Genomic DNA, 57671 nt, shown 5'->3' on the forward strand with positions numbered 1-57671 from the left:
ACGAAATAAACATTTGCGTTTAACGTTTAGCAATTATTATCTATTTTACAGCATGCATCTTCCAAAAATTAACATCCCTAGAAAATACCTGAAAATTGGCGCGTGGGTGTTAGGAGTTTTTCTATTGATCTCTGTTATCCTTGGTTCCATTGCTTATAGCAAAAGAGAGGCCTTACTGAGAACAATGATGGCCAAAGCTATTGCTAAGGCCGACAAAGACTATGGTCTTGACATTAAAATCGGGGAATCCGGGTTCAGTGGGTTGAGTACCGTTCATATGAAAAATATATCTGTGGTTCCTAAAGACCGAGATACCCTCTCTACCATTGAAGATTTTACCGTCGGGGTAAAGCTTTTCCCCCTGATCTTCGGAAATGTCAAACTTTCTGAAATTATCCTGAACAGAGGAAAACTGAATGTCGTATTTAAAGATTCCTTAAGCAATCTTGATTTCTTTCTTAAAAGAAAGAAAAAAGACACAGAAAAGAAAACAAAATCAGACCTCGCCGATATTGCTCACAACCTTTTAAATCAGGTCTTATATAAGATTCCAGACAATATGGAATTAAAAGACCTCCTGCTTGAGATCAACGATAATGATACCGCTAAACTAAAGTTTCTAACGACTACCGCCACCATAAATGATGGAGACTTACAATCTACGATTCTGGTTAATGACAATGCTGCCACATGGCACGTTAATGGCACCGTAAAGCCAGGAAAGAGACAATTGGATGTGATGCTGTTTGCAGATCATAAAAAAATTGAACTTCCATATCTTGAAAATAAACTCAAAGCCAAATTCAGTTTTGATACGGTTAGGACCGAAATGAAAAGTGCCGACTACAGCGGAGACGATTTCAAGATTAAAGGCTCCTGGTCTGTTAAAAACTTACTGGTTAACCATCCAAAAATAGCCGCTAATGACATTGTTGTTTCAGATGCTAAAATTGATGCTGACATGCTTATTGGCCCAAATTATGTCGCTCTGGACAGTTCATCAACGGTGTTCTTAAAAAAGGCAACCCTTCATCCATACTTAAAATACACCTTATCACCTAATAAAATTTATGAGGTGAAAATTCAGGCACCGGAACAAGATGCACAGGAAATGCTGAATGCATTTCCTCGGGGACTATTCGAATCTCTGGACGGACTAAAAGTAAGTGGAAAGGTTAAATATGATCTTAGCTTTTACCTGGACAGCTCAATGCCTGATAGCGTCCGGTTCAATTCGGGCCTTACGCCTGTTAACTTCAAAATTCTTCAATGGGGGAAAACAAACCTTCAAAAAATCAATAAAGACTTTGTTTACACTCCATATGAGCGAGGAAAACCAATGCGCGATATTCTTATTGGCCCTTCCAATCCTAATTTCACGCCACTATCTGCGGTATCGAGCAATTTCAAAAATGCGATCTTAACTTCCGAAGACCCATCCTTTTTTACACATAAAGGATTTGTACAGGAATCAATCCGCAAATCATTTGCTGTAAATTTCAAAGAAAAGAAATTTGTGAGGGGAGGAAGTACCATCTCTATGCAGCTTGTTAAGAATATTTTTCTAAGCAGGCAGAAGACCCTGGCCAGAAAAGCAGAAGAAATTCTCATTGTATGGCTTATTGAAAACAATCGCCTGGTGAGTAAAAACAGAATGCTTGAAGTCTATTTTAACATTATTGAAATGGGACAAAACATTTATGGAATTGGAGAAGCTACAAGATATTATTTTGGAAAAAGACCCTCGGATCTCAATATCGGAGAAGGCATCTTTCTGGCAAATATAGTCCCACGTCCTAAAATTGCCCTCTATAAATTCAGAGGTGATGGAGGGTTGAAAGACTATCTATACCCTTATTTCAAGTATATTGGAAATATCATGGCCAAACGTGGACTGACACCGTCTGACAGCAGTGGTTATGGCTTTTACAATGTGCAACTAAGACCTGGGCTTCGACAATACCTGCTTCCTGATTCCACAACAGTGGATACTACTGCATTTGACAACGAAGACCCCCTTCCGGCAATAGAAACCCATGACGAATCCAAAAGTCTGTTTGACCGTATATTTGGTGGCGGATCTAAAAAAGATACGGCTTCCAGACCTGCGGTAAAGGCAGACAGCCTTCAAAAAACAAAGAAGCAGCTCAGACAGGAACGAAGAGAACAACGCAGGAAAGAAAAAGAATTAGAAAAGCAAATGGAGCAGTCTAAGGAAAATCCTTAGTTGGTTAGTATAAACGAACATGAACACGATTAAAATAGCAGATAAGGAATTCGAAATACTACTCGAAAATGACAACATTGCAAAACGGACCCGTTTGATTGGAATTCAGATCAATCTTGATTACGAACACAAGTGCCCCATTTTTATTGGGGTATTAAATGGAAGTTTTTTATTCATGGCGGATCTGGTAAAAGAGGTGACCCTACCTTGTGAAATGGCTTTTATAAGGGTTTCTTCTTACAAGGACACCCAAAGTACCGGAGAAATCAAAGAGGTATTTGGCCTTCCGGAAAATCTAAAGGATAGAGACATTATTATTGTGGAAGATATTGTAGATACCGGATTCACTTTAGGTTATATTCTTAAGGAAGTACATCAGCAACAACCCGCATCGGTCAGGGTTTGTTCTCTTTTACTAAAGCCAGAAGCCTTAAAAGCTCCTATAGAAGAATTAGAATATGTTGGTTTTGAAGTCGCAAATGAGTTTGTCGTTGGCTATGGTCTTGATTATAATGGCCTCGGCAGAAACCTTAACCATATCTATAAGGCTAAAACTGTTGCCTCCCCCTTACCTTAATGTTATAATTTTTTCTCACTTTTGCAGAAACATATACCCTAATCAACAATGACGATACATAAAGAAGGTTACACTACCATCGCAATATCATTACTTTTCATCTTTATATTAAATGCTGTTATTGACTATAGATTTGCAGACATCACATGGTTAAGATGGTTTGTTTATATTTTTTCACTGGCTTTGTTCCTGATTGTTCTGCAATTTTTTAGAAATCCGGCCAGGCAGTTCACGATGGCAGACAAAAAAGTAATCTGTCCGGCAGACGGTAAGGTTGTGGTGATCGAAGAAACAGAAGAAGGCGAATATTTTAAGGATAAAAGACTTCAGGTTTCGATATTCATGTCTCCTGTTAATGTACACATTAATAGAAATCCCATTTCAGGAGTAGTGAAATTCTTTAAATATCATCCGGGTAAATATCTTGCGGCATGGAATCCAAAATCCTCGACAGAGAACGAAAGAACTACTGTAGTCGTAGAGCATGCCAATGGAACTCCGGTATTGTTCAGACAAATTGCGGGTGCACTTGCCAGACGTATCGTATGGTATGTTAAAGAAGGTGACGTGGTAGAACAAAACAAAGAGTTTGGGTTCATTAAATTTGGCTCCAGAGTGGATATCTTTTTACCACTGGGCACTAAGGTTAATCTGGAACTAAATCAAGTTGTAAAAGGCGGAATTACGGTCCTGGCAGAACTAAGCTAGGTCAGATCATATCAATAAAAAAGGGATATCTAACGATATCCCTTTTTTATTGATGCTAAACCTGAGTTACGTCCACGTTACCCGAGGTTGCAGGCGGCTCTTCCCCTACAACACGCTGTGTTGGGTAAGCAAAGTCGGAACCATATTGCTGAACAATAGCAATCAATTGAAAATTAATCTCTTCCTTCACCCTGATGTATTCATTATGGGGCATTTGAATCACCAGATATACCACCTGAATGTTTAATGCTGAATCTCCAAAATTATCAAACACAGCATACCCCTCAGCGGTTTTGGGATGTTCTGACAAAAATGCATTAATTGCTGTTACGATTTCTTTTATAGCAGCTGCGGGGGTTTCATAAGTGATCCCTATAAAGAAATTTACCCTTCTGAAATCCCTTCTGGTAACATTCTCCAATACCCCATCAATCATTGCCCTGTTTGGGATAATAATGGTCGTTTTATCGGGACTAATCAGCCTTGTACTCCTAAAGCCGACTTTGTCAATAGTTCCTTCTACTCCGTCAACCTTAACCACATCCCCAACGGTAAATGGTTTATCGAGGAAAATAGTAAATGAGCCAATCAGATTCTCTAAACTCTCCTTTGCAGCCAATGCGATGGCAATACCACCAATTCCTAAACCAGTAATAAGTGTCAGGACGTTAATCTCGAAAACATAACCCAGAAGGACAAAAAAACCGAAAAAACAGATGATTGTTTTAGTCAACTCTTTCAAAAAAGGAACCAGCTGATCATCTGCACGATCGGCGGTCAGAGATGCTTTAAATTTCAGCACATGAGCAATAAAATCAATGATCCTGAGTATAATCCAAAAAACAGATAGAATGATGAGAAAAAGAAACACTTTATCTATTGCCTGTCCAAGTGTAACATGCATCATTTCCTTTGTTTTTTCAATCTGCTTGGCATAACTGAATAACACCAGATCTAAAGGATGTTTCAATTGATTAATTGCCAGGTAGTAAGAACATAGGCTGATGAAAAAAGCAATCGGCTGGAGCAGTAGCGCCACAAAAGTGTCGTCCTTAACTGCAGAAGCGAACTTCTTAAATAAACGAAACAACAACAGACTCAGTAGTCGTGATATAATTTTCTTAAATAACACTCCAAATAGAAGAATTCCGGCAAAAAGGCAATACCCTCTAATGGTATTGCCCCAGAATATCTGTTCAAAAAACGGATTATCCATTTTATATTAATTGTTTTAAAGCGATTTCGAATGCTGTTTTTGATAGCTCTTTTTTTGCTGCAGATTGCTTATGGATGTTTACCATCGCATTGTAAATGATATTAGAGGCATCGGTGAAGATCGCATCATCACTCATCTCTACATTTCTCTGCATCAGGTAGGCAAAAACCCTTGCCATTCCACAATTAGAAATAAAGTCAGGGATTACTGCAACATGACGATCTGCATGCTCCATAATGCTGCCGAAGAAAATCTCTTTATCTGCGAACGGAACATTTGCACCACAGGCTATAACCTCCAGGCCTCCAGAAATCATCTGATCTACCTCGGCTTGCTGAACAAGACGTGAAGCCGCAGCAGGCACAAAAATTTCAGCTCCGATGTTCCAAATATCTTTGCTGGCTTGTTCAAATGGGATAAGATCATGAGAAACCAACGTATTTCCATCTCTTTTATTAAACAAGTCAATAATCTCTTCCAGGCTAAAACCGTCTTTTTTAATCAGTCCCCCCACACGGTCAATAATTCCAACAATTTTTACACCATTCTGCGCCAGATAATAACCTGCAGCGGCAGCAACATTACCCCAGCCCTGAATAATCGCCTTTTTTCCGGTAATTTCCCCACCCCAAATGTGATAAAAATGTCGGATAGATTGCGCCACACCATACCCGGTGATCATATCAGCAACTTTATATTTTCTTTTGATATCAGGAGTATAGTTCAAATCTTCCAGAACTTTAGATACACCATAACGCAATTGCCCGATCTGATGAATACGCTCATTTTCTCTGGCCTGATAATGTCCATTGATCACTCCTTCCTGAGGATGCCATAATCCATAATTTTCAGTAATAGGGATCACTTCATGGATTTCATCGATATTTAAGTCTCCGCCAGTCCCATAATAACTTTTCAATAAAGGCATTACAGCCTTATACCATCTGTCCAGAACTTCTTTTTTCCGTGGGTCTGCAGGATCGAAATTAATTCCTGATTTAGCTCCTCCAATCGGTGGGCCGGACACTGTAAATTTCACTTCCATCGTTTTGGCCAAAGATTCGACTTCCCTTTTATCAAGCCCTTTACGCATACGGGTCCCCCCGCCAGCAGCCCCTCCACGGAGAGAATTGATCACAACCCAGCCTTCAGCCTCAGATTCTTTATCTTTCCACTCAAAAACGATTTCGGGTCTCTTCTCTTCGAATTTTTTTAACAGGTCTTTCATTGAATATATGGTTTTTGTTCTTTCAGATCCCAAAGGTACTCAAGCCCGACTATATTTAACATCCACTCTGGCGACAAATTTTACCTGTTAACCTAAAAAAGCACAACAAAAAAACCTCCCCGATACGATCGGGAAGGCCATTATGTTTTTTCTAAAGAGATTAAACTCTTTTAGACTTGATACGAGCTGCTTTACCAGTTAATTCACGTAGGTAGAATAGTTTCGCTCTGCGAACTTTACCGTGGCTATTAACCTCTATTTTAGCGATATTAGGCGAATTGATAGGGAAGATACGTTCCACACCAACACCATTAGACATTTTACGAACAGTAAACGTTTCATTAGCACCTACACTATTACGTTGTAATACTACACCTTGGTAAATTTGAATACGTTCTTTATTACCTTCGCGAATTTTATAGTGAACACTCACTGTATCTCCTGATTTGAATGCAGGAAACTCATTTTTTGCGATTACCTGCTCTTCAACAAATTTTACTAAATCCATGATTTTAAGCTATTAAGCCGACTTTTTGTTGTTTAAAATCGGACTGCAATATTAGGAAAATTATTTTATAAATGAAAGCGTTTTTTGTTTTTTTCCACATTCTTTAATATTTCCACAATCAGAGCGCTGGGAAAGGCCTTTTTAGTGCGAAATTTATTTTATCTCCACATTTGGAACAATGCAATTTTGCCTTTTATTTTTGATTTTCTTCCTGACGGCAAGCCTCTTCCCTGATTAAAGTATCCAGACTTTTCATTTCTATAGGATAATTTGCAAGCTCTCCGTCCTTCATTCCAAAAACACCCTCCAGCAATCTCACCGTCGCATAAGGAATATCAGCTTTCCCATCAACCGGTAATTTGCGATAGTTATGAAAAGTATTAAAAGCAATTTTGAGGTGCCGGGGAATTACCCTGCTCGCTGCTTTATAGTTTTTCAGGTTCAATTTATTCATCTCTTCTTCAATCTTGTACTTCCTTGGTTCTTCCATAATTTTAAGCGGTTTTGCAATTTTCGTTTATAAATAGTCTTATATTGACAAATAATACAAATTGTTTCCTATAAAACAATATTAACAATGCAATTATATATATTAGCGTTGATTATACATAATAAATTTCCAATTAACGCATTTTATATACTTTCAGGAACATCGGCAAAAAGAAGAAAAACTGTTATTACGCGGTATGCTTCATGCTTCCAGCCTCGGAAACACCTCTGGTTTCGGGCTGAAACAAATCTTTTAACTTTTTAACAGGAGTAATATTATTAATGAGCTCGCCTGGCCCCATCTCAAACAGCTGCTCAAACATGACTACTTTTTCATAAGGAATATCTTGCGCGCTATTCCATAAAATATTTCGATAATTATGGAAAGTATTTAGTGAAACTCCCAAAATTTTGGGAATAATTTTAACGGCTTGCCGGTACTCCTTAACACTTAGCCTATTTAAATAATCATTGATCTTATACTTTTTAGGGTCTTCAGTCATAACCTTTTATGAAAAATATTATTAAATGTGTATGTTTATCAAAATTATGACAATTAATACATAATTTTTTAGAACTAATATACTGATTTTTTTAGCAAAACACCAATATAACCCTAATTTTTTATGAATCTAAAAGGCGTAGTTGACGAAATCCTTCTCGAAAAGAACAGACCTTTTAGTTGGCTTGTAAGTCAAATGGGTAAAACTTTTGACGGACTGAAGCTCAGTCTTACCAATGAATCAATAAAATACCGGGACATCAATAAGATGGCTAAGATTTTAGAAGTACCTCCTTCAACATTCTTTGAGGCTGAATCAAGAACCTACAAAACTTCAACCGGCACTAACTATACCGCAGAGTCTAAAAATGAATACAGCGATTTAAGAAATAGCCTGAAGAACTGCAAAGAGATGTCTGCAGCATTAAAAGAACTCATAAAGGATAAGGATAGAATTATTGCTTTACTTAGCAAAGACTAATCTTCCAGCAAATCAGGTCTGCGCTGTTGAGTCCGCAGTAAAGCCTGTTCATGACGCCACTCATTTATTTTTAGTTCATGACCACTCAATAGTACATCTGGAACTTTATGCCCGTTCCAATCAGCAGGCCGGGTGTATACAGGCGCATCCAAAAGCTCTCCTTGAAAACTGTCTGACAAAGCAGAGGTCTCATCATTTAATACCCCAGGAATCAACCGTACAATTGCATCAACAAGAACGGCCGCAGGAAGCTCTCCTCCGGACAAGACATAATCTCCGATGGATATCTCTCTTGTCACAAATAAATCTCTTATACGTTGATCTATGCCCTTGTAGTGACCACACAATATAATCACATTCCCTTTTCCCGACAATTCATTTGCAATCGTCTGGTTAAAGGTCACCCCATCCGGACTCATAAAAATCACTTCATCATATTCCCGCTCCGCCTGCAATGCTTCAATACATCTGGCAAAAGGAGGAATAGACATCACCATTCCGCTGCCTCCCCCGTAAGGATAATCATCCACACTCTTTTGCTTGTTGGTTGAATAATCCCTTAGGTTATGTACCATGATTTCTGCAATGCCTTTTTTTTGTGCACGCTGTAATATAGAATGGGCAAAAGGACTATCCAGTAAATCAGGTAAAACGGAAATGATGTCGAAACGCATGGGACAAAGATAAAATTAATTTTCAAGGTAAATATCAAGCAATCCATCAGGAAGATGCACCCTCAATATACTTTCTTCTTCATCAATCTCTACAATCATGTCCTCATTTAAAGGAAACATGATTTCTTTATCACGATAAGACAAAGTAGCCACAAATTGCTGTGGGTATTCATTAACTTCCAGAATCTCTCCCAGCTCTCCATGATTCTCATCCGAAACCAGGTACCCTTTCAAATCCTCATAATGAAACTCATCATTGGAACGATCCGGCATTTTTGTCAATGGCAGGTATATCTTTTTCCTTAATAAAGGCTGAGCTTTATCGATATGATCGATGTCGTCAAAATAAAAATTCCCTGTATTATTAGTATGCAACTTATAAGAAGAGACAAAATAAGGCACCATTTTCCCGTTGAAGTCAGCAAACACAACGTCGAGCTCCAACAACTCCGGTTCATCATATTCAAAGAATAACTGAACTTCTCCTTTTAATCCTTTTGTTTTGGTGATGTAACCAATATAAAATGCTTCTTCAATCTTCATAATCGTATCCCTTAATATCCCGGCCGTATAAAAATGGTTTGCTGTTAAATGAAAATAGCGAAGAATACATTCCCAGGAAAGATTCTTCGCTATTATTCAGAATAACAAAAATATTATGCTTGCTCTTCTTTGTTTTCTTCTGCTGCAGGAGCTTCTTCAGTTGCAGGAGTTTCCTCTGCCACTTCTTCAGCTGCTACTTCTTCTTCAACAACTTCTTCTGCTACAGGAGCATTTTTGATTGCCAAAGCCGCTGCACGATCTGCATTTTTCTTAGCTTCAGCAGCTAATGCAGCTTTTCTAACTTCGTCTTTAGACTTAGTCAAGTTGTCTTTTTTACCTTCGATCTGACCATCTTTAGCACTTAACCATTCTGCAAATTTAGCATCAGCCTGCTCTGCGGTTAAAGCACCTTTTTTAACACCACCTTCTAAGTGTTTTTTGTATAAAACACCTTTGTAAGAAAGGATAGCACGACAAGTATCCGTAGGTTCAGCACCTTTGTTAACCCAGTCTAATGTTTTTTCGAAATTGATTTCGATGGTTGCAGGATTGGTATTTGGGTTATAAGAACCTAAACGCTCAATAAATTTACCATCTCTTGGTGAACGGGAATCCGCTACCACTACGTGGAAAAAAGGTTTCCCTTTTTTACCGAATCTTTGCAATCTGATTTTAGTTGCCATTTCTTTTTATAGTTTATGTATTCAACATAGTTCCCGGAGCTTCATGCTTGCGGGGTTGCAAAAGTAAGTAAAATACTAATGATTAGCAAGATGCAATAATTTTAAATTCAATTAACATAACTCTTGCCTCAATTAAAGATATTTGGCTAAAACCGTTAACGTTATGAGAATAGCCATAGATATGGACGAAGTCCTTGCCGATCCTTTAAGCAAATTTATCAAACTGTATCACCGGGACTATGGAGTTCCTTTAGACCTCATCCCTGAACCAGGAAATGAAATTTATCACCATGTTCCGGAACATGCCAATCGTAAATGGTTTGATTACATTAACGAAAAAGGCTTTTTCAGGGACCTCCCTCTTATCGAAGGAAGTGTTGAAGCCGTTAAAAAATTACAACAGCATCATGACGTTTATATCGTTTCCGCAGCAACAGAATTCCGGAACTCCCTCGAAGATAAAATGGACTGGCTTGCCGATCATTTTCCTTTCATCACCTGGCAAAACATCATCTTTTGCGGAGATAAAATTGTAAACGTAGATGTCATGATAGACGACAGAGCAAAAAACTTTATTGGATTTAAGGGCCGGAAATTATTGTTCAGCTCCCCGCACAATCTGTTGCTTACGGATTATGAACGCGTAGACAACTGGCAGCAGGTCCTGGACAAATTAGTAGGTCCGGAATTGTAACATATATTGACCATCCGCATCAAATAATAAAAATATAACGACATGCTAATTACAACAACAAACTCTATAGAAGGTAAAAAAGTAGTAAAATACATCGGCCTTGTAAGCGGCGAAACCATAATTGGCGCCAATATTTTTAAAGATCTGTTTGCAGGCATCAGAGACATCGTTGGCGGAAGATCCGGCTCATACGAACAGGTACTAAGAGAAGGAAAAAATACAGCAATCAATGAAATGCAACAATACGCAGCCGCAATGGGTGCAAATGCAATCATTGGAGTTGATCTGGATTATGAAACCGTAGGAAGCGGAGGCAGTATGCTTATGGTGGCTGCGACAGGAACCGCTGTTATTATTGAATAAAAAAGTATTATTGAATAAAAAAGCCCTGTAAAAATCAGGGCTTTTTTTCTTACAATGACAGTATTTCAACCAGTTTTAGCCAGGCTGGTGTAATCTCTTTCGCATCAATATGTTTAATTGCATGATCAAAAGGTGTGAAAAGAATCTCCCTGTTCTTTTGTCCAACCATTACCCCCGACTGACCGGCGATTAAGCCCTCTACAGCAGTAACACCTAAACGGCTAGCCAATACCCGATCCATACAACTCGGTTTTCCTCCTCGCTGAATATGGCCTAATACAGACACCCGGATATCGTAATGAGGAAATTTCTCTTTCAAAACTTCTCCAACATTAAACGCGCCCCCAACTTCATCTCCTTCTGCTACAATAATAATTTTCGAAGATTTATCCTTACGGCCGGATTCAAGCCTTGTCACCAGTCCATCGACTCCCATATTTGCTTCAGGGATCATAATCGCCTCTGCTCCAACTCCAATTCCACTTCTCAAGGCAATCAGACCGGAATCGCGCCCCATTACCTCTACTATGAACAAACGATCGTGAGATTCAGCAGTATCTCTGATTTTATCAACCGCATTGATTACCGTATTTATCGCAGTATCGTATCCTATGGTAAAATCTGTACCCTCCAGGTCATTATCAATCGTTCCAGGCAATCCCACTACAGGAAAATCGAACTCAGTAGTCAGTAGATGAGCACCAGTAAAAGTACCATCACCACCAATTACAATCAGCGCATCAATTCCTTGCTTTACCAATTGACGATGTGCTTCTTCCCGTCCTTCTCTGGTACGGAATGCATCGCTTCTCGCCGTTTTTAAAATAGTACCCCCACGCTGAATAATATTAGCCACTGATTTACGGTCCATTTCAATAAAATCTCCATGAATCAGGCCTTCATATCCTCTCAATACGCCGGTAACTTTCAAATCATAATAGATTGCCGCTCTAACCACTGCCCTAATGGCAGCATTCATCCCCGGGGCGTCACCTCCGGAAGTTAATACTCCTATATTTTTAATCTTATTCATTTGGTTTTCCAGCATTTTTAAATTTATCTAAACCACTTTGTAAATATGCAGCGTACTCTTTAGCATCAAAAATTGCCCCTTGTGGCTTAACAAGCGGGTTCAGGTCATGTCCTCCCAGTACATAAAAGGGTTGAGAATTCGACACATATTTTGTTGCCTGAAAATCACCGTTCCATCTTCCCAGATCATCCGTAGTTGTTCTCAGAACCTCCGAATAGTGAACTTTTTCTTTAGGCATTTTTATATTCCGCTCATCTACATAAAGCTGGATCAGCACGTATTCCTCCTTAATTAATCGCCCAACTTCTTTATCAATCCAGACCTTGTCCTCCATTTTACGACAATTCACACAGGCATGCCCGGTAAAATCAATCAGTACGGGCTTGTTTACGCTTTTTGCATAAGCCAGACCTTCATCAAGATCGAAGAAAGAATTGAACCCTACCGGTGGTTTTAAGGTTTCACTATACTTTACCGTAGCAGGAAATCCTGAAGGAACTTTCGAAGAGGAAGCCCCATTTCCATTTAAAATAAAATCCTGAGTATTCATAGGTGGCGCAATTCCACTAAGGATATTTACTGGTGCTCCCCATAACCCCGGGATGAGATAAACCGCAAACGACAAAGAAAGAATAGCAAAAAATAGTCTTGGCACAGAAACATACGGGACATCACTATCATGAGAAAACTTAATTTTTCCCAAAATATAAATACCCATCAATATAAAAATAATGATCCACAATGCCAGGAAAATTTCCCTGTCAAACCATTCCCAGTGCCAAACCAGATCAGCAGCAGAAAGAAACTTTAATGCCAGCGCAAGCTCAAGGAATCCCAGACAAACTTTCACACTATTCAACCATCCGCCGGATTTAGGCATTGCGCTTAAAAAGCCCGGGAAGATTGCTGATAAAGTAAAAGGAAGAGCAAGAGCCAAAGCAAAGCCAAACATTCCTATTGCAGGCGCAAGAATTTCTCCTTTGGAACTTGCCTGTACCAACAATGTTCCAATAATCGGCCCCGTACAAGAGAAAGAAACCAAAGCCAGAGAAGCTGCCATAAAGAAAATTCCTCCAAGCCCCTTACTGTCGTCGGCTTTCTGATCTATTTTATTTACAAATGAGCTTGGCAAAGTAATTTCAAAAGCACCGAAAAAAGAAATAGCAAACACCACCAGTAAAATAAAGAAGAAGAAGTTAAACCATCCACTGGCACTGAGTTCATTTAATTTAGCCGAACCAAAAACCAGGGTGATCAACAACCCAAAAGCCACATAAATCACAATAATGGAAATGCCATAAATAAATGCCTGCCCAATTCCCTTCTGCCTGTTACCAGCTCTTTTGGTAAAATAGCTGACCGTTAATGGCACCATAGGAAAGATACAAGGCATCAGGAAAGCAATAAAACCGCCTAAAATGCCGGCAATAAATGTTTCCCAAAGTGTTTTATCTTTTTCTGAGGTCCCGGAAGGAGCAACAGATTCATGTTTTTCTACCGTCTTATCAATGGTCGTGGATTTTTTGACCGTATCTTTTACTATATTATTGGCAGCGCTATCCTGAGCAGAACCTACTTCTGTAAAAACCAGTTCTTCTTCAGTAGCTGTCGAATCTGGTTTTTGAACCGAAGCAAAGCTATGGGAGAAAAATGTTACTGAAAACAGCAACAAAAGTCCCAACATTAAAAGTCCTTTTTTCATTCTTGTGTGTTATTTTGTAGTGTGGCCTATCAGCCCTTTTTACGATAAGGGCGTGAAATTAGTTATTATTTTTTATTTAAGCCCTTGAATATCTGCCTTTGCTGGATATTTTTACGTTCACCCGATAAGTAGCTGAATTATTGCACATAAAAAAGAGCGGCAGGGATACCCTGTCGCTCTTTCCCAGACTAAATGCCTGTTTTTATTTTACAGGAATATTAAAGCTGACCTCATCAGGAGGTAAACATTGTTTATCGTTACATACCATAAATTCTACGGTTCCCTTAACAGTAGCAGTAGCCTTATTAAGTTTTACTTTTTGCTGAAATACAACCTGATTACCAAAATAACTTACGTTCATTTTAAAGTTCTCATCAAAGTAAGTTGTCGCCTTTGGCTCAGTAGTCTTGCCTACCGGACTATAATCCTTTGATGAAGCAAATGAAAAAACAGTTTTATTAGGTCCTCCCGGCTTCAAATTTTGAGAATAGATGTGCCAGCCTTCTTCCATATTCGCTTTCAGGTAAACTACAGCTTCTGTTTTACTTATTTTTTTTGCAGCATAAGACCAGGTCACAGGTTTCTCGATCTGAGCAGAAGCTCCGATCACTGTAAATAATACAAATGCTAGTATCAGACTGATTTTTTTCATGGTGTATTGTTTAAAAATTCTATTTCCTTAAAATTATAGTGTCTCAATTCTCCAGCCCTCAGGATCCCCAGTAAGCCAGATTCGGTAACTTCAGTGATTCTCCCTTCAATAACCTCGCCATTTTGGCGGTAGACCGCAGGTTCATTGAATTTATACAGTCCCCTGACATAATCGTCCTTCAATTGCGAATAGCCACCTGCCTTTAACTGAAGGTATTGTTTTTCAATGTGACTGCAAATTTCTGCTAATAGCTCAATTAAATTAACATCCTGTTGTAAAATTTCCTTTAGTGAAGTCGCACTTTTGAGCTTCCGGGAATCAAAATGAAGCTGGTTAACATTGATACCAATGCCAATAATAGTCGATTTATAGGTCGAACCGGACAGCATATTCTCTATCAGTACTCCACCCATCTTCTGATGCCCAAAGTAAATATCATTAGGCCATTTAATCCGGATCCCATCCTTCACAAACCGCTGCAAAGCATTTCGAATTCCTATGCTCACGGCCATGTTAAGCAGGAATTGCTTTCCTACAGGCAAAAAAGAAGGTTTCAGGTAAATGCTAAAAGTCAGGTTCAGTCCGGGTTCAGTATGCCATATATTGTCTTGCTGCCCTCTGCCTGCGAATTGTTTATCTGCCATAATAACAGTCCCTTCTGTTAATGGCTCGGAATTTGACACCAACACTTTTAAAAAGTTATTGGTAGAATCAACCTCTGATAATTTGATAAGATTTTGACCAACAAATAATGTTGAAAAAGTGTTATTTTGCAAGTGTTGATTGTATATTTGTTTATCAAAACTAAAACATTTTAATGGTAAAAAAGAAAATTGTAAACCTTTCTACATACCTCTCAGAGATAGCCGTTCATGGCATACAGGAAAAAAAAGGGAATGATATTGTGCGTTTAGACCTAAGAGAACTTAACAGTTCCGTTTCTGATTTCTTTATCATCTGTAATGCAGATTCGACCACACAGGTAAAGGCTATTGCCGACAGCGTAGAAGAGGAAATCTATAAAAGCACCCAAACAAATCCATGGAGAAAAGAAGGGCTCGACAGTGCAGAGTGGATCATCCTGGATTATTTCGATATTGTAGTTCACATATTTAAAACTGAAAAGCGAGACTTTTATGGAATTGAAGACTTATGGGGAGATGCCCAGTCTACAAGTTATAAAAGTGCCTAATCATTTACACAAAAACATTTTTGACTCAAGATGAAAGAGAACCCAAATACAAAACCTAAATTAATTAAGAGAATCCCGAATATTCCCAAAAAGCCTCAAAAAGGTTCAAAATTCAATATCTTTTGGGTTTATGCGGCAATTATTTTAGGTCTGATTTTATTGCAATTCCTATTTAGCGCAGATACCACTAAAGACGTTACTTACCGTACTTTCGAAACGCAGATGCTTTTACCTGGTGATGTTGAAAAACTAGTTGCCTATAAGCATGAAGATTTGGTGAAAGTAGAGGTCTATATTAAAAAAGACAGACTAAATACCGAGAAATATAAAAAGTACATCAGTAAAAACAATTTTGGTACGGCTAACGGACCTGCGGTATATTTCACCTCAGGCTCTATGGATGCTTTAGATACTCAGCTGAAGGAATCTCAGAAAAACCTGCCTCCGGATCAGCAGATTCTTGCAGAAAAAGAGACCAGACAAAGTACATTCAACTCCTGGTTCTTTACCGTAATCATTCCGGTATTGCTATTTATCGGATTCTGGATCTTCATTATGCGTCGCATGGGTGGTGGTGCCGGTGGTGGTGGTGGACAGATCTTCAATATTGGAAAATCTAAAGCAACACTATTTGATAAAGAAAGCCAGGTAAACGTAACATTTAATGATGTTGCCGGTCTGGAAGAAGCCAAGCAAGAGGTAATGGAAATTGTCGATTTCCTTAAAAACCCTAAAAAATATACCAACTTAGGAGGTAAAATTCCTAAAGGTGCATTATTGGTTGGTTCACCAGGAACAGGTAAAACCTTATTGGCCAAAGCGGTTGCCGGAGAAGCACAGGTTCCATTCTTCTCTCTGTCGGGTTCAGACTTTGTGGAGATGTTTGTAGGAGTTGGTGCATCACGTGTCCGTGATTTATTTAAACAGGCAAAAGATAAAGCCCCTTGTATTATTTTTATTGACGAGGTTGATGCCATCGGCCGGGCCAGAGGTAAAAACAGTATGATGGGTGGAAACGATGAGCGTGAAAATACACTCAACCAGTTATTAGTTGAAATGGATGGATTTGGTACAGATTCAGGAATTATCATTCTTGCTGCAACAAATCGGCCGGACGTTTTAGACTCTGCTTTACTTAGACCGGGCCGTTTTGACAGACAAATTTCCATTGACAAGCCAGATTTAGTTGGTCGCGAGCAGATCTTTAAAGTTCACCTGAAACCAATTAAAACGGATGAAGTGGTAGATGCAAAAAAATTATCTGCACAAACTCCGGGGTTTGCCGGTGCTGAAATTGCCAACGTGTGTAACGAGGCTGCTCTGATTGCTGCCAGACGCAATAAAGAATCAGTCGATATGCAGGATTTCCAGGATGCTATTGACCGTGTAATCGGTGGTTTAGAGAAAAAAAATAAAATCATCTCTCCGGAAGAGAAAAGAATAGTCGCTTATCATGAAGCCGGACATGCCATCGCAGGATGGTTCCTCGAGCATGCAGATCCATTGGTAAAAGTATCCATCGTACCTCGTGGCGTTGCTGCATTGGGATATGCACAATACCTACCTAAAGAACAGTTCCTGTATACCACAGAGCAATTGACAGATGGGATGTGTATGACCATGGGTGGTAGGGTCGCTGAAGACATTGTTTTTGGTAAAATCTCTACCGGTGCTCAAAATGACCTGGAACGGATTACCAAACTTTCTTATGCGATGGTGACCATTTATGGAATGAGCGATACCATTGGTAATGTCTCTTTCCACGATCCTCAGAATGAATATAACTTCAATAAGCCTTATTCAGAAAGAACGTCAGAATTGATCGATATTGAAGTTCGCAAACTGGTAGAAGAGGTTTATGCAAGAACAAAACAACTTTTAACCGATAAGAGAGAGGGCCTGGAAAAATTAGCTCAGAAGCTGTTGGAAAAAGAAATCTTATTCCAGGCTGATCTGGAAGAAATCTTAGGCAAACGTCCTTTTGATAACCGGACTACTTACGATGAGTTTGTAAATGGAACCGGCGATCAAAAACCTGCTGCTGAAGGGTTGTTACATAATGGTATTGGAGAAGCTACAGATATTGCTGCCCCAACCAGCCCTGCTCAAACAGAATCTTAAACCTTTTTTGATGAACAGTCAATTTCATCTATGGAGAATTGACTGTTCATCCTTTTTTTTATGCAAGAAAACAGATCTTCTAAAGAGTTAATGCTAAAAAAGATAAGGAAAGCCCTTTTAGAAAAGCGCGACAACCCTTATCCTAATCTGGAAGATACCCCTCTATATCCAAAGAATGATGAACTGCTCGAAATCCTGTTTGCGGAAGAGCTGACAGCTGTATCTGGTAACTTCATTTATTGTGAAAATGGAATTGAATTCATTGAGAATATTCTTCAGCTGGCAGAGAAATTCAACTGGAGAAAAATCTATTGCTGGGAACCTGAGTTACAACAGCTCCTGTCTGAATATGAATTTCCCTTTTATCAGACCGACAAAGATTTTGAACTCGCTGAAGTAGGAATCACCTCATGTGAAGCTTTGGTTGCTCGTAATGGTTCCATAATGGTCTCTAACGAAAATGCTGCAGGAAGAAGACTAAGTATATTCCCTCATCATCATATTGTTATTGCCAGACCAGGACAACTGGTGTTGGATTTAAAAGATGCTTTTAAGGTCATTAAAAACAAATATGGAGATCAGCTTCCCTCCATGATCAGTACAATCACCGGACCAAGCAGAACGGCTGATATTGAAAAAACATTAGTACTCGGTGCACACGGACCTAAAGAATTATTTGTATTTTTAATCGACGATTTTTCTTAATCGTTTCATTTTTCAATTAATTAATCCTAATTTTATACTGTACACCAAATCAGTATACGGTTCAAAATGGGCGAAAAAAGAAACTTAAATTCAGTTATTATAGGTACTGGAAGCTACATTCCAGAAAACATCATCTCAGGTGACGCCTTTTTGAATTCTACATTTTACGATAACGGCTTACCCCTTGAAAAAGATATTCATGAAATCATCAGTAAATTTACTGAGATTACAGAGATCAAAGAACGAAGGTATATTGATGACCATTTAAACAATAGTGACATTGCCGCAATTGCCGCGCAACGAGCGATTGATCATGCACAAATAGACAAGGAAAGTATCGACCATATCATCTTTTGCCATAATTTCGGAGATGTTAAGCCAGGTACAAACAGAACCGATATCCTCCCTTCTCTTGCCGCCAAGGTAAAACAAACCCTTAACATTGAAAACCCGGACTGTGTTGCCTACGATCTTATATTTGGTTGTCCGGGTTGGGTACAGGGAGCCATTCAGGCCAATTATCTTTTACAAAGCGGAGATGCATCAAGAGTCATGGTTATTGGCGCTGAAACCCTATCAAGGATCATCGATCCTCATGACAGAGATACCATGATTTTTTCTGATGGAGCAGCTGCAGTAATATTTGAAGCAACAGCCTCAGAAGATCACCTGGGAATTATTGCCCATAAAACCCAGACTTACGCTGTTAATTTCGGATCATTACTGACGATGGGAAGGAGCAATAATCCGGAAGAAACCAATGGTAACGCCTATTTAAAAATGAACGGCCGGAAACTGTATGAGTTTGCAGTAACAAACGTTCCTCAGGTTGTTAAAAAAGCAATAGATAAAGCTGAAATAGATATTAAAGACATTAAAATTGTTTTTATTCATCAGGCAAATGGCAAAATGGATCATGCCATCATGAAACGCCTTTTTAAATTATATCAGCTGGAATCCGTTCCTGAAAACCTGGTTCCGATGTCAATTTGCTGGCTTGGAAACAGTTCTGTCGCGACTGTGCCTACACTGTTAGATCTGGTTTGGAAGGGAAAAGTAAATGGATACCAGATTAATAAAGGCGATTATGCGGTCTTTGCTTCCGTAGGAGCAGGAATGCACATTAATGCGTTTATTTATCGTTTTTAATCCTACTAATTTTTAATTCAGAAGAATAACATCCAAATTTACCGGATACGACCTAATCCTGCCTTTGCCTGAGTTTCAATGCTGCTTTCATATTCATGATTTTTCATTTGAATCGCCGTATTGAAACTCGCTCTGGCCTTAATATAGTTTTTCTGTTTCTCATAAATCTTTCCCATTTGCAAAGCGGAATTGGCTGCAAAATAATACTTAAGCTGTTTTCCGGAACTGATTGCAAGCTGGTAATTACTCAAAGCAACTTCGTCTTTCCCCAATTCGTCATTTATACGGCCCAGGCGATAGTAATATTCTGCCCTGTTCCGGCCAGGGGTATAATCCCCTTCATTCCGGGCAGATAACACCTCAAGTCCTTTACTATAATAGCCTCCATCGAATAAAAGCCTGGCTTTTAACAACGATACGTCAGGCATTGGAGAATTGGCCTCATTTAAAGCCTGCTTATCCTTTTCCTGATAAGTATACCCTCCGCTTTTTACTTTAGCTGTAAACGCTGAATAAGCCCCCGTGTCGCCTTTTAACAATGCCGACCAGGCCAAGTGAAGGTTCGCGTCTTTAATGTAATTTACACCTTTATTATGCAGTAAAAATTTATTGAAATAAATAGCGGCAGATTGATCCAGCTTATTAAGCATTGCAGTGCCAAGCAAAAGGTCTAAATAAGGAAATGATTCGTAATAATTCCCAGATGGCCTGTTCAATAAAATTTGGATAGCCTCTGCATTGTGCCCGGTTTTCGCACAAACAGATGCCTGAAGATACGCTTTTAGCAAACTACGATCAGAAATACGTGCCGTGTATTTCATCGTTTTCTGATAGGCATCACGGCTGTGTGCAATATCATTTAGTACAAACACATAATAAAATATAACCTCTTCATAAAAGGGTTCATACGTTGATTTAGGAAGATTCTCTGCCAGGTTATCCAACATATTCATCCCGGTTTGCAGGTTACCCCGAATCCCAAATGTCGCCAGGGTACTTTTCAGCATTCCATCTGGCAAATTCCCCAGGAAGGCATTAATCACACCCAAACCTTTAGCATTCAGGTGAAATCCAGGAAATTTTTTAACGTTGTCCTGTAACAGGCCATTGGCCTTTTTTATCTCTCTGGCAGCTGTAAAATATTCCCCATAGCGTCCTCTGATCAATGCCCATTGCAAATTGATTTCTGCCTGGGCATACAAATAATAGGGAGATGTTTTGTCATCGCTTTCAATCTGGTCGAGACGCTTCGACTTATTCTCCTTCAATTTGTCAAAATCCGTTTTACTCTCTGTAGTCAGCAGATGAAAGTAATCAATATAATTTTCCAGTAAGGGGATAATCGCATTATTAGGGTTGATTTTCTTTTCGTTCGCAATCAAAGCCTTTGCGGTAGTCAGCTTTAACTCGAAAATGTTTTGATAAGCCCGCAGACAATTTGCATTAAAATCAAAATTAGCAAAAAGAGAAAATGGGCAAATCAAAAAAAGGGAAAAAAGTAGATATTTGGTGCAGGAAAAATTTCTTTTAGACATAGACAATCAAATCGGTCTGATAATGATAAAGGATTAAAAAAACATAACGCAAGTTACTCAACTATGTTTTAAAGAATAAAAAACAAGTCATAAAAAAAGGCCGGATAAAATTCCGGCCTTTTTTTATAGCAACTATCTTTTCTTATGCAGGAACAACTTCCAATGTAAGGGCCTCATCAACGAGGATTCTTCCACAATGCTCACAAACAATGATTTTTTTACGTTGACGAATATCCAGCTGACGTTGAGGTGGAATCTGATTGAAACATCCTGAGCACGAATCACGGTCGATCGTTACAACTGCCAATCCGTTATTTGCATTTCCTCTTAATCTGTTATAAGCCGTCAGTAGTCTTTCTTCGATTTGCGTTTCTGCTTTTTCAGATTTCTTAGCCAATGCCTGCTCTTCTTTTTCCGTTTCTGAAGTAATGGTTTGCAACTCTCCTTTTTTAATGTCAAGATCTTTTCTTCTTGACTCTAAATCAGCAAGTGCTTTTTCATAAACCTCATTCTTAGTCACGATATCAAAACCAAACTCTCTGATTTTCTTCTCGCAAACCTGGATTTCAAGCGTTTGTATTTCTACCTCTTTAGTTAAGGCATCGTACTCACGGTTGTTTTTAACATCTTTTAACTGGGTTTCATATTTTTTGATCAAGCCTTGAGCTTCTTTGATCATATTTTTACGTGTTACAATGGCATCTTCAGTATCATCCAATTCGCCTTTGAATTTTTGTATACGTGTTTCCAGGCCAGCAACTTCGTCTTCCAAATCCGCAACTTCCATTGGTAATTCACCACGTATTTGACGTATTTTATCGATCTTAGTATGCAGGGTTTGTAATTCGTATAAAGCTTTTAGCTTTTGCTCTACAGTTTGTTCCATTAAATGAAATAATTTATGGGGTTTGTGTTATGCTCCGTTAAACGGATTGCAAAGTTAGGAAATTTTTCTTGAATAATATCTATCAACAAATCAGATGTAAATTGTTCACTTTCAAAGTGTCCGATATCTGCAATGACTAATTTTTCATCTGCATCAAAAAACTCATGGTATTTAAAATCAGCAGTTACAAATGCATCAGCTCCCGCAGCAATTGCTTCTTTCAGTAAAAAACTTCCCGATCCACCACAAACAGCTACCTTTCTGATCCTTTTAGGCAACAACTTGGTATGCCGGATCACCACTGCATCCATCCTGTCCTTTACTAAGTTAAGAAAAGCACGACCTTCAACTCCCTCTTCCAGCCAACCAATCATTCCCGCTCCTACGGTGTCCAGTTTATTCTCCAACGGAAAAATGTCATAGGCAACTTCTTCGTAAGGATGATTTTCAAGTAGGGCCAGTAAAATCTTCCGTTCGTCCTGCACGGTAAATACAGTTTCTATTCTGGTTTCCTGCTCATGATGTCGCAGGCCCTGCTCTCCTACATAAGGATCTGTGTCTTCATTTCCGTTAAAAGTTCCTGTTCCGTTTGCATTAAAGCTACACTCACTATAGTTCCCTATGTGCCCGGCACCTGCAGCAAATAAAGCATTTCTGAGTTCTTCAGCCTGTGCAACAGGACAAAAAGTAACCAATTTCTTTAATAAAGCCCGTTTTGGACTTAGGATTTTAGTATTTTTCAGCCCAAGTCTTTTAGCAATCACCCCATTTACCCCATGTTTTACATGGTCTAAATTGGTATGAATTGCATACAATGCAATGTTATTTTTAATGGCCTTTAGCACCACCCGTTCCACGTATGTTTTTCCGGTAATCTTTTTAAGTCCCTTAAATACAATAGGATGATGCGTGATGATCAGATTGCAATTCTGCTCAATGGCCTCATCTACAATTGCCTCCGTACAATCTAAAGCCACAAGCGCAGCCTGGATTTCCATTTCAGGATGACCAATCAGTAAACCGGAATTGTCATAATCTTCCTGATAGTTCAACGGAGCAAACTCTTCCAGATGTTTTATTAAAATGGATAACCTCATAAGCTGTAAATTTACAATTTGAACAACACAAATTAAACTTAATATATCAATCGGGAATAAATCAAACCTGGAGAAACAAAAAAGCCGGTACAAATTCCTTGCACCGGCCCTTCTTTAAGAATATTTCTATTGGAGGTTACCCATTTTTACCATTTGCAGACTTTCAAAAACCATCCTTTGGTTATATTCGAAAGCCAGATTTTTGTGGTTTACAAGATCGATAATCGTTCCTATAAAACATAAACCTATAGTGAAAAAGTACAAAACACCCATTCCTATCTGATTTACGAGAAATCTTGGCAATCCAGGGACAAAAAATCCGAGTATACAATACAGGATCATATCATCCGGATTTCTTCTTTTACTTCCGTAGATCATTAAAAACCCTCTCAATTGTTGTTCACTAAATCCTGTAGTTGCAGTCTGCAAGTACGAATATTCCTGGGGTGTGATACCCGGCAATGACATAAATGGTGAATCAAACATATCTTTCCTCCTTATATTTTAATTTTCTATTATTAATTATTATTCTATTTATCAATTCTATTATCCTATGGATAATAATCATTAGCGCTGGAATTCCAAACCAGTGCTGTTCCAGGCTTTCCCTGATGTTTCCATGGAACAATTGCGTTATCGCTCTTCCAATTCCGCATCCCGGACACCAGTCAAAACCCATATTGGCCAGAGGGCAAAGTGTAAAATGATGAATATGTCCATGTTTTACCGGTTCTGCTGTTGCCAGCAGGACCAAGGCTATGATCCAAAAGATCAGTTCAACAGGCATACGGTTTAGCATTTTCATCTATAGGCTTTGTTCTATCCTGAACCACCCCGGTTCCAATATCCTTATTTTATTTTTAGATTGATTAATAGGCACTTTGTTACATTTTTGCTAAGCATAAATCTTACCTTTGCATAGTGAACATCCGCGACCTGATTAATAGATACAAAACAGACGAGCGCATTGTAGCATTGGCAAAAGCCCTTAACGCGGGCAAAGGTAACAAACTTCAGCTAAAAGGTTTAGTTGGTTCTGCCGATGCAACAATTGCAATTGCTACTTATTTCCTGTTACACAAGCCCCAGCTATTTATTCTTCCTGACAGGGAAGAAGCTTCTTATTTTATGGCCGACCTGGAAAGTATCCTCGATAAAGAGGTTTTACTTTTTCCGTCTTCCTTCCGTAAAGCTTTTGAATTTACACAGATAGATACCGCCAATGTTCTTGCAAGGGCAGAAGTTCTTAATGAACTGAATCACAATTCAGAATATGGAAAAATTGTAGTTACCTATCCTGAAGCTTTGGCGGAAAAGGTAATCAATAGGAGTGTCTTAGAAAAAAACACACTGGAAATTGGTATTAATGCTAAGTTAGGCATTGATTTTATCAATGAATTTCTAATTGATTATGCATTTGAACGTACAGAATTTGTGTATGAACCTGGCCAGTTTTCAATCAGAGGAGGAATTGTTGACATTTTCTCTTTCTCTCATGACCTTCCATACCGTATAGAATTTTTTGGAGATATTGTGGAAAGCATCCGCACTTTCGAAATTGAAAGCCAGCTCTCTGTTGAGGATGTAAAAAACCTGACCATTATTCCTAATGTGCAATCAAAATACCTGACTGAAAGTAACATCAGTCTCTTAGATTACATAGAAAAGGATACCCAGCTTTGGTTTAAAGATGTAGAGTTTAGCTTTGATATCGTCAAAGGAGGTTATAAAAAAGCTGCAGAATTATGGAGGGCACTTCCGGCAAAGGAAAAACAGGAAAATCCGGACTGGATAGATCCTAAATTCGCCTTCACAGATGAGAAAATGCTGGCAGATATGGTACATGATTTTGTGCTTGTAGAATTTGGAAAACAGTTCTTCTATAAAACAGATCACATTTTCTCTTTTGATACCAAGCCTCAGCCTTCCTTCAATAAAGATTTCAACCTGCTCATTCACAATTTAAAGGAGAATGAGAAACAGGGCATACACAATTATATTTTCAGTTCTTCTCCAAAACAAACCGAAAGGCTATACGCAATTCTCGAGGATATCGATAAAACAGCAAAGTTCACGCCGGTTAATATCCCCCTCAGAGAAGGTTTTCTTGATCAAAATCAGAACGTTGCCTTTTATACTGATCATCAGATTTTTGATCGTTTCTATAAGTACAAGCTAAAAAGAGGATACCAACGTAGTCAGGCCATTACTTTAAAAGAGTTAAGAGACCTCAAACCTGGAGATTTCGTTACCCATATTGACCATGGAATCGGAAAATATGCCGGTCTGGAAAAAGTAGAAGTGAATGGCAAAACCCAGGAGATGATTCGCCTGGTCTATGCAGATAATGATCTTTTATATGTCAATATCAATTCCCTTAACCGCATAGCAAAATATAGCGGAAAGGAGGGAACCCCACCAAAAATGAATAAACTGGGGACCGAGGCCTGGGATAAGCTAAAAAAAACTACTAAAAAAAAAGTTAAAGACATCGCCAGGGACCTGATTAAACTATATGCTTTAAGGAAAACCCAGGTTGGAACCGCCTTTGATCCGGATGGTTACCTGGAAACTGAACTGGAAGCCTCTTTCATTTATGAGGATACCCCTGACCAGGAAAAAGCAACAATGGATGTCAAAAGAGACATGGAAGCTCCACACCCAATGGACAGACTTGTTTGCGGGGACGTTGGATTCGGCAAGACGGAGATTGCCATCAGAGCAGCATTTAAAGCCGTCGCAAATGGTAAGCAGGCTGCTGTACTTGTACCAACTACAATTTTGGCTCTGCAACACTTTAAAACCTTCTCAGGCCGCTTAAAAGAGTTCCCATGCAATGTGGACTACATTAACCGGTTCAAAACAAATAAGCAGATTAAAGATACGCTTGCTTTACTGGCAGAAGGAAAAGTAGACATCATCATCGGTACCCATCGCCTCCTGAGTAAAGATGTAAAATTCAAAGATCTGGGTATTATGATCATTGATGAGGAACAAAAGTTTGGGGTTACTTCAAAAGAGAAGCTAAGGGTATTGAGGGCAAATGTGGATACATTGACCTTAACAGCAACCCCGATTCCAAGAACATTACATTTTTCGCTGATGGGAGCAAGGGACCTCTCTATTATGAGTACGCCTCCTCCAAACAGACAGGCTGTAAATACAGAACTTCATGTATTCAACGACAAATTAATACAGGAAGCTGTACAATTTGAACTGGACCGTGGCGGCCAGGTATTTTTTATCCATAACCGGGTGAATGACCTTCCTCAGTTGGGGGGATTAATACAACGCCTGGTTCCCAAAGCACGTATAGGTATTGCTCATGGACAACTGGATGGGGATGCCTTAGAAGATGTCATGCTTGATTTTATTAACGGGGAAAAGGATGTACTCGTAGCCACCACCATTATTGAAGCCGGACTTGACATTCCAAATGCCAATACCATTATCATCAATCATGCCCATATGTTTGGTTTAAGTGATTTACACCAGATGCGCGGCCGGGTGGGAAGATCCAATAAAAAAGCTTTTTGTTACCTGCTGAGCCCTCCTTTGTCGACACTCACCTCCGAAGCCAGGAAAAGGCTGAGTGCCATAGAAGAGTTTTCAGACCTGGGAAGCGGTTTTAATATTGCGATGAGGGATTTAGACATCAGAGGTAGTGGAAACCTCTTAGGAGCAGAGCAAAGCGGCTTCATTGCCGAAATAGGTTTCGAGATGTATCATAAGATACTAGATGAGGCTATTCAGGAACTGAAAGAAGACGAATTCAAGGATTTATTCAAAAATGAACCTGTCCGTCCTTTTGTGACTTTCACCCAGGTAGATACGGATCTGGAATTGTTTATTCCGGACGATTATGTAACAAATATTACAGAAAGGTATAATCTTTATACAGAACTCTCCAGGCTGGAGAATGAAGAACAGCTAAAAGCTTTTGAAAGTGCTTTAAAAGATCGGTTTGGACCTGTTCCAAAGCCGGTAAAAACGATGCTCAATGTATTGCGTTTGCAATGGGTGGCTAAAAAGTTAGCTTTCGAAAAATTAAGCTTCAAAAAAGGAGTATTGAGGGGGTATTTTATAGCAGATAAACAATCTGCCTTTTTTGATTCCACCATGTTCAATCAAATTTTGCACTTTGCACAAATGCATCCGCGGATCTGCAACTTAAAAGAGGTAAAAAACTCTTTGCGCATTGCTTTTGAAAATCTGAATACAGTAGATGAAGCGGTGGAGATGTTGGGTATGGTTGCCAAATAAATGATAAAGATGATGAATCCTCAAATATTAAATGACCTGGTGACTATGCAGATGCCTTTTGGCAAATACAAAGGAAGGATCATCTGCGACCTTCCTGAATCATATCTAATCTGGTTTCATACCAAAGGCTTTCCTCCGGGCAAGCTTGGAGAAATGCTGGGAACTTTATATGAGATCAAGTTAAATGGACTGGAATACTTATTACAACCCTTAAAAAGAAAGTAAAAATTATATGAAGAAAATATGATTCCAAATAAGCATATTTAATTGCTCATATCAACTGCTATTTCTAACTTATAAAAGCCTTACTCATCTTATTTTTCAAATTGAATTATCCTTCGTATTCAGCTTGATATGCGCTCGGACTGAGTCCACGTTAAGTCCACACTGAGTCCACAGTGAGTCCACGTTTTTACGGTAAAAGCTGCACTCACCCTTGACTTAGCATGCAGTAGCGCTGGATTCAATCCGTACTATACTTTCACTTAACCCAAATCAAGGTTAACCAAAGATTAAATTCAGCTTAGTTTTTCTTTCTGAGCGCTCAGTACAAAATAAGATATAAATAGGCGTATACAACAGGTGCTGCAATCAAGAGCCCGTCAAAGCGATCCAGAAAACCTCCGTGTCCCGGTAGGATATTTCCTGAATCTTTGGCATTAAGGCTTCTTTTTAGCATGGATTCCACCAGATCCCCTAGGGTGCCAAAGCTGGAAATCAGAATAGCCATTCCTCCCCAGGCCCATACAGGCAGCTCTGTAAAGAAAATAGAAAGGACGTAAGCAACCACCAGGCTGGTAAACATCCCTCCAAAAAAACCTTCCCAGGATTTCTTAGGGGAATGGCGCTCAAATAACCTGGTTTTCCCGAATTTAGAGCCGAAAAGATAGGCCCCAGTGTCATTTGCCCAAAGCATGAGCATAAAAGCCAGTGGCAAATGGAAACTATATTCAGTAGCATGACCTATAAAACCCAGCGAATAAAAGAAACAAAAAGGTACAGTCACGTACATAAATCCTACAAAAGTATAGGAGATGTTGGCAAATGGAATTTTTTCCTTTTTATACAGTTCACTGATAAATACAGAAAAGATTAACGGTACTAAAAGGAGTAAGAACTTAGTTTCAAACTTTAATACATGATATCCTGCAGTCATCAGGAAGATCAATGTTGCCGCAATTAACGCAATATTACGGTGTGGCCGGATTCCTGCTGTTTTAATCAGTTTAAAGAATTCAAGCAAGGCGCCCAGACTGAGTAGGAGATAAAATATAGAAAAGACATAAGGGCCCAAAAACATCGAGCCTAACATCACTATAGTAAAAAAGAAAGCGGTAATTGCCCTGGTCTTCATGGAGATAAAGTATTTTTATGCAATATTATTTTCCTTGATATAAGCTTCTGCCTTATCAACATTGTCCGGGTGAACGAGAATATGAACCATTCCAAATGTCTGATAAGAAGAATCCCGCTGGTTCATGACTACTGCTGCAATCTCACTTTCAATTAATCCCTGCTTAAGTATTTCCGCAGTATAAGCATCTTGTGTGCTAAATACCTTTACCCAATTGCTATCCATCGTCTTTTGATGCTTTATTTTTAAAATATTTAAATGCCAGAAATATTAACACTATGCTAATGACATAACCATACCACTGGAAATAGGTCACTTTATCTGATTCGGACAAAGGTATATTGTTTTTTTGCATATACCATGCTGCGGTTACTGCATAAGTATTATTTAAAAAATGAGCAAAAATGGAATACCAGAGATTTTTGCTCCATAGATAAATATATCCGAAACCTGCTCCCAATAAAAATCTAGGTAAAAAACCATAAAATTGGATATGTATGGCACTGAAAACAAAAGCACTAACCCAAATTGCTACATGTGGATTCCGAAACACTCTTCCCAAAGAGCGTTGAATTGCTCCCCTGAACATTAGCTCCTCAGCTATTGCAGGTAAAATACCTATGAGCGCAATATTGAGCAGATAGGCACTCATGCTATCCATCTTTAAAAGTGCAACAGTAGTGGCCATTGCCGTCTCTTCCTGGATTTTCATCCATTGCTCTACCGATTTAAGAAACCCAGGCAATATCATTTTCTGATTGAGCTGCATGCTAAATTCCAGAACAGGCATAGAAACAGCCATAAGACCAACAATCAGAAGAAAGAGCGTAGCTTTTGTCTGTTTAAAATCATAAAAAGAACTTATTTTCTTTCTTTCTCCAATTGCGAGAAATAAAGCAGGAGCCAAAAATAAGCCTAGTTGCTGAAAGGAAATCATAATCCTGTTTACCGGTACAAACTTTGAATCTGTAACCACCAGCCAACTGGAATTCATAAATTCACCATATACAAAATATAAAACCAGTATGGAAAGTATAGAACTTACAAAGACCCCTGCAAAGGCATATAAGCCTAGACTAAGTAATTGTAAGTAAGGACTTTTTTCAGGTCTCTCGTTTTCTGTCAAATTCATTATTTGTAATATTTGTACCTTTGTCCTTTGAATTTTGGTTTGAAGATAGAAAAATGTCTGTAAAGATAGGAAATATTGATCTGGGAGAGTTCCCTTTATTGCTTGCGCCAATGGAAGATGTAAGCGATCCACCGTTCCGTTTTGTTTGTAAACAAAGCGGAGTGGATATGATGTATACTGAGTTTATTTCTTCTGAAGGATTGATCCGGGATGCGGCAAAAAGCAGGGCTAAACTGGATATTTTTGAATATGAACGCCCGATAGGTATCCAGATTTTTGGAAGCGAGATAGATCACATGCGTGAAGCTACAGAAATTGCGACCATGGCAGGTCCTGACCTAATGGATATCAATTATGGTTGCCCCGTTAAAAATGTGGCGTGCCGGGGAGCAGGCTCAGCTTTATTGCAGGACATTGATAAAATGGTGAAAATGACAGAAGCTGTAGTTAAAGCAACCCATTTACCCGTTACTGTTAAAACCCGATTAGGTTGGGATGATACCACCAAGAATGTAGAAGAAGTAGCAGAACGTTTACAGGATATTGGAATTCAGGCCCTCACCATTCATGGCAGAACCAGGGCACAATTGTATAAAGGAGCTGCTGACTGGACATTAATCCGGGAAATAAAAAGAAATCCAAGAATAAAAATTCCCATCTTCGGAAATGGTGATGTAGACAGCATTCAGAAGGCTGCAGATTGGAGATTGGAATATGAAGTAGATGGAATTATGATTGGAAGAGCTGCAATCGGCTATCCATGGATTTTTAGAGAGATCAGACATTTTTTCAATACCGGAGAGATCCTGGCAGGACCGACTGTAGAAGAACGCGTTTCGGTATGCCGTACACATTTTGAAAAATCAATTGCATGGAAAGGACCGAAAGTAGGCGTGTTTGAAATGAGACGCCATTATTCAAACTACTTTAAGGGTCTTCCTGATTTTAAACACTATAGAATGTTATTGGTAAAAGAAGATAACATTGAAATTATTCACAGTATATTAGACGAAGTGGCAGACAAATATCAGCACATTTACCCCGATGGTGAAATGGCTTGATTTTTGAAAAACATTTCCTAAATAAAAGTTAAAAAATGGTTACAGCAATCACACAAGGGATTAAAATATCAGTAGAAACCATGTATCAGGATGAATATTCTAATCCTGCTAATGAGCATTTTATGTTTGCTTACCGAATTACTATTGAAAACTTGTCAGACTATTCTATACAGCTGATGAGGCGCCAATGGTTTATATTTGATTCAAACGGTACTGAAAGAGAAGTGGAAGGAGAGGGTGTAGTTGGTCTTCAACCTATTATGGAACCGGGTGGAAGCCATACTTATGTATCTGGTTGTCATTTAAGTACAGACATGGGAGCCATGAGCGGTAACTACCTGATGCACCGAATGATAGATAACACTGATTTTACAGTAGATATCCCGGAATTTAACCTGATTGTACCTTACAGGCTTAATTAGTATTTATTTCTTCCAAATAACATGGAAGCATAGTAGATCAGATTGGCCAAAGATCCCAGGGCGGCAACTACATAGGTCATTGCTGCCCACCAAAGCGCATCTTTAGCTTGTTTGTTTTCTTCGGCTGTATGCATCACTCCATTGTTATTTTTTAACCAGATCAGCGCCCTTCTGCTGGCATCAAATTCTACAGGCAAAGCAATCACACTAAACAACGTAAGAAGCGCAAGACCAGCTACTCCAATGCTCAATACAACCGGATTTCCGGTAAATCCTATCAGTAATACTCCTATAATCAGTACCCATTGTAATAAGGTGGACGAGATACTCACCACAGGTACCATATTTGTTCTTAACTGAAGCCAATGATATGACTTGGATTGCTGTACAGCATGTCCACATTCGTGGGCGGCAACAGCCGCAGCGGCAACGCTTCTTCCATGGTAAACATCTGTGCTTAAATTAACCGTTTTATCTTCCGGATTATAATGATCGGAGAGCTGACCATCAGTACTCATCACCCTCACATCATAAATGCCATTATCGTGTAGCATCTTTTCCGCCACTTCTTTTCCTGAAAATCCCGAACTCAAGTGCATTTCAGTGTATTTTGAAAACTTATTTCTAAACTTCCATTGTACGAACATGCTAATAAGTAATATCGGGACTATTAAAAATAAATAAGTTCCCATTTCCGTAGTGTATGTTTTTCAAATTATTCAAATCAAAAAGCGCGCCTAATTTGCCCTACCAAAAAAAATAATGATAAATTTAAGACATGAAAACTGCGATATCATACTGGGAACAACAACATTTCTTCACCTATGAAGTAATCATAGTAGGAAGTGGTATTGTAGGTTTGAATGCTGCAATTTCAATAAAGGATAAAAACCCGAAAGCCAGAGTAGCGATACTTGAAAGAGGGTTCTTACCTGCTGGAGCCAGTACAAAAAATGCGGGATTTGCCTGCTTTGGAAGTATATCGGAATTGATTGAACAGGAAAAAAACGGAGGTACGCCTTTACTTTATCAATTGATTGAAAGGCGCTGGAAAGGGCTTTTAAAACTCCGTAAATTATTAGGTGATGATGTGCTTTCTTACCATAATTATGGTGGTTATGAGTTATTCAAAAAAACAGACCTTCAGCTGGCTGATGTTTGTGTAGCTAAAATCAGCCACTTCAACGAACTAATCAAAGACATTGTAGGTCAGGATCAAGCCTTTAAAATATCCAATTCAAAAATCAACACTTTCGGCTTCCGGGACGTTGAAATATTGATAGAGAATCAGTTGGAAGCGCAAATAGACACTGGAAAGATGATGAAAGCTTTGATCCAAAAAGCTACTGCATCTGGAGTAATGATTTATAACAGTTGCGAAGTAACTGAGCTCAAAGAAGAAGCAAACCATCAGATACTGGTTACAAACCAGGGCAATTTTAAAGCAAATCAGATACTATTAAGTACAAATGCATTTATAAAAGATCTTCTCCCCGATCTCGATGTCGTTCCCGGGCGTGGCCAGGTCATCATTACACAGCCCATCCCTAATCTAAATATAAAAGGAACTTTCCATTATGATAAGGGCTATTATTACTTCAGAAATATAGACAACAGGGTGTTGCTTGGTGGGGGGCGAAATCTGGATATTAAGGGGGAAGAAACCGCTGCTTTCGGAGAGAGCTATTTAATTCAGTCGGCACTAAAAACATTATTAAAACAGGTAATTTTACCGGATACTCCATTTGAGATTGAACAGAGCTGGAGTGGCATTATGGCTTTTGGAAATGATATCTATCCTATTGTAAAAGCGATCAGACCCGGCATTTTCTGTGCAGTAAGGTGCAATGGTATGGGAATCGCCATGGGTAGCCAAACAGGGGAAGATGCAGCCAACCTCATCTTACCCTTCCTCTAATTAATATTTTCATTATTTACAATCTCTTCTTGCAGGATCATTTTTATTTTTAGACTTTTGATAAAAATATTAGTATGGAAGTAGCTATAATCATATTATTGATCATAATTTTAGTATCATTAATTGTTTTATTTCTAAAAAAGCCGGCATCAGGTCATCAGCATTCCGCGCTGTTAGAAATAAAAGAAGAAGAACATCAGAAAACATTAAACTGGTTTAAAGAAGAAAAACTACGACTTGAAGATGAGCTGAACGACCTGCGCAATAATTTTATTCTGGAACGCAGTAAAGTGATTAAATCTGAAGAAACCCTTGTTGCACAGCGGGAAAAACAGGTAGAACAGGAAAGATATATTGCTGAACTACAACAGCGTTTCAAATTGGAATTTGAAAATATTGCAAATAAAGTCCTGGAAGAAAAAACTGCCAGGTTTACGGAACAAAACAGAACCAACCTTGATATCATATTAAACCCATTAAAAGAAAATATAAAAGCTTTCGAAGAAAAGGTGGACAAAGTTTATAAATCAGAATCTGATGAACGTAACATTCTTAAAGGTGTAATTTCTCAATTGATGGATCAGAGCAAACAAATTCAGGAAGACGCAAATAACCTGACCAAAGCGCTTAAAGGAGATTCAAAAAAACAAGGCAACTGGGGAGAAGTAATCCTGGAACGTGTACTGGAACGCTCTGGTTTAATTAAAGATAGGGAATACCGGATACAAACCAGTCTGAGCTCTTCAGAGGGCAGCAGGATGCAACCGGATGTTATTATTGACCTTCCGGATGATAAACATGTGATCGTTGATTCTAAGGTCTCTCTGGTAGCATACGAACGCCTGGTTACCGCAGACAATGATGAGGATCGGGATACTTATATTAAACAACACATTATTTCCATTAAAAGCCATATCCAGGGTCTTTCAGGAAAAAACTATCACGATCTTTACGAGATTAATTCTCCGGATTTTGTATTGCTTTTTATCCCTATTGAATCATCTTTTGGTATTGCAGTTCAACAGGATGCAGAACTTTTCAACTATGCATGGGACAGAAAAGTAGTGATGGTAAGCCCTTCTACATTACTGGCGACCTTACGTACCATTGCCAGTATCTGGAAACAGGAAAGACAAAATAGAAATGTGCTGGAGATCGCCCGCTTAAGCGGTAGTATGTATGATAAATTTGTGGGTTTCTTAACGGACATGGAAAGTATTGGCCGAAATATCAGACAAAGTCAGGATGCCTACGATAAAGCTTTGAATAAGCTTTCCACCGGAACAGGAAATCTTTCCAGTACTTCAGAAAAGATCAAAAAATTAGGTGCCAAAGCAACTAAGCAAATTGACACCAAATTTTTAGATCCATTATTGGCCGAAGAAGATGGCCTATAATTTAAATGCATTCCATCCCTGTGCTTTCAGTTCATGAACAACACTGGATTTGGAAATCATTTTACAACCTGAGTTTTTATCAGTGATATGTCCGATAATGCTGATATCCAGGTCATTTTTTAATTTAGCATAATCATCCTGTTTAATGGTAAACAGCAATTCATAATCTTCACCGCCATTTAGCGCACAAACAGTTGGGTCTAATCCCAATTCACGTGCAGTTTCATAAGTCATCGGGTCAATTGGGATTTTTTCCTCATAAATGGTGCATCCTTTTTCTGATTGCTGACAAATGTGCATGATCTCAGAGGCTAAACCATCTGAAACATCAATCATCGCAGTAGGAATAATTTCCATCTGAGCCAGTAAATCCACGATATCTCTCCTGCCTTCAGGTTTCAATTGACGCTCAATGATGTAATCCTTTCCCTCCAGATCAGGTTGAATATTGGGATTTTCCAAGAATATCTGCTTTTCCCTTTCCAGAATCTGTAAACCTACATAAGCACCTCCTAAATCACCGGAAACACAAAGAAGATCACCTTCTTGGGCACCATTTCTGTAGACAATATCTTTTTTCTCTGCATAACCAATGCTGGTTACACTAATCACCAATCCTTGTTTGCTGGTAGAAGTATCTCCACCAATCAGGTCTATATTGAATTTATTACAGGCCAGATCTATTCCTTTATAAATTTCTTCAACAGCTTCCAATGGAAATTTACTCGAAATCCCTATAGAAACTGTAATTTGAGTTGCAATACCATTCATGGCATAGATATCACTCAAATTTACCTGAACAGCTTTAAAACCTAAATGCATTAAGGGTACATAAGCCAGGTCAAAATGGATTCCTTCCAGCAATAAATCTGTAGAAATTAACACTTCTTTATCCTTAAAACTCAATACCGCAGCATCATCACCAACGCCTTTTATACTGCTTTCATGCCTTATTTTGAAGTTTTCGGTCAAATGTTTTATCAAACCAAATTCTCCAAGTTCTGCAATGTCGGTACGCTCTTTATTTTCAAACATATTTTTTATCTTCTTACCTTTTATTTTCTTCCCAATTCTACTCTATTGAAATAGAATTAAAATTTTTACAAACCTAATGCTGCTGAAATCTCCAACATTCTTTCAATCGGTTTTCTTGCCTGAACAATAATATCCGCAGGGACAGTTACTTCAGGAGAACCATTTTTTAAGCATAAATACAACTTCTCCAAGGTATTTCTTTTCATATATGGGCACTCATTACAAGCACAACTGTTATTTGGTGGAGCAGGAATAAAAGTTTTAGTTGGGTTTGCTTTCTCCATTTGATGAATAATCCCGCTTTCCGTTGCCACAATAAATTCCTGAGCGTCACTATTGATGCTATATTTCAATAATCCCGTAGTTGATCCAATGTAATCTGCCATCTGTAATACAGCTTCTTCACACTCCGGATGAGCAATAAATTTAGCATTTGGATGACGCTCTTTCAATTTTGTAATCTTCTCTCTTGAAAAGATTTCATGAACCATACAAGCTCCATTCCACAGGACTAAATCTCTCCCTGTTTTTTTAGCCACCCAGGCCCCTAAATTTTTATCAGGACCAAAAATGATCTTGGTATCCTTCGGAAGACTTTCTACGATCTGTACCGCATTGGTAGAGGTACAAACAATGTCACTTAAGGCTTTCAGTTCAGCAGTACAATTTACATAAGTGATCACTACATGATCAGGATATTTTTCTTTAAACTTCCTGAACAAATGTGGCGGACAACTATCAGCTAGAGAACAGCCCGCTTTGAAATCCGGAAGCAACACTTTTTTATCCGGAGAAAGAATTTTTGCCGTCTCTGCCATAAAATGTACTCCGGCAAACACAATCACCTCAGCATCAGTCCTGGCTGCCTCTTGTGAAAGCCCTAAACTATCCCCAATGTAATCCGCAATATCCTGAATATCAGGATCTTGATAGTAATGCGCAAGTACAATTGCTTTTTTTTCTTTTTTTAATTTTTCGATTTCCAGAAAAAGATCAAGTGTCGGATCGATCTTTTCATCAACAAAACCTTTTCTATTTAATTCCTCTAAGGTATCCATTTTCAACAGTTCAATAAATTATAATTATTTAATATAAATAGATTTCTATTGTTTATTAGTGTGTTAATAACGTTTGTAAAAAACTTTTTTTTAGTCGATTATTTGAGTTATTAATAAGTTATCCACATTTATGTGACTTTTTTATGATAAATATTGCCTGATTTACAGCATTATATTTTTTTCCTCCAAAACTTATCCATACAAATATGTTTATTCTTAATGTGTGTGTAAAAAGTTAATAAACTATGCAAAGTTGCTCAAAAATAACTTAAAATATTGTGGCAAATTGCCTTTTTAGCTTAGATTTAAACATTCAAAATTATTTGTTCTAAATGTTTAGACAAGAAATTAACAATTATATCAACGTTGTTAACAAAGTAACGGAAATAGCTTTAATTCAATGAGAAAAGTAGATTTTTTAGTAATAGGGTCGGGTATTGCGGGTTTAAGCTTTGCATTAAAAGCAGCTCAGCATGGTAAGGTATTAATAGTTACAAAATCAAACGAGGATGAGTCAAATACAAAATATGCCCAGGGCGGTGTAGCTGTCGTTGTGGATAAAGATGATTCGTTTGAAAAACATATCGAAGATACGTTAATTGCGGGAGATGGGCTGTGTGACAGAGAGATAGTAGAAATTGTGGTGAAAGAAGGGCCTCAAAGGATCCAGGAAATCATCGATTATGGAATAAATTTTGATAAAGATCAGGCCGGAGTTTATGATCTGGCGAAAGAAGGGGGACACTCAGAACATCGTGTTTTACACTATAAAGATGTCACAGGTTATGAGATTGAAAGTGTGTTATTAAAGCAGATTCATGAGAATAAAAACATTGAGATATTAACACATTACTTCTGTTTGGAGTTAATTACTCAGCACCATTTGGGGCATCATGTGGATAAGAGTTCCGAAGATATCCACTGTTACGGTATATATGCCTTTAACACAGAGCTTAACGATGTGGAAAAGATCTTAGCAAATGTGACTATCATGGCTTCGGGTGGAGCAGGTCATGTGTATAGCAGCACCACAAACCCTGTAATTGCTACAGGCGATGGAATGGCAATGGTATACCGTGCAAAAGGAAAAGTGAGGAATATGGAATTTATTCAGTTTCATCCAACGGCTTTATACAATCCCGGAGAGTATCCTGCCTTCCTGATTTCGGAAGCTGTACGCGGTTTCGGAGGGGTGTTGAGGAGAAAAAACGGAGATGAATTTATGTACGAATATGACAAGCGCGGCTCGCTTGCACCAAGAGATATTGTGGCCAGAGCGATCGATTCTGAGATGAAAAAATCGGGAGAAGACTTCGTTTATCTGGACATTACCAACCGTAAAAAAAGTGATATTTTAGCCCATTTTCCGAACATTTATGCCAAGTGTCTATCTATAGGTATAGACATGACTAAGGATTTGATACCGGTTACGCCAGCAGCTCATTATATGTGTGGCGGAATTTTGGTAGATGAATATGGAAGATCTTCGATCAAAAATTTATATGCCTGTGGGGAGTGTTCTTCCACAGGGCTTCATGGTGCGAACCGTTTGGCTTCCAATTCTCTATTGGAAGCGCCTGTTTTTGCACACCGCATCTATCAGGATGCAGTAAATGCTTTTAAAAATAGTGTCATTCCTGATGACATTCCGGAGTGGGATGCCAACGGTGTGACGCAAACAGATGAAGACATTCTGGTGACGCATAACCTTAGAGAAACGCAAAAATTGATGAGTGATTATGTGGGAATAGTTCGCTCTGACTTTAGATTGGACCGCGCTATGAGACGTCTGTTTTTACTCCATGAAGAGACGGAAGATTTTTATAAAGCAAATAAAGTTTCGGTGAAACTTTGCGAACTACGCAACATCATACAGGTAGCTTATATCGTGATCAAGTCAGCCAAAGCCAGGAAGGAAAGCAGAGGGTTACATTTTACCACTGATTATCCAAATCATTCAGAACAATTAACAGATACAATTTTTTAGATCATGCCAGTTATATTACCAGTTAAAGAAAAACATCCAAAATGGGGTGAAAATTGTTTTATTGCTCCAAATGCAACTATTGTAGGTGACGTTGTAATGGGAAAAAATTGCTCAGTCTGGTTTAATGCCGTAATCAGAGGGGATGTAAACAGCATATCTATTGGCGATGACAGTAATATCCAGGATGGTGCAGTAATTCATGCAACCTATCTTAAAGCGGCTACTGTCATTGGAAACAGGGTGTCTGTGGGCCATAATGCAATCGTTCATGGATGTACCCTTGAGGATCATATTTTGGTGGGTATGGGGGCTATTATTATGGATAATGCAGTAGTAGAACCTTATTGCATTATTGCTGCAGGAGCTGTGGTATTAGAGAATACTCACTGTGAGGGCGGCTATATATATGCAGGGACACCGGCAAAAAAAATAAAGCCCATTACTGAAGAGCAACGGGCTTTATTAAATAAGTTACCAGATAATTATATCATGTATTCTGATTGGTTCAGATAGTCATACTTACTCTTTAGGAATGTTGATGACTTCATTTCTCTCCCAAAGGGCTCTTATAGAGAGCTCTTTGGGTTCATTCCAGATTTTTTCCGGCTGACGTCCTTCTGTAACACTTCCTGTATCCCATCTTCCGTTTTTATTGTTATCGTAAGTGATCCTTATGAAGTATTTTCCAGCTTTATAATTGGCAAATCTCGCAGTAGTATCATTAGTAATAACCATGGTATTGACGGCATTTTTGTTACCATCGATAATCTCAACAATATAGCTTTTGTTTTTTTCAGGAGGAATGATTTTTACGATCAGACTGCCATAATCGTCTTTGCTTCCGAGCTTGAAATCTTTTGTAAACTCTTTGTTTTTTGTATTGAATATGGCAGTAAATGCACCTGCTTCAAATTTCATCTGATAGGTTTTTTTTATGCGCCACGGATATTTGATATGATAAGATAAAAAGTCTGAACTGTCTTTTACAAGGGTGAAATTTTTTCTTTCTACGGAGTCTTCAAGCAAAGTTATTTTACTCGCATCTGCACTTAAAATCGGAAAATTGAAAGTAAGCTTAAGCGATTTGTTAGGGTTCAGCGTGCGCTCTTCAAGGTTATCAATAGCAGATAGTGATCGGGTATAAGTTTCTTTTTTACCTCTCGTTAGGGTACTGGATTGCAGCAATTTTCCATCAGATTTAATGCTGATCTTAGTTGAATCAAATGACAGATCTGTTAACCAGATTTTAAGGGAGTCATTATTTTTACTGAATTTGCTGAACTTTGTAGCATCTAATGTAGCAGGTTCCATTATGGTCACCTCTGGTTTTTTTAGCTTCTGATTGAGTGCGAAGCTAATGCTTCCATCCGCATTTATCCGGCGATCCAGAATCCTGAAGACTGTAGCATCTTCTTTAAAAACACTCATATTTACCGTATCAAGATTATGTTTTAAGACAATAGAATCTTTAATAAATCCAATCTCATCTGTACTTTGCTGGTAGATTTTATCACCTCCTTTTTCTTTAAGTGCGTATATCTTATAGGTACCTTCTCTTAAATTGTTCAAACTATAGTTCCCGCTGCTATCAGTAAGGGTATAGATAGATGGTCTGGATTTTCCGAAAATACTATCTCTTTTTATCGGTAGTAGAAATGCCACAGCCTCGATTTCCGGCTCACCGGTAGTAGAGTTTGTGATTTTTCCTTTTATACTCAATGAGTCTAATTTTGAACCTGTAGAAAATACATAAGAGAAATTTTTGAGCACATTACTTTCATTGATATCTGTAATTGCTTTACCAAAGTTGAGCGTATAGGTTGTGTTTTTTTCCAGACTATCAGTAAAGGATATTTCCAGTACTTTCTTTTTTGTCTTTAGCGTAGGGGCGACTTTCAGTTCGGGGGAAATTGAAAATTCTTTGAACTCATTCTGAAGCTTAAAATATTCGTCAAATTCAATACTGATTTTTTTGGCGTTAAAATTTGTTGTCAGGTTTTTTGGTTCGATCTTAAGCACCTTGGGAGGAGTGGTATCCCGGGGCCCGCCCTGGGGTTGTTGGATACTCGCACAGCTATAAATCAGTGAAGTTAGCAGTAGGAGGGATGCGAAAAGCCGGAAGTTCGATACAATGCTATTTTTGGCCATTTATATGCGCTGTGTTTAATTTATTACTCTTTTTAATGCATAACATTAAAAATTTTTAAAACTCTCTTATAACTCATTTAAATGAGTCAGTTTAAAACAGCTTACAACTTAATTTAACTGACTCATTATTAGTTAGTTGTGATTTATTTACTGATGTGTACCATTAAAACTGATATGTCTGAAGGAGAGACCCCTGAAATTCTGGATGCCTGACCTAAAGTTCTAGGCTTGATCTTCAGTAACTTCTCTCTTGCTTCTTTAGATAAAGATACCAATTGAGAATAGTCAAAATTTGGATTGATATCTTTATCTTCCATCTTTTGCATTTTATTTACAATTTCCTGTTCTTTCTCAAAATAGCTTTCGTATTTAATTTTAATCTCTGCTTGTTCCACGGTTTCCTGATCGTATTCGCTGATATAGTCCCTAAAACTTTGGCTGATCTCCCTGATGTCTCCAATACTTACCTGAGGTCGACTTAATAAACTAAATATTTTTACATTTTGGTTTAAGGGACTTGTACCTAGTTCTTCCAGTTTCTGATTCGCTTCGCTCATCTCTATTCCTTGTTTTTTTGCAAAAGCTACGATGGCATCGGAGTTGGCCACTTTTTGCTTTACGATGTCCAGACGCTCATCGCTGATGAGACCCAAATCATGGCCAATAGGGGAGAGGCGGATGTCTGCATTGTCCTGGCGAAGTAGTAAACGATGTTCAGCCCGTGATGTAAACATTCGGTATGGTTCTTCGGTTCCTTTGGTAACCAGATCATCTATTAATACACCAATATAGGATTCAGAGCGCTTCATAATTAGTTCATGGAGCTCGTTAACCTTTTGATGGGCATTAATTCCGGCTATAAAGCCTTGACTAGCAGCCTCTTCGTATCCGGTTGTGCCGTTTATCTGTCCTGCGAAGAACAAATTGCTTATTAATTTTGTCTCCAGGGTTAAACCAAGTTGGGTAGGCGGAAAATAGTCGTATTCTATAGCGTATCCGGGGCGGAACATTTTTGCATTTTCAAATCCTGGGATCTGGGTTAATGCCCTGTATTGAACATCTTCAGGTAATGAAGTCGAGAAACCATTTACATAAATTTCACAGGTATTCCATCCTTCCGGTTCTACAAAAATCTGATGTCTTTCCCGTTCTGCAAAACGATTGATTTTATCTTCAATGGAAGGACAATACCTTGGACCCAGTCCTTTAATACGACCAGTAAACATAGGGGATTTTTCGAATCCCTCTTTTAAAGTTTCGTGAACATCGGAGTTGGTATAGGTAATCCAGCAGCACCTTTGTTCGGTTGGCCGCTCCACATTAGTATAGGAAAATCTTCCCGGATTCTCATCTCCCCATTGCTCTTCCATTAAGGAGTAGTTCAGAGATCTTCCATCAACACGTGGGGGAGTACCGGTTTTCATCCGACCTGCTTCAAAACCAAGTTCTGTGAGTTGTTCGGTAATTCCGGTCGCGGCTCTTTCAGCAGTTCTGCCACCTCCAAATTTTTTCTCTCCTATGTGAATTAGTCCATTTAGAAATGTGCCATTTGTAAGGACCACCGACTTTCCTTTTATCTCAATTCCAAGTGAGGTTTTTACCCCAGTTACCGTATTGTTTTTTATGATAAGGCTGCTGACCATGTCTTGCCAGAAGTCGATATTAGGTGTGCGCTCCAACGCAAGTCTCCATTCTTCTGCAAACCTTTTCCTGTCGTTTTGTGCTCTCGGACTCCACATCGCGGGACCCTTAGATAGATTGAGCATTCTGAATTGAAGAGTGGTCTTATCGCTGATAATTCCTGAATATCCACCCATCGCATCGATTTCTCTCACAATTTGACCTTTGGCCACTCCGCCCATGGCAGGGTTGCAACTCATCTGCGCGATGGTTTCCATATTCATGGTGATCAACAAAACTGAGGACCCGAGGTTGGCAGCAGCAGCAGCAGCTTCACATCCAGCGTGCCCTGCACCGACAACTATAACATCATATTCTTTAAACATTACCTGTGTTTTTTATATCTCTTTTATTTATGTTCCACGTGGAACGCTATACAAGCGCTCGGTTAAACTAGAATGTTTCACGTGAAACATTCTTCAAATTTAATCAATTAATAGGGGAGAAGCGCTTATATCATTCCCTTTTAATTTGTTGTTTTTTGTCTCAATTGAACGTTTAAAAATTAGTTCTGTTGTTATCTAATGATTATTAAATCATTCAAACTATACCGGCTTTTCTTTTCTCCCTCAATTGATAAGATGTACCAATGGTCCGGAACTCGTGTGATTATTGAAGGAAGAAAAGGACTGAAACTTTATGGCTGGTATTTATGTCAGGATGATTGATCTGCTAAGTTCAAAAGCCAATTGCATTTAGTTGTGGCGATAACCGCCCCAGGATAACTGGCTATTGAATTTATCTTTGAATAGAACCACTCCGGGATTTTATCCGTTATGCACTTGCATCCTTGGAGTGGTTCTAAAAGCCTGATCTTATTTTTCGGATAACTCTAACCAGCGCTCTGTTACTTTTTCTAATTCTTCATTTAATGTTTCTATCTTTTTTGATACCTCCTGAATCGCCAGATAATTTGCCGTATCCATCGTTAGGAGGGAAGTAGATAATTCCTGAATTTCAGATTCTAGTTCAGCAATTTTCAATTCTGAATCTTCCAATTCTTTTTGTTCTTTGAAGGTTAGTTTTTTAGCAGTGCTTTGTGTTTGTTGAACTGCAACTTCCTTTGCCTTCACAGGGGTCTTTTCTTTTTGAGTTTCTAAACTAATCCGATACTCTGAATAATTTCCATTGTAAATAGCGACATCTCCATTTCCTTCCATAATGAATAATTGTTCGCTCATTTTGTCTAAAAGATATCTATCGTGAGAAACCAGAATTAATACTCCTGGAAAGTTTTCCAGGAATTCCTCGAGCACATTTAATGTATCGATATCGAGATCATTCGTTGGCTCATCCAGAATCAGGAAATTAGGGTTTTGCATTAAAACCTTCATCAGGTGTAATCTCTTTTTTTCACCCCCGCTTAATTTCTCCACCATGCCATGTTGCTTCTTGGGAGGGAAGAGAAATAGCGTTAGTAATTGTGATGCGGATATGGTCTGACCATCTGCCATTTTAATATATTCGGCGTCAGATTTAACGATATCAATAACTCTTTCTTTTTCATTGAAGGCAAGACCGCCTTGTTTATAATAACCATATACCGTGGTTTCACCGGTACTTACTTTTCCTTTTTCGGGTGTTAAAAAGCCAGTGATGATATTCAGTAATGTAGATTTTCCTGTTCCATTTTTACCAGCCAGGCCAATTCTGTCAGCTCGTTTAAAGGTGTAAGAAAAATCATTAATGATATTCTTATCATCAAATGACTGTCCGATATGGTCAAGCTCCAATATTTTGTTTCCCTGACGGGACATTTTTACATTTAATGTAACGCTTTGATTGTCAGATCTTTGTTTGGTTTTGCTTTCCAGATCATAAAAGGCATCAATTCTGGACTGAGATTTGGTTGTACGGGCCGCGGGCATTCTTCTCATCCATTCTAATTCCTTTTTCAGGAGATTTTTATTTTTCTGAAAAGTGCTTTCATCTGCTGCTTCCCGCTCGGATTTTTTTTCAAGGAAGTAAGCATAATTACCGTTGTAATTGTAAATCTTTCCTCTGTCGAGTTCCACGATCGTATTGCATACGTTATCGAGAAAGTACCGGTCATGTGTAACTAATAATATAGTTTTATTTCCTGAAGTAAGTAATTTCTCCAGCCATTCGATGGTATCAATATCCAGGTGATTGGTTGGCTCGTCCAGTACATAGATTTCAGGGTCCTCAATAAGCAATTTAGCAAGCGCGAGGCGCTTCTTCTGTCCACCGGATAGGGTTGATATCTTTTGCTGAAGATGATTGATCCCCATGCGGCTTAAAATCGTTTTTATCTCATGCTCATATTCCCAGGCATTATGCTCGCTGAGCTCTTCATATAAACGGTTCAGTGTTTTCTCATCAGGGTTAGGATCTTCGATCAGTTCCTCATACTCTTTGATCAGTTGTTGCTGTTTGTTTTCAAGAGAAAAAATGAAATCACTGATGGAATAACCATCCGGGAATGAGGGCTCCTGATCAAGGAAACCTATTTTAACGGATTTATTCTTTACGATTTTACCTTCTAAAGGAGAAAATCTTTCTGCAAGTAATTTCAATAAGGTGCTTTTTCCCGCACCATTTATACCTACCAACGCCACACGTTGTCCGGGTTGAATCCCCAGGGTTAAATTTTTAAATAGCCATTCGTCGTGGTAAGCATGGCCTAAGTTTTCGGCTGCAATTAGTGTGCTCAAAGTCTGTGTTTAACGATATTTTAGATAAGAAATTATTACAAAAGTAAGCAATAATTCTTTGGTATATAGTTGAGCCTATTGAACATGTAAGTATTTTATAGGGAAAGCGGGGGATCGTTCGGTTATGATTGAGAAAGTCTAAGCGTTCTCTTCAGCTCTTCTTCGACTGAAACTTCAAGAGGTGCCGAAGAAGCGTTCGCGAAAACCTAACGAAGTGTTGGCCAGTTTCACAATCATAATCGAAGGATATCGGATAAGACCCCGCGTTTCGGAATTATTGATTGCAATTTGATTGTTGTTCGATTATCCTTCAATCAGGATGATTACTCGGATATCTCCTGAACGCATGGTGGATGCCCCTGGCTTAGCTGGGGTTTATGAGGGTGCTCGGGTTTAACCCTGTAAGCAGGGGTAAGCCTGTCAGGGGCAAAACAGAAGGAGAATAACTACATCTTTAGTTGGCGTCATTTAACAGAATGGACTGCAGTTGCCGATCTGTCGGCAGATTTTGTTCCGAACTTTGTTCCTGTAAGGATGACCACTGCTATAGCAGCGACCATAATTTTTTTTATTTCGGGTTTCATAATATTCGGTTTTGAATGAAAGATTTAATCATAAGACGCCGCAATTGAAAAAACGTTTCAACCCGCATAAACTAATTAGACCATCAGGCCCTCAGCTTCGACGAACAGGCAGTATAATCCTATCAACCGGCTCGGTGGAAGAGCGGGACTTATTGAAGAAAAAAGAAGGATAGAATGATAACCTATTGTTGCTGGCTTTTCAATTTAGCCAGATAGTAGTCCTCTTTCTCGGTCATGAGTTTTTTTGCTGATTTGCCTTTGTCTTTATAGCCCAGCAAATGCAGTGTGCCATGAGCCATTACACGGCATAGTTCGTCGGCCACAGTGTGCTTAAATTCTTTGGCATTTTCCTGAATCCGTTCCAGACTGATGAAAATATCACCAACAACCATTTTAAGCTCTTCTGAGTTATCAAAAGTAATGACATCGGTATAGGTGTCATGATTGAGGTATTGTTGGTTTATACGCAGTAAATATTCGTCTGAGCATAAAATAAAGTTCAACTCCTGTAGGGCATATCCTTCTTCTTCGATAACCGACTTAATCCAGGCTTTAAGAATGGTCTTCTTTTTAAGCGTATAACTAAGGTCTTCGTTGAAAAAATGAATTGCAGCTTTACTCATGTTTATTGAATTATTGGGCCGAATTTAGCAATTTAAAATATTCTGCAATTTTATTTTTGTAATAGTAGTTCAGGCTCGGTGGTAACTTCTGAATCCATTCTGTTTCATTTTGCTGCAGTTTTTTAAACTTTTCGAGCATTTGCTGATAGGAGGGCGCGAGGTCTTTTCCAGCTTTGCTTTCTCTTTTTGAATCCTGTTCCTGCTCTCTTTGGGCATGGTCTGCGTCCAGTAATTTCGTTAACAAATCTTTCTGCCTGTTCATCGTTTCCTGTTCCAGACGCTTATTTACCAATTCCGTTTCTGTGGATTGCATGTCCTTTATCATCTGATTGAGATTTCCCAGACCACCTTTTCCATCTTTATTCTCTTCCCTGTTGATCTTTTGCAAAGCTTCCCGGATCATTTGCTGCTGCTGTGCCATTTTTGCAAACTCTTCACTCATCTGACCTTTCGGAACGCTGCCCTTATTCCCATTTTTTTGCATTTGATCCCTGGCTTTTTGCATGTTGTTATTGAGCTGTTGCTGCATTTGTTGCAATTGTTTCATGCTCTGTTTTTTTCCTTTCCCCCCACCGCTGGAGTTTTTCTGCATTTTTTGTAATTGTTCCAATGCCTCGTTCAGCATCAGCGAGAGGTTATTGATCGAAGTCATGGTATATTGCTGGTTCCTGTTTGCGGCCGAAGTATTCCTTTCCCCGAGATTCTCCAGACTTTTATCCATATTAAAATTAATTTTCTGGATTTCGTCACTTACAGTACTTTCAATCTGTGGTACCCTCTTACTGAGTGAAAGCAAGCTATCAGCAATAGTCTTCATGTTGTCCTTTATACTTCTTTGCTTCTGAACATTGGAGGTATAAAGCGGATCATTACTATTGATTTTCTTAAGGTCAAGCATCACTTTTTCCTGATCAAAGGAGGTTTTTAAAAGGTTTTCCAGCAACTGACGCAATTCCTGAGTATTGAGGTTATTTTCCATCCCCTCCGACTGCTGTTGCATATCACTCATTTTTTTTGCCATCTCTTCCATTTGCTCCGCTGCTTTCTGTTGCTTTTCAGCTGCTTTCTGGCGATTGTTTTTATCCAGGCTCTCCTTGCTGTCCTTTTGTTGCTGTTGGATTTCTTTTGTTTCTTTTTCCGGGTTTTGGAAAGGGTTCGGCCGTTCCAACTGCTCATTTTTGTCTTTTATTTTATCCAGTTCCTTTCTGATTTCTTCAAATGAGGCACTCTGCTCGTCCTGCTGTTTCTTCAGGTCATTTAACGAATTGTTTTTGTCCTTACTTTGTTTGGAAAGGTCCTTTTGAGTTTTAGAAAGATCTTTTAAGCGGTCAATATTGTTTTGAAGATTTTGCTCAAACTCCAGTTGTTTGTAAAGTTCCAGGATGCGATCAAGCTCGTTTTTTAGCGATTTATTATCCATTTGCATTTTGGAGAGCTCATTCTGTGTCTGATCTTTATTATTCTGGTCCATTAAATTTTGGAGCTTTTCCAGTAATGCTTTGGTTTTTTCATCAAGGACATTGTTAAAGAGGTCGTCTATTTTTTTCTGCTTTTCCAGCAGCTCATCCTTCAAGGCATTGTTTTCTTCCTTTTCAAAGCTGTTCTTCTCGTTTAATTGCTTGATTTCTTTAACTGCATCCTCCAGTTGCTTTTGTTTGTCAAGAAGCTGTTGGATCTGTTTCTTATCATCGAAATTAAGTTGCTTTTTATCGAGAAGTGTCTCCCCAAGTTTCTTGCTTTCTTTTTCTACATTCCCGGCTAGTTTTATGGCCTTTTCCATTTTCTGTTTAAGTGCCTGACTACTTTGGTTAATCTGCTCGGTTACCTGCTGAGGAGAAGGGAGTTCATAGGTTTTAATCGCAGATTTGGTTGTTTTCGGACCGTTGACCCCATCGTTGTCAGAAACCTCAAAGTAATATTCCAGTTGCTGTCCAGGTTTAATTCCGGCTTGATTCAGGTCCCAGAAGAAGAAAAAGGCATTCTCCGGTTGCGATTTTTTTACCGGGATGGATTTGCTGACTTTACTTTTGATTTTTCCGTTTTCAGATACCGTGTAAATAAACTTTAGAGCGGAAAAGCCATGATCATCGGAGATGTTTCCAGAAAAGTACAATGCTTTCGTACTTAGAGAGTCGGCTGATTCAGTCAGGGATAGATTTGGGTATTCATCTTTAATTACGGCAATCTGATGAACCAAAGAGTCCCTGCTATTGATGAACCTATTCCTTGGATTTATCCGGTATTCCGTATTTTTACGAATACTGCTGCTGAATTGAAAAGAGTTATTTTGAGCAGATAACAGATGGGATTGCTTTCCCAGGATAAAGATCAGCTGATCGCTGTTTTCTGTCCTTAATGACCAGGTGACCACAGTTCCTTCCGGTAGAAGAAGATCTCCCACATTTGCAATTACGTCCTGTTTTTTACCAAGGTAAGCAGGGTATCGTAAGCTTGCAGTTATCCCCACAACAGATGGGCGCGGCTTCACTTCAATCAGGTATGGAACGGAATTAAACCCTCCTGCTGAAAAACGGATTTCTTTGTTTTTCTGTAGATTTTTAAAGGTATACTGAAACCTGCTATTATTTTCTTTCTCCAGCTTGTAAGTATTCAATCCATCAAAAACATAAACTTCCTGAGGAATTTCATTTCCTGTAATTTTTAACTTTAAAGTCAGGTCATCACCTTGAGATAAGAGTAGCTTGTTATTCAGTAACTCAAAGCTGAAAGGTGCTTTAGGTAAAATTTCTTTGTTGTACTGGACAAAGCTGCTGGTACCTTCTTTTAAAATAGAAGGGGCAATAACGGCAATGAGAATAATGACAGACAGGGGGGCGAGAAAATATTTAACATATTTTTTATTTTCATTCAGCCGGATGGCACTGGTAAAGGGTATTGGTTTTAGTTCCTGAATTTTCTGATCTATTCCAGCCAGGATGAGCAGGTTGCTTTCCGGGTTTTTGTCGGCAAGTGCTTTCAGCTGAAGGGTATTCAGTAATTTGTCTTTGACATTGAAAAAATGATCGCCAATAAGTGTGGCAGCCTGCTCAATACTCAGGTTTTTATTGAGTTTGAAATACGAAAGGGCGGGAACAATAACCCAGTGGGCAATAACATAAAGTGAGCCGGCAAGAGAAGAGAAAAAGAGGATTGTTTTAACCGTTGTGCCTGGATGGGTGTAATAAACAAACAAAAAAAGGAAGAGATACAATGCCAGTAATGCAGCCGCGGCATAAATACTTCCTCGCAACAGTTTATTGAGGTAAAACTTTTGCGTAAATTCATTCACTTTTGAAATTAAAAGCTCGTAATTGTTATTCATGAATCAGCCAACTGAATCTTAAAGGTAAAGAATGAATGTGATTTTTGATAAAAATAACGATATAATAGCATTAAATTAACGCAGGTATCGCGTTTTTTGTATGAATTCTAAAAAATTACAGCTATGACACATTCTATTTTGGCGATTACAATGATGGCCATATTTTCTACCACCGGATTAAAAGATCAAACTATGGAAAGTACTTCTTCCTGGAATAAAAATAAGGTAATCGCACATCGCGGAGCCTGGAAAAAGAAAGGCCTGCCGGAAAATTCTATCGCCTCACTTAATGAGGCTGTCAGACTGGGCTGCTATGGGTCGGAGTTTGATGTACACATGACTTCAGATAGCATTCTTGTCGTCAATCATGATCCGGAATTTCTGGGAATGTCTATCGCAGGCGCTACTTATAGTCAGCTATTGGAGAAAAAAATGTCCAACGGAGAACAGATTCCTACCCTGGAGGCTTATTTAAAAGAAGGGATGAAACAAAAGAAGACCAAGTTGATCCTCGAGTTGAAGCCTTCTAAAATCAGTACTGAACGAGATTTACAAATGACAAAACGAAGTGTAGATCTGGTTAAAAAGCTGAATGCTGTTAATTGGGTGGATTATATCAGCTTTAGCTATGACATCCTGAAAGAAATTCTGGTTTTACAGCCTAAAGCCAATGTCGCTTATCTAAATGGCGATGCTTCCCTTGAAAAAATGAAACAGGATGGGTTTTATGGAGCGGACTATCACTTTTCGGTATATAAAAAGGGCGATTGGTTTGCGAAGTCAAAAGAAATTGGATTAACACTCAATGCCTGGACAGTGAACACAGTAGAGGAGATGAATTGGCTCCTGGACAATGACGTGGAATTTATTACTACCAATGAACCGGAGTTGTTATTTGAGACGATTAAGGCCAGAAAATAACCTGCTATTAAACAAAAAAGCATCGCGGTTGTCCGCGATGCTGTACAATTATGTTTTTAATAATCTAGATTACTTTAACATTAATCGCATTCAACCCTTTTTTACCGCTTTCAACATCGTATTCAACTTTGTCGTTTTCACGAATTTCATCGATAAGGCCTGTTGAATGTACAAAAATTTCGCTATCTCCGTTAGCTGGAATGATGAATCCGAAACCTTTAGTTACATTAAAAAATTTTACTGTTCCTTCTTGCATTGTATTATTTATTAATAAATTAAGTGGGCAAGATACGGAATATTTTTAATAATATACAAATGCTTCATTTTTTGGTAAATATAAATTTGTAAGCGGTCATTTTTCGGCCTTTCTGCCTGAAACAGAGAGGTTAATTTCACTGGAATGTGGTATCCCCAAGGTTTTTCCCGGAGTAATTTTTAAAAGATTCTGCAGGTAAACATTGATGATGGCTTCAAGCGTCTTTTTGCGGGGTTCATAGTTTTCCGGGAGCGGGGAACGGAAGGTTCCGAGGTACATTTTCCCGCTGGCATCAACGATTACCGAAAAATCATATCCAAAATCCTGATAAGCCCTCGTGATGTTGATTCTGTACCTTGGAAAGAGGTAATCATAAGCCTCAGTTTTACCATTCAGCTTGTCTACGGTATTTACTTTTTCTACGCTTATCATATTGCTTTTCGGAAGAAGAGAGACCGGCTGCCGGCCTGCAAAAGCACTATCCCGGTTCGCTGGATTTCGATTAGAGCGATCTGAAAGCCCTCGGATATAGAGGGTATCCGCAAGACTTGGTCTTTGTAGCTGATCCGGTGTGGTTTTAAGTGTTTTCTTAATATAGTCTTCAGCGTAATAGGTGATGTTGACATCAGAGCGAATGTCTTTGGCAATTTCCCTTTTCGTGAGTTGAAGGCGCTGCATCAACAAGCTATCTTTGCTTATCTTTTTTATCCGGAACCATTCTTTTGCGAAATTATAAACATCTCCGTGGTCATAATGCAGGTGGAACCCCTGCATTTTTAGTTTCTGAGGGCTATATGCCAAAATCGAATCGCTGGAATGAAACTGGATAATCCAGGTAGGTTCCTGCTGAAAGCCCATTTCATTAAAAGACAAGCCAGTACTGAAACGGCGCTTTACTTCGTAGTATTTTATGCCTTTAATCGATTCAAAAGACAATGTCCGGGTACTTTTCCGCTGCTCTTCTCTGGATACGGAATTACAGCTAAGGCAAAAGCAGAAAGCTATTGCCAGGATAAAAATGAACTTTTTAGGCATGCAAAAGAAATAATGGTATCGGATTAATTACTGGAAGACAAAGGTATAAGAATCAGGAGATTTATATTCTTTGTTTAAGTTTTAACAGTTTAATATGGAGCTGGCCCTGTCTCAATACGGTGATAATCACACTTTTTCCATCTCCGGCCCTTAGGATTCTGTTTACTTCGGTCAGGGTAAAGCCGGTTGCAGGGACAAAATTAATATAAACAATTTCATCTTCCGGCTCCAGGCCGCTAAGCTCCGCCGGGGAATTCGGCTCAATCCGGCTAATGAAATAATGATCAATATCGGGTCCGTCTGCATAAACCTCCATTCCGGCCATGTCATGTTCAAAAGGGCGTTTAAAATTGCTGTTTCGCCTTAAATACATGCTGTTGTCGCCGTAGTCAAAAACAATGTCGAACCGGCTGAGTACATCCGCTCCCAGATTTCCGTTCCGGTCTTTAAGGAGGATTTTTCCGGCTACTTCATCATACTTCGGAAAGGAAGTCAGCACTTTTTTTAAGCTGAATTCTCCGATTTTCAGTGTAGAGGTACGTCCTATATTTCCACTGATCGGCCCCCCAAGCCCCATTCCCAGGTTTGCCGGAATCGAAGCGGAAGGCACTGGAAATGGCTTTTCATTGAGGATTTCCAGAGAAATGGCATGACTGGCACCATTGTCGATCAGTACTTTAATGGGGATATTTCCAAGCTCCGAAGATTCAATATTGACAATGGCATAAGGTTTATCGTTGATCATCTCCAGGGGTATACGTTCGCCTTTGATCTTTCTGTTTAGATCAGGCAGAAAGAAAACCAATCTTTTAGAGGAGTACTTAACGTCTACAATAAAACTTTTAAAAAAATGATAGCCCAATAAACCATGAATGGGCATGCCTACATAACCCGATAACCTGAACAGGTCTTCTTTCAGAATTGCTGTAGGAATCTGATCAATAGAAGACTTACCAACTCTTGCAGAAATACTTCTGGAAACAAAAGCTTCAATTTCATTGCCTTTGCCTAATCCGGCTATTTTTATGACGCGCAAATCTTTTAGCTTCAGGCTGTCTGTCAGGGCTGGATCGGATATGATCATTGGGCCTACGCCAGTATCTAGTATAAAGTTAAAAGGCCCTCTTTCATTAATATAAACGGGAATAATGATCAGATTTTTGATCAGCAAAAAGTTAATTGCATCTTTCTGACGGGTACCACTGAACTGGAAAGTCTGGGTATAACCAGCCTCCAGCGTAAGCAGAAAAGCCATTATGGCGACCAGGAACTTTAGGCAGGTCAATTTTATAGCGCTCGTCAGAGGTTTCATTGAACTAATTTAATAAATTAGTGCTCAGTATGGATATGGTTAAGGATAAAAACAAAATTTATATTTTTAATAAAGGAGGGATTTTTCTTTTTTTGCTGAGCTGCAGTCTTTTATTCGGGGCTTGTTCCCTGGAAAGACGTTTGTCCTCCAACCTCGACCAGAATTTTAAACGATCAAAAATTCTGAATGGACACCATGTTGGCTTTGTTTTATTTGATCCGGTTGAGAGAAAAACGGTCTTTGAGAAAGATGCTAACAAATACTTCGTTCCTGCTTCAAATGTAAAGCTGCTTACCTTTCTCACGACTCTGAAAATGTTGGGAGACTCTGTTCCTTCTCTTCGTTATATCGAAAGAAATGATTCTTTGATCTTCTGGGGAACCGGCGATCCATCTTTTTTACAAAGCCGGATGAAAGAGGGGCATGCATTTGATTTTTTAAAGGCTACAAATCGTAAACTTTTCTTTGCGCCAGGGAGATATATAGGTCCTCCGTATGGACAAGGATGGTCCTGGGATGATTATAACGACTATTATCAGGCCGAAATCAATGAATTACCCGTTATGGACAACCTGATCCATGTTAAAGCCGAAAATGGAAAGTTGCAAATCCGGCCGGGCGCATTTCTGGACTGTTTTGTCATAGATAGTGTTGCGAGGGTAAAGCCGTTTAATGTGAGGCGCAATGTCACAGAAAATGTATTTAGCTATCCCTTAATGAGTATTCCGGATGGCTTTTCACAGGAAATCCCATATAAACTGAGTGTAGCAACCACCTTAACACTGCTTTCTGATACCTTACATAAGCCTGTTGGCCTGGTTCGAATGAACATGCCGGAAGATGCTAAAACATGCTATAATGTCAGAACGGATAGCCTGTTGAAAGAGATGTTACAGCCTAGTGATAACTTTATTGCCGAACAACTTTTATTGGTCTGCTCCAATCAGCTGGGAAGCGATCTTAGTACGGAAAAGACCATTAAGCAAATGCTGAGGACTCATTTGTCGGGCTTGCCCGATTCCGTGGCATGGGTGGATGGTTCTGGGCTATCCAGAATGAACCTGCTTACACCCAGAGACATTACTACAGTCTTAGATTTGATTTATAAAGAAATCAATGATGAGCGGCGGCTTTTTAGTCTGTTACCAGCCGGAGGAAAATCGGGAACTTTAAAGAATGCTTATCCAAAAACCGAAAATCCATATGTCTTTGGGAAAACAGGAACATTGTCCAATATTCACAATCAAAGTGGGTATGTGTTGACTAAAAAAGGAAAGCTATACATTTACTCCTTTATGAATAACAATTTTGTGCACCAGACAACTACCATCAGAAATGAGATAGGAAGGATTATAAGGGAGGTACATGAAAAATTTTAACTTGAAAATGCCTTTTTCTGCTCATATTTCGGAGGGAGGACAGCAATATTTGTATTTCGGAGGAACGGCTTACCTTGGGATTCCACAACATCCTGAGTTCTTAAATTTTTACCTGGAAGGGATACATAAATTCGGATTGAATAATGGAACCAGCAGGACTAATAACATTCAGCTGGGGATATACAATGAAGCGGAAAGCTATGCCGCGAAGCAATTTGGTGCTGATGCGGCGCTGATTACTTCAAGTGGTTATCTTGCTGCTCAGTTGCTGGTCAGGTATTTTTCTTCCTCGGGAGAGGTTCTGTATGCACCTCAGACACATCCTTCTCTTTGGTCTGGACAGAAACCGGTTGAAACAGGGAATTTTGCCGACTGGGCAAGGGAGAGCCTGACAAAAATCAATAACAGTGATCAGGAGGACTGGGTATTGATCAGTAATGCTTTAAATAATCTTTTTCCGGAAGGGTATGACTTTTCATTCATCAAAGAAATTCATCCCGGAAAGAAAGTTATTTTAATCGTTGATGATTCCCATGGAATTGGCGTTTTGGATGGAGGACGGGGTATCTTTAACCAGATTCCAAAGATGGATCAGACAGAGGTCGTGGTTGTCGCCTCTATGGCTAAGGCTCTTGGTATAGATGCCGGGATTATTCTGGGGACCGAAAAAACAATTAAGAAGTTAAAAACCAGCAATGAGTTCTTGGGTGCATCACCTCCGGCGGCGGCAGGTTTATTTGCATTTATGCAGGCAGGAGAAATCTATAAAAGAGAACAGGAGAAACTGATTGCGCTAACTGCTTATCTGGCTTCACAGATTCCTTCAGAATGGAAACATATAGCCGGATTTCCTGTTTTTTATCATCCTGATGGAAAAACATTTGAACGGCTAATGAAGAAGAATATACTGATTTCGTCCTTTCCTTATCCCGATCCAAATAGCTGGCCGGTTAACAGAGTCGTATTGAGCAGCTGGCATACTAAAAAAAATATTAATCAGTTAATCTTATCAATATGAAGCGTGTTTTATTTGTTTTTTTGATCTTTTGTGCCATACAAAGCTTACAGGCACAGCAAACTACCAGAATCTGGATTGTAAGGCACGGAGAAAAGAACCTGGAGGATCCAAAAGAGAAAGATCCTGAGCTAACTCTCAAAGGTAAGGAACGTGCATTGGCACTGGTAAAATACCTTAGAGGAAAGAAGGTGAGTGCGTTATTTAGCACGGATTACAAAAGGACCAGAGAGACACTGACCCCACTGGCAACGCGAATGAAATTGCCCATACAGTTATACAATTCAAAAGATAACAAGGCGTTGGCAGATACGATCTTAAACAATTACAAGGGCAAGAACGTGGTAATTTGCGGGCATTCAAATAGAATTCTGGATATTATTGCTTCGTTTGGTGGTTCAACGTCTGTAAAAGAGATTTCTGAAGAAGAATATAGTTACATTTTTTTTCTGGAAATTAAGGGAGAGCAGGTCATTGTAAAAGACCGGCATTATGGTAAGTTATAGTTTTTCGAAAGGAATGTCCATGAGGGCATAGTTTTTCCAACCCTTAAAATCGAAGTGCCACCATTCGTTATGAAGTACTTTAAATCCATGACTTTCCATTACGTTGATCAGCAGGTCTCTGTTTTTTTTAATGTTGGCAGGAAGATCAGGGTAAGTGGCTGAGGCTTTAGGAGAAAAGCTGTCGTAAGGAGTTGGCATGGGAACATCTTTTCCTGTTTTCAGATAAATGAGGCTAAGGTCTACTGCACAGCCTCTGTTGTGTCTGGACCCTTCTCTTGGATTGGCAACGAAATTTTTATCCGAAGCTTTAATATATAAGGTCTTGGTTGCTGCATAAGGACGATAACTATCGTAAATCTTTAGCCCATAGCCCTTTTTCCGGAGCTCCTTTTGTATGTGCTGTAACTGCTCAGCAACTGGTTTTCTGGCAAAAGCCCTTGCCTGCTTATAAACGGCCAGCTTCATGAAATTATTCGTGGTCGCATACCTGATGTCTAAAATAAGATCCGGTATTTCCTTGTTAAGCTCGATCAGTTTATTTCGGGGATTTTCTTTACAGGAGTTGAGGTAGTGTTGGTAGTCACTGATTACTTTTATCGTCGGCTGCGGTTTTTTTTTATGTTGTGCGCAAAGAGGGGAAAAGCTGAAACTCAGAAAAACGAGAAAAAAGAATTTTATCATGCGCAGTTATTGATTAGAAACAACCAGAAGTTCAATATCCTTATAGGGAAGGTTAAACATGTTGGCCAGATCCTTATTGGTCAGATGCCCCTGATAGATGTACAATGCTTCTCTGATCCCGGGTTTGCTCCAGACCACACCCATTAGTCCACCCATATCTCCAATGTCCAGTAAGATAGGAGCAAAAATATTAGTCAAGGCATATGATGCAGTTCGGGGAACCCTCGACGCAATGTTCGGAACACAATAATGGATGACCTCATGTTTTCTGAAAACAGGATTACTGTGATTGGTTACTTCTGAGGTTTCGAAGCATCCACCCTGATCAATGCTGACGTCGATCACGACGGAGTTGGGTTTCATCCTGGAAACAGTTTCTTCCATAACAATGCATGGACTTCGGCCATGAGTTGCTCGAATTGCACCAATCACTACATCGCAAGTCGTAATTGCCTTACCTAAAACGATAGGTTGCATTACGGAAGTGAAGACCCTGCTTCCTAAGTTGTTTTGGAGCCTTCTAAGGCGATAGATAGAGCTATCGAACACTTTTACTTCCGCACCCAGAGATAATGCCGTACGCGCGGCGTATTCTCCGACCGTTCCGGCGCCTAAAATGACAATTTCGGTTGGAGGTACTCCGGTGAAGCCACCAAGCATCAGGCCCTTTCCTCCGGTGGCGGTGCTTAAGTATTCTGCTGCAATAAAAATTGACGTTGCACCGACAATTTCACTCATTGCCCGGACAACACTCAAAATTCCCCCCTCATCGCGAAGGTTTTCGAAACACAGGGCATTGATTTTTTTATTCAGCAGCGCTTTGAGGTAATTTTCTTTCAGACCCCCCATTTGAAGCGCGGAGATCAGTGTTTGCCCTTTGTGCATCATCGCAATTTCCTCCAAAGTAGGGGGGGCAATTTTTACCAGGATATCAGCTTCGAA

Annotated in this window: 55 protein-coding genes (1 of these 55 cut by a window edge); 22 read left to right on the forward strand and 33 right to left on the reverse strand. The window is 39.0% G+C overall.

Features of this window, described 5'->3' with window-relative positions:
- Window positions 1-52: 52 nt before the first annotated feature.
- Genes BFS30_RS05045 through BFS30_RS05055 form a run of 3 tightly spaced genes read left to right on the forward strand, consistent with a single transcriptional unit; the run spans window position 53 to window position 3512 of the window.
- Window positions 53-2227 carry a transglycosylase domain-containing protein gene (locus tag BFS30_RS05045; protein WP_069378272.1) on the forward strand — a complete coding sequence of 725 codons (2175 nt, stop codon included), beginning with the start codon at window positions 53-55 and terminating at the stop codon, window positions 2225-2227.
- A 19-nt stretch (window positions 2228-2246) separates the two neighbouring features.
- Window positions 2247-2804 (forward strand): hypoxanthine phosphoribosyltransferase, encoded by a 558-nt coding sequence (gene hpt, locus BFS30_RS05050; protein ID WP_069378273.1) that lies wholly within the window; start codon window positions 2247-2249, stop codon window positions 2802-2804.
- 48 nt (window positions 2805-2852) lie between these two features.
- Window positions 2853-3512, forward strand: a complete 660-nt coding sequence (locus tag BFS30_RS05055) for a phosphatidylserine decarboxylase family protein (protein WP_069378274.1) — start codon at window positions 2853-2855, stop codon at window positions 3510-3512.
- A 55-nt stretch (window positions 3513-3567) separates the two neighbouring features.
- Here BFS30_RS05055 and BFS30_RS05060 read toward each other — a convergent pair whose 3' ends face one another.
- The 5 genes from BFS30_RS05060 to BFS30_RS05080 all read right to left on the reverse strand — a co-directional run bounded on the left by BFS30_RS05060 (window position 3568) and on the right by BFS30_RS05080 (window position 7456).
- The gene (locus tag BFS30_RS05060) at window positions 3568-4728 is read right to left on the reverse strand and encodes a mechanosensitive ion channel family protein (RefSeq protein ID WP_069378275.1); all 1161 of its coding nucleotides are present in this window, start codon (window positions 4726-4728) and stop codon (window positions 3568-3570) included.
- Window position 4729: 1 nt separating this feature from the next.
- Window positions 4730-5956 carry a Glu/Leu/Phe/Val dehydrogenase dimerization domain-containing protein gene (locus BFS30_RS05065; protein WP_069378276.1) on the reverse strand — a complete coding sequence of 409 codons (1227 nt, stop codon included), beginning with the start codon at window positions 5954-5956 and terminating at the stop codon, window positions 4730-4732.
- Between the two features lie 160 nt (window positions 5957-6116).
- On the reverse strand, window positions 6117-6464 hold the full coding sequence (rplS, locus tag BFS30_RS05070) for a 50S ribosomal protein L19 (RefSeq protein ID WP_008241658.1): 348 nt from the start codon (window positions 6462-6464) through the stop codon (window positions 6117-6119).
- Between the two features lie 193 nt (window positions 6465-6657).
- A complete protein-coding gene (locus BFS30_RS05075) occupies window positions 6658-6954 on the reverse strand; it encodes a hypothetical protein (protein WP_083251966.1) in 297 nt (98 codons plus the stop codon).
- Window positions 6955-7141: 187 nt separating this feature from the next.
- Window positions 7142-7456 carry a hypothetical protein gene (locus BFS30_RS05080; protein WP_069378278.1) on the reverse strand — a complete coding sequence of 105 codons (315 nt, stop codon included), beginning with the start codon at window positions 7454-7456 and terminating at the stop codon, window positions 7142-7144.
- A gap of 123 nt (window positions 7457-7579) precedes the next feature.
- Between BFS30_RS05080 and BFS30_RS05085 the strand changes: the two genes are divergently transcribed.
- On the forward strand, window positions 7580-7936 hold the full coding sequence (locus tag BFS30_RS05085; RefSeq protein WP_069378279.1) for a hypothetical protein: 357 nt from the start codon (window positions 7580-7582) through the stop codon (window positions 7934-7936).
- Here the strand turns inward: BFS30_RS05085 and trmD are convergent.
- From trmD to BFS30_RS05100, 3 genes are all read right to left on the reverse strand, one after another.
- Window positions 7933-8610 carry a tRNA (guanosine(37)-N1)-methyltransferase TrmD gene (gene trmD, locus BFS30_RS05090; RefSeq protein WP_069378280.1) on the reverse strand — a complete coding sequence of 226 codons (678 nt, stop codon included), beginning with the start codon at window positions 8608-8610 and terminating at the stop codon, window positions 7933-7935. The two genes, BFS30_RS05085 and trmD, sit on opposite strands and share 4 nt — an antisense overlap.
- Window positions 8611-8625: 15 nt before the next feature.
- On the reverse strand, window positions 8626-9153 hold the full coding sequence (gene rimM, locus BFS30_RS05095; RefSeq protein ID WP_069378281.1) for a ribosome maturation factor RimM: 528 nt from the start codon (window positions 9151-9153) through the stop codon (window positions 8626-8628).
- Between the two features lie 113 nt (window positions 9154-9266).
- Window positions 9267-9836: a 30S ribosomal protein S16 gene (locus tag BFS30_RS05100; protein WP_069378282.1), complete on the reverse strand. Its 570-nt coding sequence runs from the start codon at window positions 9834-9836 to the stop codon at window positions 9267-9269.
- 163 nt (window positions 9837-9999) lie between these two features.
- Between BFS30_RS05100 and BFS30_RS05105 the strand changes: the two genes are divergently transcribed.
- Window positions 10000-10530, forward strand: coding sequence for a 5' nucleotidase, NT5C type (locus BFS30_RS05105; protein ID WP_069378283.1), 531 nt, complete (start codon window positions 10000-10002; stop codon window positions 10528-10530).
- A gap of 42 nt (window positions 10531-10572) precedes the next feature.
- The gene (locus BFS30_RS05110) at window positions 10573-10893 is read left to right on the forward strand and encodes a YbjQ family protein (RefSeq protein ID WP_069378284.1); all 321 of its coding nucleotides are present in this window, start codon (window positions 10573-10575) and stop codon (window positions 10891-10893) included.
- A gap of 49 nt (window positions 10894-10942) precedes the next feature.
- Here BFS30_RS05110 and pfkA read toward each other — a convergent pair whose 3' ends face one another.
- The 4 genes from pfkA to BFS30_RS05130 all read right to left on the reverse strand — a co-directional run bounded on the left by pfkA (window position 10943) and on the right by BFS30_RS05130 (window position 15056).
- On the reverse strand, window positions 10943-11926 hold the full coding sequence (pfkA, locus tag BFS30_RS05115) for a 6-phosphofructokinase (protein WP_069382305.1): 984 nt from the start codon (window positions 11924-11926) through the stop codon (window positions 10943-10945).
- Window positions 11919-13628: a protein-disulfide reductase DsbD family protein gene (locus BFS30_RS05120; RefSeq protein ID WP_069378285.1), complete on the reverse strand. Its 1710-nt coding sequence runs from the start codon at window positions 13626-13628 to the stop codon at window positions 11919-11921. Before BFS30_RS05120 ends, pfkA begins: the two co-directional genes overlap by 8 nt.
- Before the next feature lie 202 nt (window positions 13629-13830).
- Window positions 13831-14280 (reverse strand): protein-disulfide reductase DsbD N-terminal domain-containing protein, encoded by a 450-nt coding sequence (locus BFS30_RS05125; protein WP_069378286.1) that lies wholly within the window; start codon window positions 14278-14280, stop codon window positions 13831-13833.
- Entirely contained in the window at window positions 14277-15056 is a 780-nt protein-coding gene (locus BFS30_RS05130) for a biotin--[acetyl-CoA-carboxylase] ligase (protein WP_069378287.1), read from the reverse strand. The genes BFS30_RS05125 and BFS30_RS05130 overlap by 4 nt, the downstream gene beginning before the upstream one ends.
- A 41-nt stretch (window positions 15057-15097) precedes the next feature.
- On the opposite strand from BFS30_RS05130, the gene rsfS reads away from it, so the two are divergent.
- From rsfS to BFS30_RS05150, 4 genes are all read left to right on the forward strand, one after another.
- On the forward strand, window positions 15098-15472 hold the full coding sequence (gene rsfS, locus BFS30_RS05135; protein WP_069378288.1) for a ribosome silencing factor: 375 nt from the start codon (window positions 15098-15100) through the stop codon (window positions 15470-15472).
- Between the two features lie 30 nt (window positions 15473-15502).
- Window positions 15503-17593 (forward strand): ATP-dependent zinc metalloprotease FtsH, encoded by a 2091-nt coding sequence (gene ftsH, locus BFS30_RS05140; RefSeq protein WP_069378289.1) that lies wholly within the window; start codon window positions 15503-15505, stop codon window positions 17591-17593.
- A gap of 60 nt (window positions 17594-17653) precedes the next feature.
- On the forward strand, window positions 17654-18298 hold the full coding sequence (locus tag BFS30_RS05145) for a LutC/YkgG family protein (RefSeq protein WP_069378290.1): 645 nt from the start codon (window positions 17654-17656) through the stop codon (window positions 18296-18298).
- A 66-nt stretch (window positions 18299-18364) separates the two neighbouring features.
- Window positions 18365-19447 carry a 3-oxoacyl-ACP synthase III family protein gene (locus BFS30_RS05150; RefSeq protein ID WP_069378291.1) on the forward strand — a complete coding sequence of 361 codons (1083 nt, stop codon included), beginning with the start codon at window positions 18365-18367 and terminating at the stop codon, window positions 19445-19447.
- Window positions 19448-19485: 38 nt separating this feature from the next.
- Here BFS30_RS05150 and BFS30_RS05155 read toward each other — a convergent pair whose 3' ends face one another.
- From BFS30_RS05155 to BFS30_RS05175, 5 genes are all read right to left on the reverse strand, one after another.
- The gene (locus BFS30_RS05155) at window positions 19486-20931 is read right to left on the reverse strand and encodes a tetratricopeptide repeat protein (RefSeq protein ID WP_237028713.1); all 1446 of its coding nucleotides are present in this window, start codon (window positions 20929-20931) and stop codon (window positions 19486-19488) included.
- A gap of 193 nt (window positions 20932-21124) precedes the next feature.
- Complete coding sequence (locus BFS30_RS05160; protein ID WP_069378293.1) at window positions 21125-21868, reverse strand: zinc ribbon domain-containing protein; 744 nt, start codon at window positions 21866-21868, stop codon at window positions 21125-21127.
- Window positions 21868-22965: a Nif3-like dinuclear metal center hexameric protein gene (locus BFS30_RS05165; RefSeq protein WP_069378294.1), complete on the reverse strand. Its 1098-nt coding sequence runs from the start codon at window positions 22963-22965 to the stop codon at window positions 21868-21870. The genes BFS30_RS05160 and BFS30_RS05165 overlap by 1 nt, the downstream gene beginning before the upstream one ends.
- A 126-nt stretch (window positions 22966-23091) precedes the next feature.
- Window positions 23092-23451, reverse strand: coding sequence for a TM2 domain-containing protein (locus BFS30_RS05170; RefSeq protein WP_083251968.1), 360 nt, complete (start codon window positions 23449-23451; stop codon window positions 23092-23094).
- On the reverse strand, window positions 23444-23752 hold the full coding sequence (locus BFS30_RS05175) for a DUF2752 domain-containing protein (protein WP_237028714.1): 309 nt from the start codon (window positions 23750-23752) through the stop codon (window positions 23444-23446). Before BFS30_RS05175 ends, BFS30_RS05170 begins: the two co-directional genes overlap by 8 nt.
- Window positions 23753-23886: 134 nt before the next feature.
- Between BFS30_RS05175 and mfd the strand changes: the two genes are divergently transcribed.
- Entirely contained in the window at window positions 23887-27228 is a 3342-nt protein-coding gene (mfd, locus tag BFS30_RS05180) for a transcription-repair coupling factor (RefSeq protein WP_069378296.1), read from the forward strand.
- A 12-nt stretch (window positions 27229-27240) separates the two neighbouring features.
- The gene (locus BFS30_RS05185; RefSeq protein ID WP_208603074.1) at window positions 27241-27453 is read left to right on the forward strand and encodes a DUF3820 family protein; all 213 of its coding nucleotides are present in this window, start codon (window positions 27241-27243) and stop codon (window positions 27451-27453) included.
- 319 nt (window positions 27454-27772) lie between these two features.
- Here the strand turns inward: BFS30_RS05185 and BFS30_RS05190 are convergent, their stop codons facing one another.
- From BFS30_RS05190 to BFS30_RS05200, 3 genes are read right to left on the reverse strand one after another with little or no spacing between them, the layout of a single operon-like run.
- Window positions 27773-28582, reverse strand: a complete 810-nt coding sequence (locus BFS30_RS05190) for a phosphatidate cytidylyltransferase (RefSeq protein ID WP_069378297.1) — start codon at window positions 28580-28582, stop codon at window positions 27773-27775.
- Window positions 28583-28597: 15 nt separating this feature from the next.
- Complete coding sequence (locus tag BFS30_RS05195) at window positions 28598-28807, reverse strand: putative signal transducing protein (RefSeq protein WP_069378298.1); 210 nt, start codon at window positions 28805-28807, stop codon at window positions 28598-28600.
- On the reverse strand, window positions 28800-29714 hold the full coding sequence (locus tag BFS30_RS05200) for a CPBP family intramembrane glutamic endopeptidase (RefSeq protein WP_069378299.1): 915 nt from the start codon (window positions 29712-29714) through the stop codon (window positions 28800-28802). Before BFS30_RS05200 ends, BFS30_RS05195 begins: the two co-directional genes overlap by 8 nt.
- 53 nt (window positions 29715-29767) lie before the next feature.
- Between BFS30_RS05200 and dusB the strand changes: the two genes are divergently transcribed.
- Entirely contained in the window at window positions 29768-30775 is a 1008-nt protein-coding gene (dusB, locus tag BFS30_RS05205) for a tRNA dihydrouridine synthase DusB (RefSeq protein ID WP_069378300.1), read from the forward strand.
- Window positions 30776-30810: 35 nt separating this feature from the next.
- A complete protein-coding gene (gene apaG / locus BFS30_RS05210; protein ID WP_069378301.1) occupies window positions 30811-31197 on the forward strand; it encodes a Co2+/Mg2+ efflux protein ApaG in 387 nt (128 codons plus the stop codon).
- Here the strand turns inward: apaG and BFS30_RS05215 are convergent.
- Window positions 31194-31889 (reverse strand): zinc metallopeptidase, encoded by a 696-nt coding sequence (locus tag BFS30_RS05215; protein ID WP_069378302.1) that lies wholly within the window; start codon window positions 31887-31889, stop codon window positions 31194-31196. The genes apaG and BFS30_RS05215 overlap by 4 nt on opposite strands.
- Before the next feature lie 86 nt (window positions 31890-31975).
- Here BFS30_RS05215 and BFS30_RS05220 point away from each other — a divergent pair, with 86 nt between their 5' ends.
- A complete protein-coding gene (locus BFS30_RS05220) occupies window positions 31976-33115 on the forward strand; it encodes an NAD(P)/FAD-dependent oxidoreductase (RefSeq protein WP_069378303.1) in 1140 nt (379 codons plus the stop codon).
- 74 nt (window positions 33116-33189) lie between these two features.
- A complete protein-coding gene (gene rmuC / locus BFS30_RS05225) occupies window positions 33190-34512 on the forward strand; it encodes a DNA recombination protein RmuC (RefSeq protein ID WP_069378304.1) in 1323 nt (440 codons plus the stop codon).
- Here rmuC and thiL read toward each other — a convergent pair.
- Complete coding sequence (gene thiL / locus BFS30_RS05230; protein ID WP_069378305.1) at window positions 34507-35547, reverse strand: thiamine-phosphate kinase; 1041 nt, start codon at window positions 35545-35547, stop codon at window positions 34507-34509. The genes rmuC and thiL overlap by 6 nt on opposite strands.
- Before the next feature lie 65 nt (window positions 35548-35612).
- Window positions 35613-36605, reverse strand: coding sequence for a quinolinate synthase NadA (gene nadA / locus BFS30_RS05235; RefSeq protein WP_069378306.1), 993 nt, complete (start codon window positions 36603-36605; stop codon window positions 35613-35615).
- A 400-nt stretch (window positions 36606-37005) separates the two neighbouring features.
- On the opposite strand from nadA, the gene nadB reads away from it, so the two are divergent.
- Both nadB and BFS30_RS05245 read left to right on the forward strand, forming a co-directional pair.
- Entirely contained in the window at window positions 37006-38592 is a 1587-nt protein-coding gene (nadB, locus tag BFS30_RS05240) for an L-aspartate oxidase (protein WP_069378307.1), read from the forward strand.
- 3 nt (window positions 38593-38595) lie between these two features.
- Window positions 38596-39105: a gamma carbonic anhydrase family protein gene (locus tag BFS30_RS05245; RefSeq protein WP_069378308.1), complete on the forward strand. Its 510-nt coding sequence runs from the start codon at window positions 38596-38598 to the stop codon at window positions 39103-39105.
- Window positions 39106-39111: 6 nt separating this feature from the next.
- Here BFS30_RS05245 and BFS30_RS05250 read toward each other — a convergent pair whose 3' ends face one another.
- The 5 genes from BFS30_RS05250 to BFS30_RS05270 all read right to left on the reverse strand — a co-directional run bounded on the left by BFS30_RS05250 (window position 39112) and on the right by BFS30_RS05270 (window position 49624).
- A complete protein-coding gene (locus BFS30_RS05250) occupies window positions 39112-40740 on the reverse strand; it encodes an Ig-like domain-containing domain (RefSeq protein WP_069378309.1) in 1629 nt (542 codons plus the stop codon).
- A 143-nt stretch (window positions 40741-40883) separates the two neighbouring features.
- Window positions 40884-42746, reverse strand: coding sequence for a tRNA uridine-5-carboxymethylaminomethyl(34) synthesis enzyme MnmG (gene mnmG / locus BFS30_RS05255; protein WP_069378310.1), 1863 nt, complete (start codon window positions 42744-42746; stop codon window positions 40884-40886).
- Window positions 42747-43235: 489 nt separating this feature from the next.
- On the reverse strand, window positions 43236-45095 hold the full coding sequence (locus BFS30_RS05260; protein ID WP_069378311.1) for an ABC-F family ATP-binding cassette domain-containing protein: 1860 nt from the start codon (window positions 45093-45095) through the stop codon (window positions 43236-43238).
- Window positions 45096-45861: 766 nt separating this feature from the next.
- Window positions 45862-46302, reverse strand: a complete 441-nt coding sequence (ybeY, locus tag BFS30_RS05265) for an rRNA maturation RNase YbeY (protein ID WP_069378312.1) — start codon at window positions 46300-46302, stop codon at window positions 45862-45864.
- 10 nt (window positions 46303-46312) lie between these two features.
- The gene (locus BFS30_RS05270; protein ID WP_069378313.1) at window positions 46313-49624 is read right to left on the reverse strand and encodes a DUF4175 family protein; all 3312 of its coding nucleotides are present in this window, start codon (window positions 49622-49624) and stop codon (window positions 46313-46315) included.
- A gap of 123 nt (window positions 49625-49747) precedes the next feature.
- Between BFS30_RS05270 and BFS30_RS05275 the strand changes: the two genes are divergently transcribed.
- The gene (locus BFS30_RS05275) at window positions 49748-50545 is read left to right on the forward strand and encodes a glycerophosphodiester phosphodiesterase (RefSeq protein ID WP_069378314.1); all 798 of its coding nucleotides are present in this window, start codon (window positions 49748-49750) and stop codon (window positions 50543-50545) included.
- A gap of 64 nt (window positions 50546-50609) precedes the next feature.
- On the opposite strand, the gene BFS30_RS05280 is transcribed toward BFS30_RS05275, so the two are convergent.
- From BFS30_RS05280 to BFS30_RS05290, 3 genes are all read right to left on the reverse strand, one after another.
- On the reverse strand, window positions 50610-50801 hold the full coding sequence (locus BFS30_RS05280; protein ID WP_008241764.1) for a cold-shock protein: 192 nt from the start codon (window positions 50799-50801) through the stop codon (window positions 50610-50612).
- Between the two features lie 96 nt (window positions 50802-50897).
- Window positions 50898-51836: a hypothetical protein gene (locus BFS30_RS05285; RefSeq protein WP_069378315.1), complete on the reverse strand. Its 939-nt coding sequence runs from the start codon at window positions 51834-51836 to the stop codon at window positions 50898-50900.
- Between the two features lie 61 nt (window positions 51837-51897).
- Window positions 51898-53148: an aspartyl protease family protein gene (locus BFS30_RS05290; RefSeq protein WP_069378316.1), complete on the reverse strand. Its 1251-nt coding sequence runs from the start codon at window positions 53146-53148 to the stop codon at window positions 51898-51900.
- A gap of 29 nt (window positions 53149-53177) precedes the next feature.
- On the opposite strand from BFS30_RS05290, the gene BFS30_RS05295 reads away from it, so the two are divergent.
- The 3 genes from BFS30_RS05295 to BFS30_RS05305 are packed head-to-tail and all read left to right on the forward strand — an operon-like array spanning window position 53178 to window position 56048.
- Window positions 53178-54527 carry a D-alanyl-D-alanine carboxypeptidase gene (locus tag BFS30_RS05295; protein WP_083251969.1) on the forward strand — a complete coding sequence of 450 codons (1350 nt, stop codon included), beginning with the start codon at window positions 53178-53180 and terminating at the stop codon, window positions 54525-54527.
- Window positions 54514-55545 (forward strand): aminotransferase class I/II-fold pyridoxal phosphate-dependent enzyme, encoded by a 1032-nt coding sequence (locus tag BFS30_RS05300; protein ID WP_069378317.1) that lies wholly within the window; start codon window positions 54514-54516, stop codon window positions 55543-55545. Before BFS30_RS05295 ends, BFS30_RS05300 begins: the two co-directional genes overlap by 14 nt.
- Window positions 55542-56048, forward strand: a complete 507-nt coding sequence (locus BFS30_RS05305) for a SixA phosphatase family protein (RefSeq protein ID WP_069378318.1) — start codon at window positions 55542-55544, stop codon at window positions 56046-56048. Before BFS30_RS05300 ends, BFS30_RS05305 begins: the two co-directional genes overlap by 4 nt.
- Here the strand turns inward: BFS30_RS05305 and BFS30_RS05310 are convergent.
- Window positions 56043-56729: a M15 family metallopeptidase gene (locus BFS30_RS05310; RefSeq protein ID WP_069378319.1), complete on the reverse strand. Its 687-nt coding sequence runs from the start codon at window positions 56727-56729 to the stop codon at window positions 56043-56045. The genes BFS30_RS05305 and BFS30_RS05310 overlap by 6 nt on opposite strands.
- Window positions 56730-56735: 6 nt before the next feature.
- A protein-coding gene (locus BFS30_RS05315; RefSeq protein ID WP_069378320.1) for an alanine dehydrogenase crosses the window boundary here: on the reverse strand, window positions 56736-57671 show its 3' portion. It continues 291 nt past the right edge of the window; 936 of the gene's 1227 nt are visible here — the last part of the coding sequence; its start codon lies beyond the right edge, outside the window — the gene reads right to left on this strand; the stop codon is at window positions 56736-56738.

Source organism: Pedobacter steynii, from assembly GCF_001721645.1.
GTDB classification, from domain to species: Bacteria; Bacteroidota; Bacteroidia; order Sphingobacteriales; family Sphingobacteriaceae; genus Pedobacter; species Pedobacter steynii_A.

What these genes read in the sequence shown, in the direction of transcription:
- pfkA (WP_069382305.1), bottom strand. Translation starts at nt 11,926, where the DNA reads ATGAATAAGATTAAAAATATAGGAGTATTAACTTCCGGAGGTGACGCC.
- nadA (WP_069378306.1), bottom strand. Translation starts at nt 36,605, where the DNA reads ATGGATACCTTAGAGGAATTAAATAGAAAAGGTTTTGTTGATGAAAAG.
- rimM (WP_069378281.1), bottom strand. Translation starts at nt 9,153, where the DNA reads ATGAAGATTGAAGAAGCATTTTATATTGGTTACATCACCAAAACAAAA.
- BFS30_RS05165 (WP_069378294.1), bottom strand. Translation starts at nt 22,965, where the DNA reads ATGAGGTTATCCATTTTAATAAAACATCTGGAAGAGTTTGCTCCGTTG.
- trmD (WP_069378280.1), bottom strand. Translation starts at nt 8,610, where the DNA reads ATGCGTTTCGACATCATTTCCGTTTTACCTGATTTACTGGATAGTCCT.
- BFS30_RS05310 (WP_069378319.1), bottom strand. Translation starts at nt 56,729, where the DNA reads ATGATAAAATTCTTTTTTCTCGTTTTTCTGAGTTTCAGCTTTTCCCCT.
- BFS30_RS05125 (WP_069378286.1), bottom strand. Translation starts at nt 14,280, where the DNA reads ATGAAAAAAATCAGTCTGATACTAGCATTTGTATTATTTACAGTGATC.
- ftsH (WP_069378289.1), top strand. Translation starts at nt 15,503, where the DNA reads ATGAAAGAGAACCCAAATACAAAACCTAAATTAATTAAGAGAATCCCG.
- BFS30_RS05185 (WP_208603074.1), top strand. Translation starts at nt 27,241, where the DNA reads ATGAATCCTCAAATATTAAATGACCTGGTGACTATGCAGATGCCTTTT.
- BFS30_RS05195 (WP_069378298.1), bottom strand. Translation starts at nt 28,807, where the DNA reads ATGGATAGCAATTGGGTAAAGGTATTTAGCACACAAGATGCTTATACT.
- thiL (WP_069378305.1), bottom strand. Translation starts at nt 35,547, where the DNA reads ATGTTTGAAAATAAAGAGCGTACCGACATTGCAGAACTTGGAGAATTT.
- BFS30_RS05295 (WP_083251969.1), top strand. Translation starts at nt 53,178, where the DNA reads ATGGATATGGTTAAGGATAAAAACAAAATTTATATTTTTAATAAAGGA.
- BFS30_RS05215 (WP_069378302.1), bottom strand. Translation starts at nt 31,889, where the DNA reads ATGGGAACTTATTTATTTTTAATAGTCCCGATATTACTTATTAGCATG.
- ybeY (WP_069378312.1), bottom strand. Translation starts at nt 46,302, where the DNA reads ATGAGTAAAGCTGCAATTCATTTTTTCAACGAAGACCTTAGTTATACG.
- BFS30_RS05305 (WP_069378318.1), top strand. Translation starts at nt 55,542, where the DNA reads ATGAAGCGTGTTTTATTTGTTTTTTTGATCTTTTGTGCCATACAAAGC.
- rsfS (WP_069378288.1), top strand. Translation starts at nt 15,098, where the DNA reads ATGGTAAAAAAGAAAATTGTAAACCTTTCTACATACCTCTCAGAGATA.
- BFS30_RS05085 (WP_069378279.1), top strand. Translation starts at nt 7,580, where the DNA reads ATGAATCTAAAAGGCGTAGTTGACGAAATCCTTCTCGAAAAGAACAGA.
- BFS30_RS05110 (WP_069378284.1), top strand. Translation starts at nt 10,573, where the DNA reads ATGCTAATTACAACAACAAACTCTATAGAAGGTAAAAAAGTAGTAAAA.
- BFS30_RS05275 (WP_069378314.1), top strand. Translation starts at nt 49,748, where the DNA reads ATGACACATTCTATTTTGGCGATTACAATGATGGCCATATTTTCTACC.
- BFS30_RS05105 (WP_069378283.1), top strand. Translation starts at nt 10,000, where the DNA reads ATGAGAATAGCCATAGATATGGACGAAGTCCTTGCCGATCCTTTAAGC.
- BFS30_RS05080 (WP_069378278.1), bottom strand. Translation starts at nt 7,456, where the DNA reads ATGACTGAAGACCCTAAAAAGTATAAGATCAATGATTATTTAAATAGG.
- BFS30_RS05055 (WP_069378274.1), top strand. Translation starts at nt 2,853, where the DNA reads ATGACGATACATAAAGAAGGTTACACTACCATCGCAATATCATTACTT.
- BFS30_RS05060 (WP_069378275.1), bottom strand. Translation starts at nt 4,728, where the DNA reads ATGGATAATCCGTTTTTTGAACAGATATTCTGGGGCAATACCATTAGA.
- apaG (WP_069378301.1), top strand. Translation starts at nt 30,811, where the DNA reads ATGGTTACAGCAATCACACAAGGGATTAAAATATCAGTAGAAACCATG.
- dusB (WP_069378300.1), top strand. Translation starts at nt 29,768, where the DNA reads ATGTCTGTAAAGATAGGAAATATTGATCTGGGAGAGTTCCCTTTATTG.
- BFS30_RS05065 (WP_069378276.1), bottom strand. Translation starts at nt 5,956, where the DNA reads ATGAAAGACCTGTTAAAAAAATTCGAAGAGAAGAGACCCGAAATCGTT.
- mnmG (WP_069378310.1), bottom strand. Translation starts at nt 42,746, where the DNA reads ATGTTTAAAGAATATGATGTTATAGTTGTCGGTGCAGGGCACGCTGGA.
- BFS30_RS05300 (WP_069378317.1), top strand. Translation starts at nt 54,514, where the DNA reads ATGAAAAATTTTAACTTGAAAATGCCTTTTTCTGCTCATATTTCGGAG.
- BFS30_RS05250 (WP_069378309.1), bottom strand. Translation starts at nt 40,740, where the DNA reads ATGGCCAAAAATAGCATTGTATCGAACTTCCGGCTTTTCGCATCCCTC.
- BFS30_RS05145 (WP_069378290.1), top strand. Translation starts at nt 17,654, where the DNA reads ATGCAAGAAAACAGATCTTCTAAAGAGTTAATGCTAAAAAAGATAAGG.
- BFS30_RS05220 (WP_069378303.1), top strand. Translation starts at nt 31,976, where the DNA reads ATGAAAACTGCGATATCATACTGGGAACAACAACATTTCTTCACCTAT.
- BFS30_RS05270 (WP_069378313.1), bottom strand. Translation starts at nt 49,624, where the DNA reads ATGAATAACAATTACGAGCTTTTAATTTCAAAAGTGAATGAATTTACG.
- BFS30_RS05150 (WP_069378291.1), top strand. Translation starts at nt 18,365, where the DNA reads ATGGGCGAAAAAAGAAACTTAAATTCAGTTATTATAGGTACTGGAAGC.
- BFS30_RS05045 (WP_069378272.1), top strand. Translation starts at nt 53, where the DNA reads ATGCATCTTCCAAAAATTAACATCCCTAGAAAATACCTGAAAATTGGC.
- BFS30_RS05170 (WP_083251968.1), bottom strand. Translation starts at nt 23,451, where the DNA reads ATGTTTGATTCACCATTTATGTCATTGCCGGGTATCACACCCCAGGAA.
- BFS30_RS05200 (WP_069378299.1), bottom strand. Translation starts at nt 29,714, where the DNA reads ATGAATTTGACAGAAAACGAGAGACCTGAAAAAAGTCCTTACTTACAA.
- BFS30_RS05285 (WP_069378315.1), bottom strand. Translation starts at nt 51,836, where the DNA reads ATGCCTAAAAAGTTCATTTTTATCCTGGCAATAGCTTTCTGCTTTTGC.
- hpt (WP_069378273.1), top strand. Translation starts at nt 2,247, where the DNA reads ATGAACACGATTAAAATAGCAGATAAGGAATTCGAAATACTACTCGAA.
- BFS30_RS05075 (WP_083251966.1), bottom strand. Translation starts at nt 6,954, where the DNA reads ATGGAAGAACCAAGGAAGTACAAGATTGAAGAAGAGATGAATAAATTG.
- rplS (WP_008241658.1), bottom strand. Translation starts at nt 6,464, where the DNA reads ATGGATTTAGTAAAATTTGTTGAAGAGCAGGTAATCGCAAAAAATGAG.
- BFS30_RS05280 (WP_008241764.1), bottom strand. Translation starts at nt 50,801, where the DNA reads ATGCAAGAAGGAACAGTAAAATTTTTTAATGTAACTAAAGGTTTCGGA.
- BFS30_RS05245 (WP_069378308.1), top strand. Translation starts at nt 38,596, where the DNA reads ATGCCAGTTATATTACCAGTTAAAGAAAAACATCCAAAATGGGGTGAA.
- BFS30_RS05290 (WP_069378316.1), bottom strand. Translation starts at nt 53,148, where the DNA reads ATGAAACCTCTGACGAGCGCTATAAAATTGACCTGCCTAAAGTTCCTG.
- BFS30_RS05100 (WP_069378282.1), bottom strand. Translation starts at nt 9,836, where the DNA reads ATGGCAACTAAAATCAGATTGCAAAGATTCGGTAAAAAAGGGAAACCT.
- nadB (WP_069378307.1), top strand. Translation starts at nt 37,006, where the DNA reads ATGAGAAAAGTAGATTTTTTAGTAATAGGGTCGGGTATTGCGGGTTTA.
- BFS30_RS05175 (WP_237028714.1), bottom strand. Translation starts at nt 23,752, where the DNA reads ATGCCTGTTGAACTGATCTTTTGGATCATAGCCTTGGTCCTGCTGGCA.
- BFS30_RS05120 (WP_069378285.1), bottom strand. Translation starts at nt 13,628, where the DNA reads ATGAAAAAAGGACTTTTAATGTTGGGACTTTTGTTGCTGTTTTCAGTA.
- rmuC (WP_069378304.1), top strand. Translation starts at nt 33,190, where the DNA reads ATGGAAGTAGCTATAATCATATTATTGATCATAATTTTAGTATCATTA.
- BFS30_RS05160 (WP_069378293.1), bottom strand. Translation starts at nt 21,868, where the DNA reads ATGGAACAAACTGTAGAGCAAAAGCTAAAAGCTTTATACGAATTACAA.
- BFS30_RS05190 (WP_069378297.1), bottom strand. Translation starts at nt 28,582, where the DNA reads ATGAAGACCAGGGCAATTACCGCTTTCTTTTTTACTATAGTGATGTTA.